The sequence below is a fragment of the Chromobacterium sp. W521 genome (assembly GCF_052805975.1).
In genome coordinates this window covers 1-57,671 of the sequence record NZ_JBRBAF010000017.1, presented here as the reverse complement: position 1 = coordinate 57,671, position 57,671 = coordinate 1, and the positions used below count along the sequence as shown (strand labels likewise).

The 57,671-nt window shown below is 68.2% G+C and carries 34 protein-coding genes and 4 tRNA genes (1 of these 38 running past the window's edge); 14 read left to right on the top strand and 24 right to left on the bottom strand.

The window, feature by feature from the left end; genetic code table 11:
- From ACUXV1_RS21045 to ylqF, 3 genes are all read left to right on the top strand, one after another.
- Window positions 1-81: the 3' portion of a DUF4870 family protein gene (locus ACUXV1_RS21045; protein ID WP_043638081.1), read on the top strand. 258 nt of this gene lie to the left of the window's left edge; 81 of the gene's 339 nt are visible here — the last part of the coding sequence; its start codon lies beyond the left edge, outside the window; its stop codon occupies window positions 79-81.
- A gap of 246 nt (window positions 82-327) precedes the next feature.
- Window positions 328-540 (top strand): DUF3820 family protein, encoded by a 213-nt coding sequence (locus tag ACUXV1_RS21040; protein WP_019100859.1) that lies wholly within the window; start codon window positions 328-330, stop codon window positions 538-540.
- Between the two features lie 4 nt (window positions 541-544).
- Window positions 545-1,480 carry a ribosome biogenesis GTPase YlqF gene (ylqF, locus tag ACUXV1_RS21035; protein WP_043638016.1) on the top strand — a complete coding sequence of 312 codons (936 nt, stop codon included), beginning with the start codon at window positions 545-547 and terminating at the stop codon, window positions 1,478-1,480.
- 64 nt (window positions 1,481-1,544) lie between these two features.
- Here the strand turns inward: ylqF and ACUXV1_RS21030 are convergent, their stop codons facing one another.
- The 6 genes from ACUXV1_RS21030 to ACUXV1_RS21005 all read right to left on the bottom strand — a co-directional run bounded on the left by ACUXV1_RS21030 (window position 1,545) and on the right by ACUXV1_RS21005 (window position 6,259).
- Window positions 1,545-2,231, bottom strand: a complete 687-nt coding sequence (locus ACUXV1_RS21030; RefSeq protein WP_081555504.1) for a response regulator transcription factor — start codon at window positions 2,229-2,231, stop codon at window positions 1,545-1,547.
- Window positions 2,209-4,122, bottom strand: coding sequence for a sensor histidine kinase (locus tag ACUXV1_RS21025; RefSeq protein ID WP_446016418.1), 1,914 nt, complete (start codon window positions 4,120-4,122; stop codon window positions 2,209-2,211). The genes ACUXV1_RS21030 and ACUXV1_RS21025 overlap by 23 nt, the downstream gene beginning before the upstream one ends.
- 174 nt (window positions 4,123-4,296) lie before the next feature.
- Window positions 4,297-4,752, bottom strand: coding sequence for a DUF3592 domain-containing protein (locus tag ACUXV1_RS21020; RefSeq protein ID WP_114153717.1), 456 nt, complete (start codon window positions 4,750-4,752; stop codon window positions 4,297-4,299).
- Window positions 4,749-5,267 carry a DUF3592 domain-containing protein gene (locus ACUXV1_RS21015; RefSeq protein ID WP_081555492.1) on the bottom strand — a complete coding sequence of 173 codons (519 nt, stop codon included), beginning with the start codon at window positions 5,265-5,267 and terminating at the stop codon, window positions 4,749-4,751. The genes ACUXV1_RS21020 and ACUXV1_RS21015 overlap by 4 nt, the downstream gene beginning before the upstream one ends.
- Before the next feature lie 7 nt (window positions 5,268-5,274).
- Window positions 5,275-5,712, bottom strand: coding sequence for a Holliday junction resolvase RuvX (gene ruvX / locus ACUXV1_RS21010; RefSeq protein ID WP_043594155.1), 438 nt, complete (start codon window positions 5,710-5,712; stop codon window positions 5,275-5,277).
- A complete protein-coding gene (locus ACUXV1_RS21005) occupies window positions 5,696-6,259 on the bottom strand; it encodes a YqgE/AlgH family protein (protein WP_043638035.1) in 564 nt (187 codons plus the stop codon). Before ACUXV1_RS21005 ends, ruvX begins: the two co-directional genes overlap by 17 nt.
- Between ACUXV1_RS21005 and smc the strand changes: the two genes are divergently transcribed.
- The 3 genes from smc to ACUXV1_RS20990 all read left to right on the top strand — a co-directional run bounded on the left by smc (window position 6,258) and on the right by ACUXV1_RS20990 (window position 12,210).
- The gene (gene smc, locus ACUXV1_RS21000; protein WP_446016415.1) at window positions 6,258-9,878 is read left to right on the top strand and encodes a chromosome segregation protein SMC; all 3,621 of its coding nucleotides are present in this window, start codon (window positions 6,258-6,260) and stop codon (window positions 9,876-9,878) included. The two genes, ACUXV1_RS21005 and smc, sit on opposite strands and share 2 nt — an antisense overlap.
- Before the next feature lie 284 nt (window positions 9,879-10,162).
- Complete coding sequence (locus ACUXV1_RS20995; RefSeq protein ID WP_043638040.1) at window positions 10,163-11,539, top strand: nitrite extrusion protein; 1,377 nt, start codon at window positions 10,163-10,165, stop codon at window positions 11,537-11,539.
- Window positions 11,540-11,934: 395 nt separating this feature from the next.
- Window positions 11,935-12,210, top strand: a complete 276-nt coding sequence (locus tag ACUXV1_RS20990; protein WP_446016413.1) for an energy transducer TonB — start codon at window positions 11,935-11,937, stop codon at window positions 12,208-12,210.
- Window positions 12,211-12,315: 105 nt separating this feature from the next.
- Here ACUXV1_RS20990 and ACUXV1_RS20985 read toward each other — a convergent pair whose 3' ends face one another.
- Window positions 12,316-12,783, bottom strand: coding sequence for a MarR family winged helix-turn-helix transcriptional regulator (locus tag ACUXV1_RS20985; RefSeq protein WP_019103187.1), 468 nt, complete (start codon window positions 12,781-12,783; stop codon window positions 12,316-12,318).
- 275 nt (window positions 12,784-13,058) lie between these two features.
- Between ACUXV1_RS20985 and ACUXV1_RS20980 the strand changes: the two genes are divergently transcribed.
- The 6 genes from ACUXV1_RS20980 to ACUXV1_RS20955 all read left to right on the top strand — a co-directional run bounded on the left by ACUXV1_RS20980 (window position 13,059) and on the right by ACUXV1_RS20955 (window position 20,103).
- Window positions 13,059-13,352, top strand: a complete 294-nt coding sequence (locus ACUXV1_RS20980; RefSeq protein ID WP_156038981.1) for a hypothetical protein — start codon at window positions 13,059-13,061, stop codon at window positions 13,350-13,352.
- A 13-nt stretch (window positions 13,353-13,365) separates the two neighbouring features.
- Window positions 13,366-14,544, top strand: coding sequence for a cell division protein ZipA C-terminal FtsZ-binding domain-containing protein (locus ACUXV1_RS20975; RefSeq protein ID WP_446016412.1), 1,179 nt, complete (start codon window positions 13,366-13,368; stop codon window positions 14,542-14,544).
- 127 nt (window positions 14,545-14,671) lie between these two features.
- Window positions 14,672-17,092 carry an NAD-dependent DNA ligase LigA gene (gene ligA / locus ACUXV1_RS20970; RefSeq protein WP_446016410.1) on the top strand — a complete coding sequence of 807 codons (2,421 nt, stop codon included), beginning with the start codon at window positions 14,672-14,674 and terminating at the stop codon, window positions 17,090-17,092.
- Between the two features lie 14 nt (window positions 17,093-17,106).
- Complete coding sequence (locus tag ACUXV1_RS20965; protein WP_446016409.1) at window positions 17,107-18,531, top strand: tetratricopeptide repeat-containing glycosyltransferase family protein; 1,425 nt, start codon at window positions 17,107-17,109, stop codon at window positions 18,529-18,531.
- A gap of 74 nt (window positions 18,532-18,605) precedes the next feature.
- Window positions 18,606-19,478 (top strand): UTP--glucose-1-phosphate uridylyltransferase GalU, encoded by an 873-nt coding sequence (galU, locus tag ACUXV1_RS20960; protein ID WP_446016407.1) that lies wholly within the window; start codon window positions 18,606-18,608, stop codon window positions 19,476-19,478.
- A gap of 82 nt (window positions 19,479-19,560) precedes the next feature.
- Window positions 19,561-20,103, top strand: a complete 543-nt coding sequence (locus ACUXV1_RS20955) for a hypoxanthine-guanine phosphoribosyltransferase (RefSeq protein WP_019103182.1) — start codon at window positions 19,561-19,563, stop codon at window positions 20,101-20,103.
- 216 nt (window positions 20,104-20,319) lie between these two features.
- Here the strand turns inward: ACUXV1_RS20955 and ACUXV1_RS20950 are convergent, their stop codons facing one another.
- The 6 genes from ACUXV1_RS20950 to hemP form a co-directional block, all read right to left on the bottom strand.
- Entirely contained in the window at window positions 20,320-21,135 is an 816-nt protein-coding gene (locus tag ACUXV1_RS20950) for an ABC transporter ATP-binding protein (protein WP_446016406.1), read from the bottom strand.
- Window positions 21,128-22,114, bottom strand: a complete 987-nt coding sequence (locus ACUXV1_RS20945) for a FecCD family ABC transporter permease (RefSeq protein WP_446016405.1) — start codon at window positions 22,112-22,114, stop codon at window positions 21,128-21,130. The genes ACUXV1_RS20950 and ACUXV1_RS20945 overlap by 8 nt, the downstream gene beginning before the upstream one ends.
- A complete protein-coding gene (locus ACUXV1_RS20940; protein WP_446016403.1) occupies window positions 22,111-22,902 on the bottom strand; it encodes a heme/hemin ABC transporter substrate-binding protein in 792 nt (263 codons plus the stop codon). The genes ACUXV1_RS20945 and ACUXV1_RS20940 overlap by 4 nt, the downstream gene beginning before the upstream one ends.
- Window positions 22,892-23,935 (bottom strand): hemin-degrading factor, encoded by a 1,044-nt coding sequence (locus ACUXV1_RS20935; RefSeq protein WP_446016402.1) that lies wholly within the window; start codon window positions 23,933-23,935, stop codon window positions 22,892-22,894. Before ACUXV1_RS20935 ends, ACUXV1_RS20940 begins: the two co-directional genes overlap by 11 nt.
- Window positions 23,936-23,995: 60 nt before the next feature.
- Window positions 23,996-26,185, bottom strand: a complete 2,190-nt coding sequence (locus ACUXV1_RS20930) for a TonB-dependent hemoglobin/transferrin/lactoferrin family receptor (protein ID WP_043638055.1) — start codon at window positions 26,183-26,185, stop codon at window positions 23,996-23,998.
- Between the two features lie 81 nt (window positions 26,186-26,266).
- A complete protein-coding gene (gene hemP, locus ACUXV1_RS20925) occupies window positions 26,267-26,440 on the bottom strand; it encodes a hemin uptake protein HemP (protein ID WP_081555510.1) in 174 nt (57 codons plus the stop codon).
- Window positions 26,441-26,603: 163 nt separating this feature from the next.
- Between hemP and ACUXV1_RS20920 the strand changes: the two genes are divergently transcribed.
- The gene (locus tag ACUXV1_RS20920; protein ID WP_114153735.1) at window positions 26,604-27,290 is read left to right on the top strand and encodes a 4'-phosphopantetheinyl transferase family protein; all 687 of its coding nucleotides are present in this window, start codon (window positions 26,604-26,606) and stop codon (window positions 27,288-27,290) included.
- A 204-nt stretch (window positions 27,291-27,494) separates the two neighbouring features.
- Here the strand turns inward: ACUXV1_RS20920 and ACUXV1_RS20915 are convergent.
- The 7 genes from ACUXV1_RS20915 to hmlG form a co-directional block, all read right to left on the bottom strand.
- Window positions 27,495-27,569 (bottom strand) — tRNA-Glu (locus ACUXV1_RS20915).
- An 8-nt stretch (window positions 27,570-27,577) separates the two neighbouring features.
- A tRNA-Arg gene (locus ACUXV1_RS20910) sits at window positions 27,578-27,654 on the bottom strand.
- Between the two features lie 3 nt (window positions 27,655-27,657).
- Window positions 27,658-27,732 (bottom strand) — tRNA-Glu (locus tag ACUXV1_RS20905).
- Window positions 27,733-27,739: 7 nt separating this feature from the next.
- Window positions 27,740-27,816, bottom strand: a tRNA-Arg gene (locus ACUXV1_RS20900).
- 329 nt (window positions 27,817-28,145) lie between these two features.
- Window positions 28,146-28,925: a thioesterase II family protein gene (locus tag ACUXV1_RS20895; RefSeq protein WP_081555480.1), complete on the bottom strand. Its 780-nt coding sequence runs from the start codon at window positions 28,923-28,925 to the stop codon at window positions 28,146-28,148.
- 4 nt (window positions 28,926-28,929) lie between these two features.
- Window positions 28,930-30,246 (bottom strand): jagaricin export MFS transporter HmlH, encoded by a 1,317-nt coding sequence (hmlH, locus tag ACUXV1_RS20890; RefSeq protein WP_446016400.1) that lies wholly within the window; start codon window positions 30,244-30,246, stop codon window positions 28,930-28,932.
- A complete protein-coding gene (gene hmlG, locus ACUXV1_RS20885) occupies window positions 30,239-38,698 on the bottom strand; it encodes a jagaricin-like haemolysin non-ribosomal peptide synthetase HmlG (protein WP_446016844.1) in 8,460 nt (2,819 codons plus the stop codon). The genes hmlH and hmlG overlap by 8 nt, the downstream gene beginning before the upstream one ends.
- 241 nt (window positions 38,699-38,939) lie before the next feature.
- Between hmlG and ACUXV1_RS20880 the strand changes: the two genes are divergently transcribed.
- Complete coding sequence (locus tag ACUXV1_RS20880; RefSeq protein ID WP_043594131.1) at window positions 38,940-39,173, top strand: MbtH family protein; 234 nt, start codon at window positions 38,940-38,942, stop codon at window positions 39,171-39,173.
- A 47-nt stretch (window positions 39,174-39,220) separates the two neighbouring features.
- On the opposite strand, the gene ACUXV1_RS20875 is transcribed toward ACUXV1_RS20880, so the two are convergent.
- The 4 genes from ACUXV1_RS20875 to hmlB form a co-directional block, all read right to left on the bottom strand.
- Entirely contained in the window at window positions 39,221-39,994 is a 774-nt protein-coding gene (locus ACUXV1_RS20875) for a glycosyltransferase family 32 protein (RefSeq protein WP_019102903.1), read from the bottom strand.
- Window positions 39,991-40,761, bottom strand: coding sequence for an SDR family oxidoreductase HmlD (gene hmlD / locus ACUXV1_RS20870; protein ID WP_194426991.1), 771 nt, complete (start codon window positions 40,759-40,761; stop codon window positions 39,991-39,993). The genes ACUXV1_RS20875 and hmlD overlap by 4 nt, the downstream gene beginning before the upstream one ends.
- Window positions 40,758-51,680 (bottom strand): jagaricin-like haemolysin non-ribosomal peptide synthetase HmlC, encoded by a 10,923-nt coding sequence (hmlC, locus tag ACUXV1_RS20865; RefSeq protein WP_446016398.1) that lies wholly within the window; start codon window positions 51,678-51,680, stop codon window positions 40,758-40,760. The genes hmlD and hmlC overlap by 4 nt, the downstream gene beginning before the upstream one ends.
- Window positions 51,677-57,671, bottom strand: a 5,995-nt coding sequence (hmlB, locus tag ACUXV1_RS20860) for a jagaricin-like haemolysin non-ribosomal peptide synthetase HmlB (RefSeq protein ID WP_446016397.1), incomplete at its 5' end; no start/stop codon positions are given. The genes hmlC and hmlB, both read right to left, overlap by 4 nt.

Below are 57,671 nucleotides of genomic sequence, written 5' to 3'. Positions count from 1 at the left end.
GGCGTCACCTGGGTGTGGTACGTCTACCGCATTGTGCGCGGTTTCCTGAATTTCAACGACGGCAAGCCGATGCCGGAGTAAAGCGGTAAAAAAGGCGGGTGCGGACATGGATGATGCCCGGCGCCCGCAAGGGTTCTGCGCGAACCGGAAAATGGGCGGCGAACGCCGCTGGTTTTTGAAGGCCGCCTACATGCTAAACCCCGTGCCTGCTCGTCCCCAGTTAAACCCCGCCCGCGTTTGCGCCATGTCAAGCCGGAGCCGGGCAACGGGCATGGTCAGAGCGCCGCGGTTTTGGCACAATGCGCAACTTGCTTGAAGGGAGCCGCAATGCAAGCCGATGATTTGCAAAGCCTGGTGACCCGGGCCATGCCGTTTGGCAAACACAAGGGCACGCTGATCTGCGATCTGCCCGGCAACTATCTGAACTGGTTCGCCCGCGAAGGATTTCCCCCCGGCGAAATTGGCCGCCTGCTGCAATTGATGCAGGAGCTGGACCATAATGGTCTAACCTATCTACTTGATCCGATAAGAAAGCGCTAGAAGCATGGCAATCCAATGGTTCCCCGGCCATATGAACAAGGCCCGCAAGGATGTGGCCGAGCGATTGAAAGACATCGACGTGGTCATTGAAATGCTGGACGCGCGGCTGCCGGCTTCCAGCGCCAATCCCATGCTGGCGCGCATGGCCAAGGGCAAGCCGCGGCTGATGATTCTGAACAAGCAGGATCTGGCCGACGCCGCCGCCACTTCGCAGTGGCTGGAATGGTATCGCGCCAAGAAGAACACCCAGGCGCTGGGCATGGATGCCGGCGAACGCGCGCCCGCTCAGAAGCTGGTGGCGGCCTGCCGCGAGCTGGCGCCGACGCGCGGCGGCCTGGAAAAGCCGCTGCGGGTGTTGATCTGCGGCATCCCCAACGTTGGCAAATCCACGCTGATCAACAGCATGAGCAGCCGCAAGGTGGCCAAGACCGGCAATATGCCGGGCGTTACCAAGAACGAGCAGCGCATCATTCTGGCCGACGACGTGGAGTTGTTCGACACCCCGGGCATGCTGTGGCCCAAGATCGAGGTGGAAGAGGGCGGCTACAATCTGGCGGCCAGCGGCGCGGTGGGCCGCAATGCGATGGACGAGGAGGAAGTGGCGCTGGAGCTGCTCAAGTATCTGCTCCAGCACTATGCGCCGGAATTGACCGCGCGCTACAAGCTGGACGACATCGCCGGCCAGCAGGACTGGCAGGTGCTGGAAATGATAGGCCGCAAGCGCGGCGCGGTGCAGTCCGGCGGCAAGATCAATGTGCAAAAGGCGGCCGAGATCGTGCTGACCGATTTTCGCGATGGCAATATTGGCCGCATCACGCTGGAACGTCCGGCCGAATGGCTGGCGTGGGAAAAGCGGGCCAAGGAGTTGGCCGCCATCCGGGCCGCCGAGCGCGAAGCCAGGCAACAGGAGAGAGACAGCAAGAAATCCGGCAGCCGTTGAGCCGGCGTCCATTCTCGCCCCGCCCATACGCGGCCCGATTCCGGGCCGCGTTTTATTTGCCTGGTCAAAGCGGCTGGCAGGGCTCGCTGAACCCATAGCCCACGCCCCGGGCCGCCAGGATGGGATTGTGCTGCGGCGCGATGCCGCTGAGTTTGCGCCGCAGCCGGCTGATCAAGGTTTCCAGCCGGCGCTCATCGTAGTGCAGGTAATTGGCGCCCAGCGCTTCCGCCAATTCGCGGCGGTGCGCCGGTTCCGGCGCGCGCCGCAGCATTGCGCTCAGCACTTGGTGTTCCGCGTGGGTCAGGTGCAACTGTTGGCCGTTGGGCGCGGTCAGCATGCGGTTGGCGGCGTGGTAGCGCCACCCGTCGGCGCGTTCCGCCGCGTCGCCGTCCAGCCGCCGCAGCACGCTGGCCAGCGTGGCCAGCAATTCCGCCAGCGGGGTGGGCTTGACCAGATAGGCGTCGGCGCCTTGCTGCAAGCCTTGAACCTTGTCGTCCAGCGCGCCGCGCGCGGTGAGCATGACTTGTCCCAGGCCTGGGTGGCTGGCGCGCAGCCTCCGGCTGAGCGCCATGCCGTCGATATCGGGCAAGCCCAGATCCAGAATCAGCAAGCGGCAGGGATGCTCGGCCAAGTGCCGCTCCAACTCCTGGCCGCAAGCCAGGCCGGTGGCTTGATAGCCGCAGCGTTTGAGCTGGAACAGCAACTCTTCGCGCAGGTCCGGATTGTCTTCAAGCAAGGCTATATGCGTCATGAGCGGCTTTCGGTAGATACAAGATGAAACTAGCGCCGTGCGGCCAGTCAGGGTCCAGGCCCAGTTCGCCGCCGTGCTGAACGGCGATGCGCCGCGCCAGATGGAGGCCTAGCCCCAGGCCGGGATGGTTGCTGGTCTCCGCCAGCCGAGTGAAACGCTGGAAAATCGCTTCTTCCTGGCCCGGCGCGATGCCGGGGCCGTGGTCGCTGATCTGCCAGACGATGCGGTCGGCTTGGCGGCGGATGCCGATTTGAATGGGGGTGTCCGGGTGCGCGTATTTCAGGGCGTTTTCCATCAGGTTCTGCAACAGCACCGACAGCAGCTGCGCGTCTCCGTAGAGCGGCATGCGCTCTTGGCCGATTTGCAGCCGGAACCGCCGCTGCTCATCCGCGTCCAGCTGTTCCAGGCTGTGGCGGGTCAGCTCCAGCAAGTCCAGCGATTGCGCGTGCAGCCTGGCGTCGCTCACATCGGCGCGGCCGTGTTGTTCCGCCAGCCGCATCAATTCCTGCATCCGCAGCAGCGCGCGCTGAATGCGCTCGTGGCGGGCCTGGCGCTGTGCGAGCACCGTCGGCTCCGGCGCGTCCTCCTCCAGCAGACGCAAGCTGCTGCTGGCGGCGTCAATGATGGCCACCGGGGTGCGGATTTCATGGGTGATCATCGCCAGCAGGTCGGTCTGCTCCTCGCGCGCCTCCCGCTGGCGCAGGCTATCGGCCTGGGCCTGGCTGGCCTGGTGCAGCGCCTCGATGCGTTCGCGCTCCAGCGTGCGCATGCGCAGGAACAGACCGATGTAGAGCAGGGTGATGGGCGGCAGGTCGGCCAGCCGGCCGTATTCCTGGATCCAGGATTGATAGGGGATGTGCCCCAGGTGCAATAGCAGCGCGGGGATATTGAGCGCCAGATTGGTGGGCAGGTGCAGCGCGATCAGGCGGTCGCCGCTATCGTTGCGTTGCCATAGACGCCAGCAGACCGGCAAGGTCAGCAGATTGATGAAGATGACGGCGTAGAGCGTGACCGGAATGCTGTAGGCCAGGCCAAACGGCCAAAACAACGCGCACAGCACGGTGGCGGCGCCGGTGGCGGCCTGCAACTGGTATAGCCGGTAGGTGCGCGGGTAGTCTCGCTTCAGCTCCAGCAGATGGGCGAAGTAGGCGCAACCCAGAATGACGGCGGCGCCCAGGCCGACGTAATTGCACAGCAGCGCGATCTTGGGCTGCTCCGGAAACAGCAGCAGGCGTGCCATGCCGTCGGTGGCGAATCGATGGCAGGCCACCGCCAGGATGTAGCCGAACAGCTTGGCGTGCTGCGCTTGGCGGGTGATCAGCCAGGCCGCCAGCGCGATCAGCACCATGGTGAGCATATAGCCGTAAATCAGGCCCAGTTGCAGCAGGCGCTCGTTGTGGTGGGCGACCAGATCCGGCTCGCTCCACAGGCGCGGCTGCGCGTTCAGAGCCAGGGACTGGATCTTGACGAACACGGTCTGTTCGCGTGGCTGCAGGGAAAAGCTGGCGGCCATCAGCGGCAGCTCCATCGCGGACATCGGCCGCCAGGAGCCGATGTCCTGTCTTCGCCAGCCGCCGTCTGGCAGGGGTTGGAATAAGCTTAAGCGGGCCAAATAGCTGGGGATCAGCTCCAGCCAGGGCCGTGGCGGCACATCATGTAGCTGGAGCCGCAGCCAGCAGGTGTCGTGGCCGTAGCCGCGCGCCAGTTTGCCGTCTGGCAGCGGCTGGAAACGCGCTTGCCAGCCGGGGCTGGATATTTGATTGATGCCGAGACTGGCGTCGGCGCTGCAAAAGGCGCTGGCGTCCCGTTCGCTGAACGAGCGGAAGCCGGCGTGAGCTGCGCCGCCCATTAACAGCATGCACAGCAAGAGTATCGACAGCGCGCGTGTCATCGGGACAATAGCTCGAAATCCGGGATTGGGGCGACATTGTGACGGCAATGTCATTTTTTGTCAGTGCTTACGCCAAAAATTAAAACAGCCACCGTTAGCGTAATGAATAATGACTTTGTAATGACATGTCCGGGTGGACAGTTTTAGCAGTGAGCAGGGTGTGAGAGGTCGGTTTTAACGCCGCAGCAGCCATAGGCCGACAAGGACCACGAGCGCGCCCACGGCCTGGGCCAGCCACGCCGACCAGTGCTTGCCTGGCTCCAGGCAGGCCTCCTCTGGGTTTTGCGGATTGTAGAACACCTGCACGGCTTGGCTCGCCGGGTAGCGCTGAACGATTTCGAGTGCTTGTTGATCGCTGCTGCCGTAGCCTGGATTGGGGAAGCGCAGCCGCTCGGCGCGGTGGATACGGCCGGCCACGCGGTATTCATAGCGTACGACGGCGCGGTATTCCCTGCGATCCGAGCTGTCGCCGCCGCGAATAGGTCGCCAGTCCACTTCGCTGGAGACAATTTGGCCGACGACGCTGGGCCAGCCGGCGGCCTGTTGCGCCTTGGCGGACTGCTGCCACAGATAAACGGAAATGGCCAAGCCGATGGCGATGACCAGCAGGGCGATGACTTTTTCGCTCATGGGGCGCGGATGCCTCGGTGAACGCGCCGGCGCGGCAGCGGCAGCTTGGCCCGCAGCCGATACAGCAGCGCCCAGCCGAACAGCGCGCTCAGCGCCGCCAGGATGAATTTGGCGCTGCCGATATCGCTGTCCCCGCCCTTGATCAGCACGGACTCGGCGGGGCTGCGCGGATTGTAGTAGACGGTGATCGGCTTGCCGGCGGGAAAGCGCCGCGTCAGGTCGTCGGCGTTGCTGCGGTCGCCGGGCAGGGCGTTGTCGACGGCGAACAGCCGGTCGCTGTGATAGACCTGGCCGCGCACCGTGTACAGGTATTGCACATGCGGCTGCCAGTAAAGTTGATCGGGGTGTTCGGCGCTGGACACCACCAGCATGCGGCTGCTCTCCACGTGGCCCGGCGCGTTGCGCCATTCGCGCAATTGATGGCTGGGTGTCAGCAAGACCGCGATCAAGCCCAGCAGGCTGGCGAGAAAGGCCAGCATCAGCGCGCTGACCCGGGCTTGCGGCGAGAGTTTCATGATGGGGTCAGACGGCTTGTCCGGGGTGCTCGAACCAGGTCAGCAGAATGGCCTGGGCCGCCACCTGATCCAGCGCCGGCTTCTGCTTGCGGCCGCGCACGCCGGCTTCTTCCAGCATGGATTCGGCCACCACCGAGGTCAGCCGTTCGTCCACCAGCCACACCGGCAGGCCGTAGCGGCCCTTGAGCCGGTTGGCGAAGCGGCGCGCCAGTTGCGTCATCTGGTGTTCGGTGCCGTCGATGTGCATCGGCAGCCCCACCACCAGCTGCGCCGGCCGCCATTCCGCGATTAAAGCGGCGATGGCGGCGAAGCGCGCGTCGTTGATTTCCGTGTCTATGGTGATGAGCGGGTGGGGAATGCCGAGCAGGGTGTCCCCGACGGCGACGCCAATGCGGCGCTCGCCGAAGTCGAATGCCAAGGCGCAACCTTCAGGCATGGCCGACATCCGTGGACAATAGGGAAGGATCGAAGCCCAGCAGCGCCATCGCGGCGTCGTAGCGCTCCTCGCAGGGCAGTCCGAAGATGATGTCCGGCCGCGCCGGCACCGTCAGCCAACCGTTGTCGGCGATTTCCTGCTCCAGCTGACCGGCGCTCCAGCCGGAATAACCCAGCGTGATCAGCATGCGGTCCGGCTGCTTGTGGTTTTCGGACACCGCCATCAGCACGTCCTTGGACGTGGTCAGCGCGATGTCGTCGGTGACCAGCAGGCTGGATTGCCAATTGCCCACCGGCATGTGCAGCACAAAGCCCCGGTCCGGCTGCACCGGGCCGCCGAAGTAAATCGGCTCGGCGCGGAGCGAGTCGCCGTCCAGCGGCAGATCGATCTGATCGAACAACTGCGCCATGGCGATGCCGGAAGGCTTGTTGACGATCAGGCCCATGGCGCCGTGCTCGCCATGCTCGCAGACGAAGACCAGCGAGCGAGAGAACAGCGGGTCCGCCATATTGGGCATGGCGATCAAGAATTGATTGGACAACGATAGCGGTTCCATGCGGCCATTATGGCATAAGTGGGCTGTCTGGGTAGATGCGGCTGCGCGACGCGCAACAGGTCCGCGCGCGACGCGCGGCCGGCGCGGGCAACTGCTAAAATGCCGATTTTCGCCCAGCCATTGCGAGGACATCTTGCGTCTCACCCACATCAAGCTTGCCGGTTTCAAGTCATTCGTCGATCCCACCAGCATTGCCGTGCCCGGTCAACTGGTGGCGGTGATCGGCCCCAATGGCTGCGGCAAGTCCAATGTGATAGACGCGGTGCGCTGGGTGCTGGGCGAGTCCTCGGCCAAGCAACTGCGCGGCGAATCGATGCAGGACGTGATCTTCAACGGTTCGTCCACGCGCAAGCCGGTTAGCCGCGCTTCGGTGGAACTTGTGTTCGACAACGGCGACGGCGCGCTCACCGGCGCATGGGGTCAGTACGCGGAGGTGGCGATCAAGCGGGTGCTGACCCGCCAGGGAGAATCCAGCTACTTCATCAACAACCAGCAAGTGCGTCGCCGCGACATCACGGATCTTTTTCTCGGCACCGGCGTGGGTGCGCGCGGCTACGCGGTGATCGAGCAGGGCATGATCTCCCGCATCATCGAGGCGCGGCCGGAAGAACTGCGCGCCTATCTGGAAGAAGCCGCCGGCGTGTCCAAGTACAAGGAGCGCCGCCGCGAAACCGAACACCGCATCGCGGACACCCGCGCCAATCTGGAACGCATCGCCGACTTGCGACAAGAGCTGGAGCGGCAGGTGGAGCGCTTGTCCGAACAGGCGGAGGTGGCCGCCCAATACCACGATCTGCGCGGCGCGCTGACCCATAAGCAAAACCTGCTGGCTCTGGCGCGACGGGAAGAGGCCGCGCGCAACGAGGCGGCGGCGCGCGGGGAACTGGCGCGCATTGAAACCGAAGAAGCGGCGCTGGAAGCGGCGGTCACCCATGTGGAGGCCGAGTCCGAAACCGTTCGCGAAAGCCATTTCGTCGCCAGCGACGAAGTGCACGAGGCGCAGCAGCGCTTGTTCGAGGCCAACGCCCAACTGGCGCGGCTGGAAGAGGCGCAGCGCCACCGAGAGCAAAACCGCGCCCGCGTCGACCGAGAGCTGAGTGCCGTGCGCACCGAGCGTCAGGTGCTGGCCGAAAGCCGCGGCCAAGTGAAGGCTGAGCTGGACGACTGGCTGCCGCGGCGCGAAGAAGCGCAGATGAGGCTGGAAGAGGCGCAAATGACGCTGGAAGACGGCGCTGACGAATTGCCCACCGCCGAGGCGGAATACCGCGCGATAGAGCAGCAGCTGAACGGGCTGATCGCGCAGCAGGCCAAGCTCAGCCGGGATCGAGACCTGGCGCGCCAGAACGGCGAGCATCAGCGTCGCAATCTGGAGCAGCTGTCCGGCCGCGAAGACGCGTTGCGCCGAGAACTGAGCGATTTGAATCTGCCGGACCAAGAGCGGCAGCAAGCCGCCGCCGCCGAAGTGGAACGCGCGCGCGGCGCGCTGGAGACGGTGCGAGGCCGGCTGGTGGCCGACGAGGCCAAGCAGGCGGACCTGGCCGCCGAGCGCGAAAAACTGGACGAACAACTGGCCGCGCTGCGCGGCGAACAGGCGCGGGCCGAGGCCGAGGCCGCCGCGCTGGCCGGAATGCTGGCGCGCGAGGCGGCCAGCGAGCAATTGGACGGCTGGCTGCAGCGCCGGGGCCTGGCCGAGGCGCCGCAGTTGTGGCAGAGCCTGCAGGTGGAGCCTAAATGGCAGCCGGCGCTGGAAGCGGCGCTGGGCGAACGCCTGGCCGCGCGCGCCGCCGCGCTGTCCGGCGAATTGCCGCCGGCGGCGCTGGCGTTGGCGGACGGCGCGACGGCGCGGGACTGGGAAGCGGAGCGCTCGTGGCCGACGCTGTTGCAACAGGTGCGAGCAGCCCAACCCTTCCAGGCCGCCTTGCAAGACTGGCTGGCCGGCGTCTACTTGGCCGGATCGTTGGACGAGGCACTGGCCTTGCGCGAACAATTGCCGGCCGGCGCTTGCCTGCTGACGCCGGAAGGCCACCGCGTTTACGCCGCCAGCCTGTGCCTGCACGCCGAAGCCGGCGGCGACGGCCTGATGGCGCGCAAAGCGCTGTTGGAAGCGGCCCAGGCGCGCTTGGAGACCTTGTCGCCGGAAATCGACGCCTTGCAGCGGCGCCGCGAATCATTGCAAAGCCGCGGCGGCATGCTGGCCGAGGCGGTGCGGGCGCAAAAGGGCGCGTTGACCCGTTTGGAGGCGGAGCTGAACGCAGCGACTCTGGAGCACGTCAAGCTGGACCAGGCCGCGCGCCAGGGCGCGGCGCGGCTGGCGGCGATCGAGGCCGAGCGCCGGCGCATCGCCGAAGAGGGCGAATTGGCGCGCCAGAGCATCGCCGAAGCCGAAATGCTGGGCGAAGAGACGGCGTTGACGCTGGAAGAACTCACGGTGCAATTGGAGGACATGCGAGTTGACCGGCTCAATGCCGAGACGGGTTTGCAGTTGGCGCGCAACAAGACGCGCGACGCCGAGCGCATGCTGCACGAGATCAAGCTGGAAATGAGCACCGCCGAGCAGAAGGTGGCGGAGCTGGCGCGGCGAGACCGCGAACTGGATGAGCGCGATCAGCAACTGGCCGAGCGTTTGGAGACTCTGGCCGAGGAAGCCGAGGCGGTGGAGGAGGCGGTGCCCGAAGAGGCCTTGCAACTGGCCCTGGCCGAATGCGAACAGCGCGAGCACAGCCTGGGCGCGGTGCGTGACCGGCTCAACGGCCTGACCGAGAAGCTGCGCGAATTGACCCAGCAACAACAGCAAGCCAACGCCGCTTTGCCGGCGCTGCGCGAAGCGCGCTCGGACTGGTTGCTCAAGCACCAGGAGGCGAGGCTGGCGATGGAGCGTTTCGCCGAAGAACTGGCCAGCGCCGGCGCCGACGAAGCCGCGCTGATGGCCGATCTGAGCGAGTCGGTGAAGCCGAACGCGCTGGCCGCCGAGATCGCGCGGCTGGCGCGCGCGTTGGAAGGGCTGGGCGCGGTCAACCTGGCGGCGCTGGAGGAGCTGGATGAAGCCAGGAAGCGCGGCGACTACCTGGCCAATCAGTCCGAAGACCTGAATCAGGCAATGGCCACCTTGGAAGAGGCGATCGCCAAGATAGACGGCGAAACCCGCGAGATGCTGCAAGCCACTTACGATGCGGTCAACACCAAGATGCGGGAGTTTTTCCCCACGCTGTTTGGCGGCGGCCGCGCCGAGCTGGTGCTGACCGGGGAGGACTTGCTGGACGCCGGCGTGCAGATCATCGCCCAGCCGCCGGGCAAGAAGAACAGCACGATTCACCTGCTGTCCGGCGGAGAAAAGGCGCTGACTGCGATGAGCCTGGTGTTCTCGCTGTTCTCGCTGAACCCGGCGCCGTTCTGCCTGCTGGACGAGGTGGACGCGCCGCTGGACGACGCCAATACCAGCCGTTTCTGCGATCTGGTCAAGCAGATGTCGGAGCGAACCCAGTTTCTCTATATTTCTCATAACCGCCTGACCATGGAAATGGCCGAACAACTGGTGGGCGTGACCATGCAGGAACAGGGCGTCAGCCGCATTGTGGCGGTGGATATCGTGGAAGCGTTGAAAATGCGGGAAACCGCCTGAGAATCTGTTCAAAGTCTGCGGCGCTTCGTGAAGCGTTGCACGGTGAGTGCGAGCTCAAAATGCTCATGTACCACTTGACCATTGCGCTTTCTCAGCCGCTTTCGCCTTGTCTCACTCTAGCTGGCGAGACTTTGAACAGGCTCTGAAGGCTCGAGCTGCCCGCAGACTGTTTTCATTAGTTTCGGTTTGACGGCGCGCAAACTGTAGCGCGCGCGCGAATGGCATACTGCGCAGCTTCCCGGCGGCAGCGGCCGCCGGACGATATCATTGCTGGATGAATAGGCATGACCGTAAGCATCAAGCGTTGGGAACCTGAAAACCCTATCTTCTGGCTGCGCCGCGGGCGGCGCATCGCCAATCGCAATCTCTGGCTGTCCATCCTGTCGCTGCACCTGAACTTCAATATCTGGATGATGTGGAGCATGGTGGTGGTCAACCTGCCGGCGGTCGGGTTCGCGCTCAGCAATCAGCAGCAGTTCCTGCTGGTGTCGATTCCGCCGCTGGTCGGAGCCTTGATGAGGCTGTTGTACTCATGGATATGGAGCTGGGTGGGCGGCGGCCTGTGGCTGGGCATTTCCACCTTGCTGCTCTTGCTGCCGGCTTTGGGCGTGGCCACGGTGGTGCAGGATATTTCGACGCCGTTTCCCATGCTGTTGCTGGTGTCCGGCTTGTGCGGCATTGGCGGCGGCGCTAGCGCTTCCCATCTGTCCAATACCAGCTTTTTCTTTCCCAAGGCGGCCAAAGGGCTGGCGATGGGGTTGAACGCGGGGTTGGGAAATCTGGGCGTGTCGGTGGCGCAACTGGCGATCCCGGTGGTGATTCTGCTGCCCTTGTTCGGCGCGGCCGGCGGGCCGCAGATCTGGGGCGTTGGCGGCGCCGTGCACCCGGTGTGGCTGCAGAACGCCGGGTATCTGTGGCTGCCCTTCATCATCGTCATCGCGCTGGCCTGCTTGCTGTACGCGCATGATCTGCCCAAGCTGCGCATCACGCCGCATGACCAGCTGGACGCGATGCGCGATCCGCACACCTGGTATATCTGCCTGCTGTACATGGGCAGCTACGGCACTTTCCTCGGCTTCGCCGCAGCCTTCCCACTGCTGGCGCGCAATATGTTCCCGCTGATCGATGTCACGCCCTACGCCTTTATCGGGCCCATGGTCTGCGCCTTGTCGCGGCCGCTGGGCGGCTGGATGGGCGACCACATCGGCGGCGGCATCGCCACCATGCTCAGCAACGGGGTGATGGCGCTGGCCACCGTCGGCGTTTATCTGAGCATGCCCTCCGCCGGCAACGGCGGTTCGTTCTGGCTGTTCCTCGCCATGTTTCAGTTGATTTTCTTCGCTGCGGGCGTGGGCAACGGTTCGTCTTTTCAATTGGCGCCCAAGGTTTTTCTGTTGCAGGCGGGCCAGCGGGCCAAGGCCGCGGGCCTGGACGTTGCGGAAGCCTACGCGCGCGGCGGGCGGCGCGGCGCGTCGGCGATGAATGTCAGTTCGGTGATGGCGGCGTTCGGCGGCTTCGTGATTCCCAAATCCTTCGGCAGCGCGCTGGCCGCCTTCGGCAGTTTCCTGCCGGCTTTCGGCATGTTCTTTGTGTTTTATCTGGTGTCCATGCTGGTGGCCTGGTGGCATTACAGCCGGCCGGGCAGCCGGATGCGCTGCTGAGGCGAAAGATGGGCGCGCGCCCTGTCTGTTGGGCTTTGTTGGCGTCGCTGGCGCTGCATGCCTTGCTATTGTTCGCTTGGCAAGGTCGTCCGCCTCAGCCAAGCGTGGCCGCGTTGACGCTGAGACTGGCGCAGCCCGCGGGCGGACCTGAGCCCGTTATCGCTCAAAATGCGGCCAAGGCCGGGAATCAGGCCGGCAACAAGGTTGAAAATAAAGCGGCGGCCAGGCCAAGCTCCAAGCCAAGCGCCCGTTTTGCGGCGCCTCCGCTTTTACCTGAGGCCGGCCTGGCCGGGCCGGCGACAAGCGCCGTTGAGTCCGCCGGCGACAGTGGTGCGAAGAGCGGGGCCGCCGCGCAGCCGGGGGGCGGCGGCACATCGCAGGGCGGCGCGGACAGCGTGGCATTGTACCGCGCGGAATATCTTAACAATCCGCCGCCGGAATACCCGGAACGCTCGCGGGAAAACGGCGAGCAGGGCACGGTTTTACTGCGGGTGAGCGTTAGCGCCGCCGGCCGCGCCGGCGAGGTGACGGTGGCCGTCAGTAGCGGTTATCCGCGGCTGGACCGAGCGGCCAAGGCCGCGGTGGAGCGTTGGCGCTTCGCGCCGGCCAAACGCAATGGCCAGGCGGTGGATTCGGTGTTGATGGTGCCGGTGCGTTTTCAGAGCCCTTGAGCCGTGGGCGCGGCCGGAATTGAAAATGCAATGGCGGCGAGGGCGCGGGCCGCATCGCGGGGCCGCGTCTCGCCGCCGGGTAAAGGGCGGTGACGGCTGGAGAGATTAAGCCGTGACTTCTTCCTGTTCCTCCAGCGCCAGGCTGAAGCCTTCGCGCAGACGGCCCAGTTCCTGGCAGAAACCGGACAGGTCGTGTTCGCCAAAGCGTTTGAAGGCGATCTGCATATAGTCGATATGAGCGGGGAAGGCCTGATCGAACAGACGTTCTCCGTGTTGGGTCAAGGAAACGAATACGCTGCGGCGATCGTTTGGCTGCATGGTGCGGGTAACCAGACCCTTGTCTTCCAGCCGGTCGATGACGCCGGTCAGCGTCCCTTTGGTGATCAACGTGCGGTCGGACAGCTCCTTGCAATTCATGCCCTTGCTATGGCCCAGGGTGGCGACCACGTCGAATTGCGGCGGAGTCAGGCCCAGCTGACGAATGTGCTGGCTGGCAAACTGTTCGAATGCCTGGTAGGTGCGCGCCAGCTCGTGGACCACCGGAAGGAAACTGGCTTGAGAAGTGTTTTTCATCGATCTATCCCTTGCTTTCCTAAGCAGTGTTTAAGACGATTTGGAATCATTCATTTGCATGAACACGAAATATTCTGGCACGAGATATTTCAGAGCGCCCCTGTCAGAAATGTCATCTGCCGGACCTTTCGGCACTGAAAATGACGTTCCGCTTCCATTTGGCCCGCTTGCGGCGGGCCGATTCGCGACGTACAACGGCTGGCTGGAGCCGTTCTACGCGGTCTGATGGAACCAGCAGGGGCGATTCGGCATCCAATTCAGGTTGAGAACCCGGTTTGAAGCGCCAAATTGCCCGCATCAGCTATCGCCCCGGCTTGATTTACGCTGGCGGCAAGGCATTTACGGCTAAATTGCCGCCAAATGATGCGCAAGCTGAGGCTTTCGTTATAATAACCGTGGTCTATCGCCGTTCTCGACTGGCCGAAACGCCAGATTCGAACGGTTTTGTTGCCGAATACTTAAAGGGAGGCTGTCGGCCCGGCTATTGCCGAATGACGCCGCATCGCGCATTGAGAGATGCGCCGGCGCGCGGCGAGGAGGCTGCCGACGGCTTCGATTATTCGCCTTAATGCGGACTGGCTGATGAGCGAATTACAGATTGGTGTATTGATACTGGGCGGCGCGGTGATCGCTCTGGTGTACGGATTCAATGCTTTTCAGGAATGGCGTTTTCGCAAGAAGACTCGCCAGGCCTTTACGCGCGGCCACGACGACGTGCTGCTGGACGTGCCCAAGAACAATGTGCGCGACGGCGTGAAGCAGGACCGGATGGAGCCGGTGCTGGTGGACGCCTCGCCGGAGCCGGACGATTACGCCGCCGCTTACTTTGAGCCGCAAATCCTCGTGGAGCCGGCGCGAGCCGAGCCTGACCGGCCGCGCGAGGCGGTCTTCGACGCGGTGCCGGTGGTGGAGGAAGAGGACGAAGCCCCGCAGATGGACTCCGCTGATCACCAGGCGCTGGTGGTGGCGATGCTGGACCCGTCTTTGGATTTCATCGCCGAAGTGGTGTTCCATGCGCCGCACGAGCTGGCGGCGATTCCGCGTTTCAACGTGGGCAAGCGCACCCAATTGATAGGCCGCACGGAAAAAGGCCTGTGGAAGCCGGCCGAAGCCCTGCCTGGAACCCGTTACAAGCAGATCAACGTCAGCATGCAGATGGTGGATCGCAGCGGTGCGGTGACTGAGCAGGAACTGGCCGGTTTCTGCCAGCAAGTATCGCGTTTCGCCGAGGAGCACGACGCCGCGGTCAGCTTCCCGCAGCGCCAGCAGAAGCTGGTGGCGGCGCGCGAACTGGACCGTTTCTGCGCCGACGTGGACGTGCTGATCGGCATCAACATCGTGCCGCAGGGGCCGATAGAAGGCACGCGGCTGCGCAGTTTCGCCGAGGCCGCCGGCCTGCAACTGGAGCCGGACGGCGCTTTCCATTACCTGGCGGACTCTGGCAACACCCTGTATTCGCTGATGGCGGCCGACCAGATGCCGTTCACCTTCCACACGCTGCTGGACAAATCCTTCCCGGCGCTGACTCTGTTGTTCGACGTGCCGCGCGTGGCCGGCGGGGTCGAGGTGTTCGACCGGGCCGTGTATTTCGCGCGCCAGTTGGCGCAGGAGTTCGATGCCCAACTGGTGGACGACAACCGCCGTCCGCTGTCCGACGCCGGCCTGACCCGCATTCGCGACCAATTGCTGCACATCTACGGCAGCATGGACGACCGCGGCATCGCCCCCGGCAGCGTGGCCGCGTTGAGACTGTTTGCCTGAAGCCGGCAGGAAGCCTCGGTGTCGCCTTGCTGTCCAGCCGCTACACTGGGGTAATCGGCCCGCTAGATAATCTTCCGTTTCCAAGGCCGGCGCCACGCCGGCTTTTTCTGTTTGAGCCCGACTGAACATGACCACCCTCACCCCGCAACAGCGCGTAGCCGAACTGCATCAACTGCTGAATCGCTACGGCCACGAATACTATGTGCTGGACGCGCCCACGGTGCCGGACGCCGAATATGACCGCTTGTTCCGGGAGCTGCAGCAGCTGGAACAGGAGCACCCGGAACTGGCGAGCGCGGATTCGCCTACCCGACGCGTCGGCGGCGCGCCGCTGGACGAGTTCCAGCAAGTGACCCACAGCGTGCCCATGCTGTCGCTGTCCAACGCGTTTTCCGATATGCAGCTGAGCGAGCGCGAACAGCGTCATGAGGAACTGCTGCAGTTCGATGAGCGGGTGCGCAAGGGCCTGGACGCCGCGGAGGTGGAGTACGCCACAGAGCCCAAGTTCGACGGCCTGGCGATCTCTCTGCTCTACCGCGACGGCGTGCTGGCCCAGGCGGCTACTCGCGGAGACGGCGTGACGGGCGAAAACGTCACCGAGAACATCTGCACCGTGCGCGCGATTCCGCTGCGTTTGCCGGCTGGGGCCGCCGTGCCCAGCCTGCTGGAAGTGCGCGGCGAAGTGTTGATGCTGAAACAGGACTTCGACAAGCTCAACGCCGAGCAGGCGGCGCGCGGCGACAAGACCTTCGCCAATCCGCGCAACGCCGCCGCCGGCAGCCTGCGTCAGCTGGATTCACGCATCACTGCTCAGCGCCGCTTGTCCTTCTTCGCCTATTCCATCGCTCAGGTGGAAGGCGCGGACTGGCCGGCCAGCCACAGCGCTGAAATGGCCTGGTTGCGCGAGCTCGGCTTCCCGGTGGTGGCCGAGGATTTGCGGCCGGTGGTGCGCGGCGTGGATGGCTTGATCGCTTATTACGAGCAGGTGAGGCAGCGGCGTCCCGGCCTGCCTTTCGATATCGATGGCGTGGTGTACAAGGTCAACCAGCGCGCCTTGCAGGATGAGCTGGGCTTTGTGTCGCGCGCGCCGCGCTGGGCCATCGCCCACAAGTTTCCGGCCGAGGAGGCGCTGACTCAAGTTGAGGCGATCGAGGAGCAAGTGGGCCGCACCGGCGCCATCACCCCGGTGGCGCGCTTGAAGCCGGTGTTCGTCGGCGGCGTCACCGTCACCAACGCTACCCTGCACAATGAGGACGAGGCGCGGCGCAAGGATGTGCGCGTCGGCGATACCGTGATTGTGCGCCGCGCCGGCGATGTGATCCCCGAGGTTGTGTCGGTGGTGCTGGAGCGCCGGCCAATGCAGCCGGCAGCCGGAGGCGATCTGTTCAGCGCCGGCGAAACGCCGCAATACCCCGCCTATCGTTTGCCGGCGGTCTGTCCGGTATGCGGCAGCCACGTGGTGCGTGAAGAGGGCGAGGCGGTGGCGCGCTGCTCAGGCGGCTTGTCCTGCCGCGCCCAGCGCAGCCAGGCGATTCAACACTTCGCCGGCCGCCGCATGATGGATATCGACGGTCTTGGCGAACGCTATATCGACAAGCTGGTGGAGTACGACTATGTGCGCGGCGTGGCCGATCTGTATCGGCTGACGCTGGAAGACTTGCTGGAGATGAAGCGCCGCGCCGATGAGGACGAAGGCGTGACTCCGGAAACCGTCAAGGCGGGCAAGGTGGCGAGCAAGTGGGCGGAAAACCTGATCGAGGCGATCGCCGCCAGCCGCCGGCCGCCGCTGGCTAGGCTGTTATTCGCGCTGGGCATCCGCCATGTGGGCGAATCCACCGCCAAAACCCTGGCCGATTGGCTGGGGACGATGGGCTTGATCCGCCGTTCGCCGGCGGCCTTGTTCGCGGCGCTGCCGGATATCGGCGGCGTGGTGGCGGAATCGCTGGCGGACTTTTTCGCCGAAGCCAATAACGAAGCTGCGCTGGACGCTTTGTTGAGTCATGTCGCCCCGGCCGACGAGCACGCGCCGTCCCCGCGCCTGGCCGAGCGCCTACAGCCGGCCGTGTTGCTGGCGCGGCTGGACATTCCGCGTTTGACCGAGGTGCGCAGCCAGCAATTGGCGGCGCAGATAGACGGCCTGGCCGCCTTGGCCGAACGCGAGCGGCGCGCGCTGCTGGATCTGGAGTTGCCGGCCGAGGTGATCAACGCGCTGGCCGACTGGCTTGATTTGCCGGGCAAGCGCGACAGCCTGCGCGCGCTGGCCGCCTTGGTTGACGAGATCCTGGAGGCGCTGCCGGCGCAAGCGGCGTCGGCTGGCGTGCTGGAAGGCAAGACCCTGGTGCTGACCGGCACGCTGCCGACCATGAGCCGGGATCAGGCCAAGGAGCTGATAGAAGCCGCCGGCGGCAAGGTGTCCGGCAGCGTCTCCAAGAAAACCCATTATGTCGTCGCGGGAGCGGAGGCCGGCAGCAAGCTGGCCAAGGCAGAAGAACTGGGCGTGGCGATTTTGGACGAAGCCGGCTTGCAAGCTTTGCTGGCCGGAGAGTAAGCCAAGGAGCGGATATGGCGGACCAAGCCTTCGAACAAGGCAATCAATTCGCGGCGGAAGGCCGCTGGCGCGAGGCGGAGCAGGCATTTGATCAATGTCTGAGGCGGAACGCCAAGGATTGGCAGGCGCTGGCCAACCGCGCCAACGCCCGCCTGCGCCAAGGCGACAGCGCGCGCGCGCTGGACGACTACCTGGCCGCCGCCGCGCTCAATCCGCAGTCCGTCAACATCAAATGCAATCTGGCTGTGCTGCTCAAGGAGTTGGGCGAATTGGAGCTGGCGGAGGCGCTGTTGCGCGAGGCGCTGGCGGCGGAGCCCGAGCATGCGGACGCTTGGAGCAACCTGGGCGTGGTTTTGCAGCACCGCTTGCAATACCAGGAAGCCATCGCCTGCCATTTGCGCGCCATCGAGCTGGCCGGAGTCAGTCCGGCGCGATGCAATAACCTGGGCTATGCCTGCACCTGTGCCTTATTGCTGGACGACGCCATCGCTGTGCTGCAAGGCGGTCTGGAACTGGACCCGGAAGACGCCAATCTGCGTTTCAGCCTGTCCATCGCGCTATTGCTGGCCGGCCGCTACGCCGAGGCCTGGCCGTATTACGAGGCGCGCTGGGAGGCCATTCTGGAGCCGCGCCACCGCGATCGGCGCTGGCAAGGCGAGGCGCTGGGCGCATCCACCTTGCTGCTCTGGGCGGAACAGGGCTTGGGTGACAGCCTGCAGATGGCGCGTTTCCTGCCGCGGTTGCGAGCCGAGCACCCGCGTGCGCGCCTGCTATTGGCCTGCCCCAAAACCTTCCACCGCCTGTTCGCTCAATTCGACGGCGTGGAATTGTTGGAGCCGGAGGCCGCGCCGGTGTTCGATTGCCAACTGCCGCTGATGTCCTTGCCCGGCGTGCTGGGCGTCACCTTGGACAATCTGCCGGCTCAGCCTTATCTGGCGGCGACGCCGTCCGCGACAATCCCGCCGCGCAGCGGCGGCCGTCCGCGCGTCGGCGTGGTGTGGGAGAGCGGGCAATGGGGCGTGGGCAAGGCCGATTATTGGCGTCGCCACAAATCGGTGCCGCCGGAAGAGTTCGCCGCGCTGTGCCGGCTGCCGGGCATCGATTTTGTTTCCCTGCAGCCGGGCGAGCCGCCTTCGGTTTTGCAAGGTTTGTTGGCCACGCCAGCCTTGAGCGATTTCGCCGACACCGCCGCCTGGGTGGCGGAACTGGATCTGGTGATCACCGTGGATACCGCCGTCGCCCACCTGGCCGGGGCGATGGGCAAGCCGGTTTGGGTATTGATGCGCGCGGAAAGCGCGCCCTTCTTCCTGGCCGCCGGCGAGCGAGCCCCGTGGTACGACTCGATGCGGGTCTGGCGTCAGGCGGAGGCCGGCGTTTGGGGGCCGGTGCTGGAAAGCGCGGCTCAGGCGCTGGCGCGGGGTTTTCCCGCCGGTTTGTGAGGCTGGGACTTTCACCAGCGGGCCGCGGCGCGGTAGAATGCGCGCCTGTCAACGCTTGTTAACGAGAAATGGGTATGAAAAAAATCACGAAAGCGGTCTTTCCCGTTGCCGGGCTGGGCACCCGCTTCCTGCCGGCCACCAAGGCCAGCCCCAAGGAAATGCTGCCGGTGGTGGACAAACCGCTGATCCAGTACGCGGTGGAAGAGGCGATTGCCGCGGGCATGACCGAGCTGATTTTCATTACCGGCCGCAACAAGCGTTCGATTGAAGACCATTTCGACAAGGCTTACGAGCTGGAAACCGAACTGGAAAACAAGAACAAGCAGAAGCTGCTGGAAACCGTTCAGGGCATTATTCCGCCGTCGGTGTCCTGCATTTTCATCCGTCAGACCGAGGCGCTTGGGCTGGGCCACGCCGTGCTGTGCGCGCGACCGGTGGTGGGCGACGAGCCGTTCGCGGTGATCCTGGCCGACGACCTGATTGAAGGCGCGCCGGGCGCGATGGAGCAGATGGTCAAGCTGTTCGACGAAACCCATGCTTCGGTGCTGGGAGTGGAAACCGTTGCGCCTGAGGAAACCAGTTCCTACGGCATCGTCAAGGTGGCGCCGGACGCGCGCGGCCATCAGCAAGTCGAGCACATCGTGGAAAAGCCGCGCCCGGAAGTGGCGCCGTCCAATCTGGCGGTGGTGGGCCGTTACATCCTGACCCCGCGCATCTTCGACAAGCTGGTCAACACCACGGCCGGCACCGGCGGCGAAATCCAGCTGACCGACGGCATCGCGGCGCTGATGAAGGACGAGCCGGTGTTGGCGCTGCCGTTCAAGGGCGTGCGTTACGACTGCGGCTCCAAGCTGGGCTATCTTAAAGCCACGGTCAATTACGGTTTGCAGCATCATGAGGTGGGCGTCGAGTTCGCCGCCTATCTGCGCTCGCTGGCCAAGAACTAATCGTTTTTTCAATCACGCCGCTCCTGTTTTTTTGATGATATGGGCAAGAGCGGCGTTTGCGTGTGTGAATCAAGGAGTCATCATGCCCAATATTGCCGAGGCCCGTGGCCTGATCAACAGCTCCGACGTGCTGTTTACCGCCGAGGAAGTCAGCGCGGCCGTTGACCGCATGGCGGTGGAAATCACCGAGGAACTGGGCGAAACCTATCCGCTGGTCTTGTCCGTGATGGGCGGCGCCGTGGTGTTTACCGGCCAGTTGCTGCCGCGCCTGGCTTTCCCGCTGGACTTTGACTACGTTCACGTGTCTCGCTATGGCGACAAGACCCAGGGCGGCGAGCTGGTGTGGAAACAAGCGCCCAAGGAAGACGTGCGCGACCGCGTGGTGCTGGTGCTGGACGACATCCTGGACGAAGGCCACACCATGGCGGCGATCCGCGACAAGGTAATGGCCATGGGCGCCAAGGCCTTTTACAGCGGCGTGTTCGCCAACAAGCTGATCAGCAAGGAAAAACCGATGCTGGCGGATTTCGTTGGTCTGGACGTGCCGGACCGCTACGTGTTTGGTTACGGCATGGATGTGCGCGGCGCCTGGCGCAATCTGCCGGCGATCTACGCGTTGAAATAAGCGTAACTCGATAGCGAAAAACCCCTGGCTCGCGCAAGCAAGCCGGGGGTTTTTATTTTTCGCCCGGGTCTCAGAGCGTGTTTACGCTCTTGCGAGCAAGAGCGGGACAAGACGAAAACGGCTGAGGAAGCGGAATGGTTGAGTGGTGCATGAGCATTTCGAAGGTGTACTCACCGTGTAACGCTCCACAACGCCCAGCAGATCGTAAATCGGTTCTCAGGCCCCGGCAGCCAGTGCCGCGGGCTTTTGTGCCTGCGCCAAGGCGGCGTTGACCTGCCAGTCGTTGCCGTTGCGCTGCAAACGCACTGGCCAGCGGTAGACCGCCAGCAGCCGTTCCGGCGTCAGCACCTGTTCCGGCGCGCCGGCCACCACCAGCCGGCCCTGTTCCAGCAAGGCCACGTGGTCGGCGTAGCTGGCGGCCAGTGCCAGATCGTGCAGCACCTGCACCACGGTGCGGCCCTGGCGGGACAGCTCCAGCAGCAGTTGTTGCAAGCGGTGCTGGTGGCGCAGGTCCAGGTGATTGGTGGGCTCGTCCAGCAGCAGCACCGGCGCTTGCTGCGCCAAGGCGCGGGCGATGGCCGCGCGCTGGCGTTCGCCGCCGGATAATTGATCCAACCGTTTGTCGGCGTAATCGTCCAGCTCCACCGTGCCCAGGGCATCCGCCACCGCGCTTTTGTCCTCAACCCGCGGACGAGAGAAAGCGCCGAGGAAGGGCACGCGGCCCAGCATTACGAACTCGCGCACCGTCAGCGGAATGCCGGAGGGAATGTGCTGCGGCACCCAGGCGATGCGGCGGGCGCGCACCGCCGGCTCCATGCGGCCGACGCACTGGCCGGCCAGGCGCACCGCGCCGGCGCTGGGCGTGTCCAGGCCGGCCAGCAGCCGCATCAAGGTGGTTTTGCCGGCGCCGTTGGGGCCTAGCAGCGCGCTGACCCGACCGGTGGGCAAATCCAGGTTGATGTCGTCCAGAATCCGCTTGCCGCCGATGTCGCAGGCCAGCTGGCGCACGCACAGGGTTGTGGTTTCAGCCATTGATCAGACTCCTTTGTTGTCGCCGGAACAGCCATACGAAGAACGGCGGGCCGGCGAATGCCGCCATCAGGCCCACAGGCAGATCAATGGGCCAGGCGATGGTGCGCGCCAGCGTGTCCACCGCCAGCAGGAACAAGGCGCCGGCCCAGGCCGACAGCAGGATCAGCCTGCGGCGGCAGCCGCCCATCAGCAGGGCCAGCGCGTTGGGGATCATCATGCCGACGAAGCCGATCACTCCGGACAGCGCCACCGCGCCGCCGGTGGCCAGCGCCGCGCCGACGGCGGTGAGCCGGCGGGTGCGACGCACGTCGATGCCCAGGGATTGGGCGGCGTCTTCGCCCAGCAGCAGGCAGTCCAGATCGCGGCCCACCGCGATCAGGATCAGCAAGCCCAGGGCGGCTACGCCCAGGCAGGCCAGCAGCCGTTCCGACGAAGCGGAGGACAGATTGCCGGCCAGCCAGCTGGTGGCGGCGCGCAGGGTCAGGTCATCGGACATGAAAATCATCAGGCTGGTGACCGCGCCGCAGAAGGCGCCCACCACCAAGCCCATCAACAGCAGACCGGCCAGGCCGCCGCGGACCAGCCGCGACAGCAACAGGATCAGCCAGGTGGCCAGCAGGCCGCCGCCAAAAGCGGCCAGCGGCAAGGACAGGCCGGCGGCGCCGACGGCCAGCATGCCGACCACCGCCAGCGCCGCGCCGCTGGAGGTGCCGATCAGGCCGGGGTCGGCCAGCGGATTGCGAAACAGGGCTTGCAGCGCCGCGCCGCTGGCGGCCAGCGCCGCGCCCACGCCCAGCGCCGCGGCGATGCGCGGCAGCCGCAGCTGGGTCAGCAGTGGATCGTTGAAGTCCGGCCAGGCCAGGCCGTTGCCGCCGCTGGACAAGGCCAGCAGCGGCAGCAGCAGGCTGGCGGCGATCAGGCCCAGCAACAAGCAGCGGCCGCGGTGGGGCGCGACGGCGTCCAGGGTCAGCGCGCTCACATTTCCACCATCTGATCGACTACGGCCGGGCTGTTCAGGCCCACCATCATCGCGTCCTTGGCCGGCAGCAGGTAGATGCGGCCTTGTTTTCCGGCCGGCGTGGAAGCGATTTCCGGCCGTTTGGAGAAGGCCTCCTTGCCGCCGTGCACCGCGCCGGTGTGGCTGCCCAGAATGATCACGTCCGGCCGCAGGCTCTGCCAGGCGTCGCGCGCCATCGGCTTGAAGCCGGACAACTGGCTGGCGACGTTGACGCCGCCGGCGGCGCGGATCAGGGTGTCGGCGGCGGTGTCGCGGCCGGCCACCAGTTGGCCGTCATAGCTGACCAAGTAGCGCACGCCGCGCGCCGGGCGCGGCGTCATCTCGCGCTGCCAGCGGCTGGCCAGTTGCTGGGCGTGGGCGTCGCGGCCCAAGAGTTGCCCCACTTTGCGGATCGCGTCGGCGAAATCCGCGCCGTCCTCGCGGCGCGTCACTTCCTCGGCGCGCACCTGCAATTGGCGCAGCTGGGCCCACACCGTGGGCGGTTGCGCCTCGGCGCTGCCCAACACCAGGGTGGGTTTGAGCCGGGCGATGGTTTCGGCGTTCAGCGCGCGGGAGAAACCCACCACTTGCGCCTGGGCCAAAGCCGGCGCTTTGCTGGAACGGTCGCGGCCGACGACTTCCTTGCCGGCGTCCAGCGCCACTACGATATCGGCGATGTCGGGAGTCATGACCACGATGCGTTGTGCTGCCCAGACGGGCAAAGCGGCAGCCAGGCCCAGCAGAGCGGCGAAGGCGAATTTAGGCGACATCGGCGCGCTCCAGTACCGGCAGTTCGCCCAGCAGCTTGATCCATTCCACGCGTTCCGCTTGGCCTGGCTTGCGTTCGCCAAAGAAAGTGGCCAGCGACAGGCCCTGGTCGTCGAACAGTTCCAGCGAGGTCACCACGCCGTGGTCGCCCGGCTTGCGGGTGACCCAAGCCTCGGCAATCAGATCGGTGCGCAGATGCAGGTTGAAGTGAGAGTCCAGCACATTGAGCCAGTTGCCGACGATCTGCACATTGTGCACCGGTCCGGTGTGGATCTGGATCATGCCGCGGTTGCCGGCGAATACCATGATGGGGGCTTCGATATGGGCGGCGCGGCGCAGCAATTGCTCCACCGCTTCCGGTAGCACGCGCCAGGCCTGGCCTTCAGGCGCCAGGCGAAAGCCTTGTTGACGGGACACGCCCCAGCGGCGCAGGAAGGGATGGAAGGCGTGCACGTCTTTAAGGCTCCGCCATTCCTGCTGGAAGCCGGCCTTGTCGATGGCCTCGTCGTCCAGCTCCTCCGCTTGGGCTTCCAGAGGCTCTATCCGCAGCGCCGTCTTGGGCGCGGCGAAGGCCTCCACCAGGCGCTGGTAGGCGATCACGTCGCTATTGGCGGTCAGATAGATCTTGTGCACCGCTTCGCCGAAGCGGTCGAAGAATTGCAGGCTGCGCTGTTCGCCGCGCGCGCCGGCCGTGGTGACAGCGAAGGCGTGCTGCCAATGGAACAGGAAAATGCGCAGGTCGATGACCGGGTTGATGGCCAGGCCGATCTTGCCGTCGATCTGCACATTGCGGTAATCGCCGGTGGTTTCATGCACGCAAGCGTGATTGCGCGTTAGCGCCATCACCGGGCCCAGGTGGCCGATCTGGCTCAAGATGTCGTTCCAATGCGGCTGCAGGGCTTGGCTCGCCGGATCGGCGGCCACCAGCTCGGCTTCGCTGACCCCCAGCGCGTCGGCGGCGTCGCGCGCGCGCAGTTTCGGCTGGCTGGCTTTCAGGATTTGGAAGCGATCCCACAGCTGGCTGAAGTCGGTCATATTCGGGTTCTCCTTGGAGCGATCAAAGGCGGGCGCCCGCCAAGGGGCGGGCGCTCGCGGTCAGAAGGTGTATTCGACGCTGGCGCTGACGTTGCGACCAGGCTGAGTGAACAGGTCCAGCGTGCGGTCGCTGCTGGTCTTGCCGCGCACATCGGCGGCTTTCCAGTATTTCTGGTCGAAGACGTTGAACACGCCGGCGCGCAGCACCGTGTTCTTGGCCGGCTTCCAGTAAGCGGTCAGGTCCAGCACGGCGTAGCCGGGGGCCTTGAATGGCGGGGAGGTCTGGCTGCTGCCCAGTTGCTCGATATTGGGCAGGCGGTTGTTGGCGCTCGCCAGTTTCAGCAAGGCTTCGGCGCCGAAGACGGCTTGGTCATAGCGCAGGCCCAGCGTGGCGTTCAGCGGGGTAATGCTGGCCAAGGGCTCGTTCTTCTGCTTGTTCTGGCCATGGGTGTAGGCGATGGACGCCATCGCGCGCCAGCTCGGCGCGAAGCGCCAGGCGGCGCGGCCTTCCACGCCCTTGATCTCGACTTCGCCGATGTTCTGGTATTGGAAGGCGGACAAGCCGTTGATCATGCCGATGTCGGCACGATCGATGAAGTCCTTGTAGCGGTTGGCATAGGCGGTGACGCCGAAGTCAACGCTGTCCCACTGGCCTTTCAGCCCCAGTTCCACGCCCTGGCTGCTTTCAGACTTGAGATTGGGGTTGGGCAGCACTTGATAGCGTTGAATCAGGTTGGTGAAGGCCATATTGGCGTCGTCGAACGGCGGCGCGCGAAAGCCGGAGGAGAACTGCAGGAAGCCGGTGTAGTGATCGGCGAACGGCAGGCTCAGGCCCAGCTTGGGCGAGAAGGCGCTGTCCTTGAAGGTGGGCACCTGATAGTTCTTGGAGTTGCCGTTGGCGAAGGCCTGGTCCGGCTGCGGCGTCATCTTGTAGTGGTCCCAACGCAGAGAGGGCGAGGCCACCAAGCCGTTGCCGAACTTGATCTCGTCCTGGACAAAGAGACCGATGCGCTCGGAGCGGCTATCCGGGAAGGTCTTGTTGGGGTAGGTTTCCCCGTCGACGATATTGCTGGTGCTGCCGTTTGGATTGTATTGGGTCTTGATGCGCGGACGGCTGGTGTCGGTGCGGCTCAAGTCCGCGCCCCACAAGAGCTGGTGTTTGGCGGACAGCGCCTGGAAATTGTGCTCGGCTTCCAGGGTCAGGCCATAGCTATCCTGCTTGAAGCCGTAGTCGGACAAGATGCGCAGACCGTTGCTGCGCCATTCCGTGTTGGTGTCGGCATTGTCCAGCTTCTGATAGTAGGCTTTCACCGCCAGCCGGTCGAAAGCGCCCAGCTGCTTGCCTTCCCAGGCCAGCGACGCGCGGTCGCGCTGGGTGCGGTCTTTGGCCTGATTGTTGGTGACGACGTAGACATTGCGTCGGGCGGGGCCCAAGGCGTTGAGCAGATTGCTGTCGGTGTCGCGCCGGTAGTGCTCCAGCGTCAGCTCCAGCCGCTGATTGGCGGCCGGCTTGAAACCCAGCTTGGCCAGCACATTGTCGCTGTCCCAGCTTTGAGGATTCGGCTTGGTGCGCAGCGTGCCGCTGCTGTCGTTATTGCCCTGATTATCGGTTTCATGGCCGTTGCGGTGGGTGTAGAGCACCATCAGATCGCTGCGCTCGCCCTTGACGCCCACGCCGGCGCTGCTGCCCCAGCCGTTGTCGGCGGTGCCGCCAAAGCCCTTGACGCTGCCGCCCACGCCTTGCTCTTCCGGGACGAAATCGTCCACGGTCTTGGTGCGGTAGCCCACCACGCCGCCGATGGCGTCGGAGCCGTACAGGCTGGAGGTGGGGCCTTTGACGATGTCGATGGCGCGCAGGGTTTCCAGTTCCACGTAGTCGCGGCCGGAAACGGCTCCGTTATTGCTGCCGCCGCCGGCATAGGACTCCGGCAGGCGGATGCCGTCGATCAGCATCAGGATGCGGTTGCCGTCTATGCCGCGGATGGTGTAGCCGGCGTTGCCGCGGCGCGCCGGATCGGTGGCCACTTCCACGCCGGGTTCGTATTTGACCGCGTCGGCGATGTCGCGCACCAGTTGATCGTCCAGTTTGTGGCGCGAGATCACGCTGGCGTTGGGGGCGGTTTCCGCCAGCGGTTTGCTGCTGCGGTGAGCGGTGACCTGAACGGTCTCCAGTTCCGCCGGCGTTGCCGCCAGCGCGGGCCAGGCTGCGGCCAGGCTCAAAACCAAGGGGGTGGCGCGAAATAAGGCCATGGAAACTCCAAATTTCCTAAGGTTGGGTGCTTCCGCTGGCTGGCTGATTTTGGCTGGCTTGCGGTGTGTGTGGTCTGGGACCTATTTGATCAGGATGAGCTTGCCGTTGCGGGTCAACTGCAAGCGGTACATCTCGCCCTGATGTTCGATCAGGATTTCCTTGCCTTTGGCGAACAGCTCGCAGCTGCGCAGCACCGGCGACAGGCTGGCAGCGCCGGTTCCGGAGCCGGACTTGGAGGCGGTGTGGGCTTGCATGAATTTATCCATGGCCAAATGGTAACGATTCTCATTATCGAATTCAAGCTGGACAAGGCCGCGAGGCGAACGAAAAGGGCGGGCCTGTGGCGCGGGGGTCACAAAACGGCATGGCCGAGCCGGCGCAGGCCGGGGATAATGGCGGTTTTGCGCGGAGAGGCGGATGGAACTGAACGCTTTGATCAAGCCCTTGCCTTGCCCGGCGGGCGCGCCGCAGGTCTTGAACTTGCACCGCGTGCGGCTGGATGTGGACTGGCCGGTGGACGAGGCGCTGCTGGCGGGCTTGAGCCAGGATGAGCGCAAGCGTTGCTTGCGCTATCTGCGCACCATCAATCAGTTGCAGTTCGCTCTGACCCGGCTGGCACTACGACGGCTGTTGGCGCAAGAGACCGGCCTGGCGCCGGACGCGCTGGTGTTTGAGCAGGGAGAACACGGCAAGCCGGTCTTGGCTTGGCCTGGAGCGCCTGCCTTCAATGTGTCCCATTCCGGCGCTTACGCGCTGATCGCCATCGCGCGCGGCGGACAGGTGGGGGTGGACATTGAAACGGTGCAGCCCATGCGCGACGTGCCGGCGCTGGCGGAGCAGACCTTGCTGCCGGTGGAGCTTGAGTTATGCGGGCACGGCCGGGACGTGGGGGCTTTTTTTCAATTGTGGACCATCAAGGAGGCGGTGCTGAAAGCCTGGGGCGTGGGCATTGCTCAGCATCTGTCCGCTTTCGCCGCCACCAAACTGACGCGGGGCGAACTGCCTTTGAGCATTGCCGAGCCTGGCCGCTGGCCGTCGACGCGGGCCTGGGCCTTGGAAGCGCCGGAAGGCTATGCGGCAACGCTGGCCTGGGCGGAGGGCTGAGAGAACCTGTTTACGATCTGCTGCGCGTTGGCGATACGGCGTTGAAAACGGCTTCGAAATGCTCATGTACCATGTGTACACTCCGCTTTCTCAGCTGTTTTCGCCTTGTCCCGCCTTAGCTCGCGAGATCGTAAACACGTTCTGAGGCGGGGCGGAAATGACAAAAAGCCCGTCATGTTGCCATGACGGGCTTTTTGAGAAAGCTGGCGTCCCCACGGGGAATCGAACCCCGGCTACCGCCGTGAAAGGGCGGTGTTCTAACCGCTAAACTATAGGGACTTAAATTGTGGCGCACCCGGAGCGATTCGAACGCCCGACCCTCTGGTTCGTAGCCAGATACTCTATCCAACTGAGCTACGGGTGCTAGTGGCGTCCCCACGGGGAATCGAACCCCGGCTACCGCCGTGAAAGGGCGGTGTTCTAACCGCTAAACTATAGGGACACTAGTGTGGCGCACCCGGAGCGATTCGAACGCCCGACCCTCTGGTTCGTAGCCAGATACTCTATCCAACTGAGCTACGGGTGCGCTGTTTCGCGAGACGTTGTGTCTTGCGAGAAGCGGAATAATATAGATCCGGCTTTTGAGCGTCAAGCATTTTTGAAAAAAATTTCACACGGACATGGCCTGGCGGATTGGGAATGTCGTTTCATGCCAACATGCTAAGCTGGTTTTCACGCCAAAGCCCCTTCTGGGGCTTTGGTCGTTGATTAGGAGCTTGTTCAAAGTCTCGCGAGCCAGGGCGAGACAAGGCGAAAACGAGCGAGAAAGCGAAATGTGCGAGGGGTACATGAGCATTTTGAGCTTGTACTCACCGTGCAACGCTTCACGTCGCGCAGCAGACTTTGAACAGGTTCTTAGGCGAGGTCCGGCATGGAGGCGGCGTGATTGCTCAGCGCGTCGGCGAGTTCGCTGTTGAGATGGGCTAGCACGGCGTCGCGCGCGCTGGCGATGAAGAAGTGGTCGCCGTCGAACCAGTGGACGCGCGTGGGCGAGGTGGTTTCCCGTTGCCAGCCTTCGGTTTGCTCCGGCAGGCGTTGCCTGTCGCCGCGCCCGGCCAGCACGGTGATGGGCAGGGAGAGCGGAGGGGCCGGCTGGTAGCGATAGGTTTCCACCAGTTCGAAGTCAGTGCGCAGGGTGGGCAGCAGCAGGTCCATCATTTCTCGATTGGCCAGGATTTCCGCCGGAGTGCCGTTGTAGTCGCGCAGCGCGTTGATGAAACCGTCGTTGTCCATCCGGTGCAGCATGCGGGGCGGCTGGCGGTGTTGCGGCGCGTCGCAGCCGGACACGATCAGCCGCTGCGGCAGGGGGCGGCCTTGGGCGCGCAGGAGCCGCGTCAGTTCGAAGGCGATCAGCCCGCCCATGCTGTGGCCGAAGAAGACGAAGGGCGGGGCGTCGTCCAGCGGGAGCTCCCGCGCCAGCGCGTCCACCAGCTGCGGCAGCGCCTTGAAGCCGGCTTCGCGGAAGCGGGCGGCGCGGCCGGGCAGTTGCGCGGCGCAGACCTCCACTTCGGGAGGCAGCTTGCCTTGCCAGCCGGCATAGGCGCCGGCATGGCCGCCGGCGTAGGGAAAGCAGTACAGGCGCAGCCGCGGCGGCTGGCTGCCGGGCTGGCGCTGGAGCCAGGGTGAGGGGTGCATTGATTCAGTCTCCTGTTTGCAGTGAAGGGTTGGGGCGGAGCTCCGCCGGGCCTGAGCCGCCGGGCGCGCCGATGGCGCGCAGCCGGGGGCTGCACAGCGCCAGCACGGCGACGCCGATCAGCAGCAGGCCGGCGCCGGCGAACAAGACGCGCACCGGCGCGGACGCCAGGCTCACGCCGGCCAGCGTGGTGGACAAGGGCGTGACCGCCGCCATCATGAACATCAAAAAACTCATGACCCGGCCGCGCATTTCCGCCGGGATGCGGGCCTGGATCCAGGCCATCAGACGAACTTGAACCAGACCGCCCAAGAGGCCGATCAGGAACATCATCGCGCAACTGACGGCAAACGCGGGAGACAGACCCAGGCCGATGATCAGCGCGCCCATCAGGGCGTCGGCGCAGAATACCATCCATCCCAGCCGGCCCAGGGCCTTGAGCGGCAGCAGGCTGAGCAGGGCCATGCCCAGCAGGCTGCCGGCGCCTTGCGCGGACAGCAGGGTGCCGAAGTGGCCGGCGTCCAGGCCCATCGCGGTTTTGACCAGCAGCGGCAGGCCAATCTGGATGGGGCCGGCGGTCAGGAAGGCGATCACCGCCCAGTAGAAGAACAGCGCGCGAAGGGTGGCGTCGCCCCAGGTCCAGGCGGCGCCGCGGCGGATGGCGCGCAGTATGCCGGCGGCCGATTGCGCCGATGGCGCCTGTGCGGGGGCGGCGCGCGGCCGCAGGCGGCTGAGCATCAGGCCGGCGCTCAGGAAGCAGGCGGCGCCCAGCAGGAAAGCGAGGCCCAGGCCGCCGCCGGCGCGGACGCCGGGCAGGGCTATCAGCGCGCCGGCCAGCATGGGGCCGGTCAGCAAGGTGAGCTGGTTGACCGCCATGAACACGGAGTTGGCCTGTTGCAGCTTTTCTTCCGGCACGGTGTTGGGCAGCAGGGCTGCGGCGGAAGGCCCGGTGAAGGCGGCGACCACGCCCATCGCCGCGGCGAAGGGGTAGAGCCAGGCCAGCGGCAGGCCGCCGCGGTAGGCGGCGTAGCCGAGCAGGGCCAGCAGCGCCGCGCAGCAGAGCAGCGAGCACTGAAACACCCACCGCGGCGAGTACCGGTCCGCCACCGCGCCGCCGACGATGATGAACACCGCGCGAGGCAGCTCCATGGCGGTGACGATCAGGCCGAGGGCGAGGCCGTCGCCGCCCCGTTGCAGCACCAGCCAGGGCAGGGCGATCAGCGCGGTCTGCTGGCCCAGGATGGCGCAGAACCAGGCGGCGGAGAGCCAGAGAAAGCGCCGGTCGCGCCAGAGCGCGGGCTGGACGGGCATGGGCTTAGACATGGCGGGCCCTCATCGCGCTCTCCAGGCTCTCCGCCAGGCTGGCCGCATGCGGCTCGCGCAGCATGTCGGCGTGTTCGCCGGCGGCGCGGAATACTTGGACCGGGCCGGCGGCGTAGTCGGACCAGCCCAGGTCGGCCGGTCCGGCCGTGGCGGCGGCCAGGCCGTCGGTGACCCACACCGCCACCGGGCAGAGCGCGGGCCGCGGCTGGTGGCCGCGCAGGCTGAGCAGGTTGGCGCGGTAGACGTCGAACATGGCTTCCACTCGGCGCGGGTCCATGCCTTGCGGGAACAGGCCGGAGTCTTGCACCCGCCGGCTCAGCAGCGCGAAGCGGCCGGCTCGGTCCAGCGGACGCAGCAGGTCTTCCGAGACGGCCAGCGCTTTGCCGGTGGCGATTTCCACGGTGCGGCTCATATAGTGCAGCAGCCCGGCCTCGTCCTGGGGCAGTTCGCTCAGGAAGCCGGCGTCCGGGCGCGGCGGCGCGTCCAGCGCCGCCAGCAGGCTGACTTCGGCGCCGGTCTCGACCAACCGCCGCGCCAGTTCCGCCGCCACCGCCGCGCCGAAGGAGTGGCCGGCCAGGATCAACGGTCCGGACAGGCCGGCTTGCAGCACCGCTGCGGCGTAGCGCGCGGCCATGGCCGCCACGCTGTCGTCGGACGCGACGGCCGGGTCCAGCCCCGCCGCTTGCAGGCCGTAGACGCGCCAGCGCGGCGACAGCCGCTCCACCAGTTTTTGATAGCCGATGATCTGGCCGGAACCGTCGTGGACCAACAGCAAGGTGGCGTCGTCGCCGTCCGTGCGTATCGGTACCAGCACCGACGGCGCGGCGGCTTGGCCGGCCTCCTGAACCAGCCGGGCGAACTCGGCGACGGTGCCGGAGGTGAACAGCGAGGCCAGCGGCAGCTCCACGCCCAGTTCCTCGCGGACGCGGGACAGCAGTTGCAGCGTGAGCAGCGAGTGGCCGCCCATGTCGAAAAAGCTGTCGTCCACGCCTATGCTCGGCAGGCCCAGGGTGGCGGCGAACAGCGCGGCCAGTTGTTCTTCCAGCGGGGTGCTCGGCGCGCGGTAGACGCGCGCGGCCAGTTCCGGCGCCGGCAGCGCGCGGCGGTCCAGCTTGCCGTTGGGCGTTTGCGGCAGGGCTGGAAGGCTGACCCAGGCGCTGGGAATCATGTATTCCGGCAATTGCTCCGCCAGCGCGCTGCGCAGCGCGGCGGTGTCGAACTTGCCGTCCGTCGGCACCAGATAACCCACCAGCCGCGCGGCGGCGGGCGGCGCGTGGTGCAAGGCCACCGCGGCGGCGGCGATACCGGGCTGCGCGCTGAGCGCGGCTTCGATCTCGCCGGTTTCGATGCGGTAGCCGCGCAGCTTCAGCTGTTGGTCGCCGCGACCCAGATATTCGATGCGGCCGTCGGCCAGCCAGCGGGCGCGGTCCCCGGTGCGGTAGATCCGCTCGCCGTCCCGGAAGGGGGTGGGGAGAAAGCGTTCCGCGGTCAGCCGCGGGCGGCGCAGATAGCCGCGGGCGACGCCGGGGCCGGCGAGATAGAGTTCGCCGGCCAGGCCGGGCGCCGTCGGCTGCAGCGCCTCGTCCAGGATGTAGGCGCGGTAGCCGGGGATGGCGCGGCCGATGTCGACGGGCTGGCCGTCGCGCAAGGCGATTTCCGTCGCGGTGCCCCAGACGGTGGCCTCGGTGGGGCCGTATTCGTTGTAGAAGCGCCGGCCCTCGCCTATCAGGTCGCCGGCCGTTACCGCTTCGCCGCCGAACAGCACCGCGCGCAGCGATCCGCCCCAGCCGGCGGGCTGGGCTTGCGCCACGGTCCGGTACAGCGAGGGCAGGCTGAGCCAGACGTCGGCCCGCTCGCGTTCCACCAGGCCGGCCAGGTAGCCGGGTTCCAACTGGCCGCCGGCGCGGCTGACGATCAGCCGGCCGCCGCAGACCAGCGACCAGAACAGCAGCGCCACCGAGCTATCGAAGGAGAAGGAGGGCAGCAGCAGGAAGGCGGTGCCCGGGCGCGACAGCTCCGCAGGATAGAAGGCGAGCCGGGCCGCCGTGGAGGCGTGGAGATTGCCGTGCTGGATCACCACGCCTTTGGGGGCGCCGGTGGAACCCGAGGTGTAGATCAGGTAGGCGGGGTGGCTGGGCCGCAGCGGGCGGACGCGCTCGCTGTCGTCGGGGTTGCCGTCAGGCAGCGAGGCCAGGTGCTCTTGCAAGGCCGGGTCGTCCAGATCCAGCCGCGCCGCGCCGTCCGGCAGCGTTGCGTCGCTCAGGGTCAGCACGCAGCGCGGGGCGGCGTCCTTCAACATGAAGGCGATGCGGGCCGGAGGGTAGTCCAGATCCAGCGGAAGATAGGCCGCGCCGGCTTTCAACGCTGCCAGCAAGGCCACCACGGTATCGGCGGAACGCGGCAGCGCGATGGCGACGATGTCTTCCGGGCCGACGCCGAGGGCGATCAGGCGTCGCGCCAGTTGATTGGCGCGGCGGTTGAGTTCGCCGTAGCTCAGGTTGCGGCGCTCGTCGCTCAAGGCCGTCGCCTCCGGCGCGGCGGCGGCGCTGGCCTCGATCAGGGGCAGCAGGGTGGCCGGCGCGGATGCCGCTTCGCCGTCTTGTTCCAGCAGCAGCCGGGTTTCGTCCGCGTCCAGCAGCGGCAGGCGCGACGGCGCTTGCTCCGGCTGCGCGGCCATGGCCAGCAGCAAGCGTTGCAAGCGGGAGGCCAGGCGGCGCGCGCCGGCTTCCTCGAACAGGTCGACGTCGTATTCCAGCATCGCCTGCAGGCCGCCGTCGGCTTCGTGCAGGGTCAGGGTCAGGTCGAAGCGCGGGGAGCTGTCGTCGCTGGACAGCGTTTCCAGTTCCAGCCCCGGCAGGCGCAGGGTGTCCAGCGGCGCGTTTTGCAGCACCAGCATGGTCTGGAACAGCGGGTTGCGCGTCAGCGAGCGATCCAGCCGCAGCGCGTCGACGATGGTTTCAAAGGGCAGGTCTTGCAGTTCGTAGGCTTCCAGCACCACATCGCGCACCCGCGCCAGCAATTGCAGCGCGCTGGGCGCGCCGGCCAAGTCGACGCGCAGCGCCAGGGTGTTGACGAAGCAGCCGATCAGGCCCTCCAGGTCCGCGTGCTGACGGTTGGCGATGGGGCTGCCTATCACCAGGTCGCGCTGGCCGCTGTACCGCGACAGCAGTTCGGCGTAGCCGGCCAGCAACACCATGAACAGCGTGCCGCCGGCGCGTTCGGCCAGCCGGCGCAGGCTCTGGGTTTCCGCCGGCGAGAAGCCAAAGCGGACGAAGCGCCCACGGCGCGGACGGCCGATGGCGCCCATGCCGCGCGGCCGGTCGCCCAGCAGTTCCAGTTCCGCCGGGGCGTCGGCCAGCCGTGTTTTCCAGCGTGCCAGCATGTGTTCGAAGCGCTCGCCGGCCAGGCCGTCGCGTTGCCATTGGGCGAAGTCGCCGTATTGGATAGGCAGGGCGGGCAGGCGGGGCGGGCGTTGCTCCAGCGCGGCGGCGTACAGTTCGCCGAACTCCCGCACCAGCACCCCCAGCGACCAGCCGTCGGACAGGGCGTGGTGCAGCGCGATCAGCAAAGCGGCGTCGTCCGGCGCGATGCGCAGCAGGGCGAAGCGCAGCGGCGGCGCGGTCTCCAGGTCGAATTTGGGTCGGGCGAAGGCTTCGGCGGCGCGGTTCAGCGCCGTTTCCAGGCTCTCGCCGGCGGTCACGCGCAGCGTCAGTTCTTGCAGTTCCGGCCCGTCGCCGTTTTCGATGATTTGCCGCAGCTCGCCGTCGCTCAGTTCGAAGCGGGTGCGCAGCGCCTCGTGGCGGCGGACCACGCCGGCCAGCGCAGCGCGCAGCGCGGGGAGGCTCAGGCGGCCGCGCAGGCGCAGGCCCTGGGCGATGTTGTAGACGCCGTTTTCGCTCTGGTCCAGCCGCTCCAGGAACCAGAAGCGTTGCTGGGCGAAGGAGGACGGCAGCGGCCGCGAGCGGTCCGCCAGGGGGATGCGGCGCTCCGGAGCGGAAGCCGGCGCGGCCGGGTCTTCCAGCTCTACGCGTTCCGCCAGGGCAACGGCGAATTCGGCCACCGTCGGGTGTTCAAACAAGGTGCGCAGGGGCAGTTCGACCCCGAATTCGGCGCGCAGCCGGGACATGACCCGGGTGGCCAGCAGCGAATGGCCGCCGGCTTCGAAGAAGTTTTGTTCGCGGCCCAGGCCGCCGGCGCCCAGCACTTCGCCCCAGATGCGGGCCACTTCGCTTTCGGCGCGGCTGCGCGGCGGCGCACCGGCATCGACGCCGCCTTGTTCGGACTGGCCGGGTTCGGGCAGCGCGCGCCAATCCAGTTTGCCGCTATGGGTCAGCGGCAGCTTGTCCAGCGTGACGAAGGCGGCGGGCAGCATGTAGTCGGGCAGCCGCGCGGCGAGATGACGGCGCAATTCCGGCCCCAGCGCGTCGCGCGGCTGGCTTTGCGCCGGGGTGTTGAAGCAGTCGGCGGGCTCGCCGTCGTCGCCGCCGTCCAGCCGCTCCAGCGGCAGCGCGGGCAAGGCGTCGGCGGTGGCGGCCAGCGCCAGGTCGAACCGGCCGTCGGCGGCGTTTTCGCTCCAGCAGAGGCGCGCGGCCAGGCCGTCGGCGGCGGCGGCCGCCAACAGCTCCGCGGGCTCGGCGGCCTCGGTGGTGTCAGACAGCGCTTGCGCCCGCCAGGGCTGGCCGTCGGCGGTTTCGTCGTCGGCCGCGTCCAGATCCAGCCAGGCGAGGAAGCGGTTGACCTCGGCGGCGCGGCGGTTGGCCAGGCCGGACCGCGGGCGCCGCGCATCAGGGGCGGGAGCGGCCTTAGGCGAGCCCTTGCTCAGCACCACGTCGTAGCGATAGGTGGTCAGTTCGCAGTCGCCGCCGTCTTCTTTCAGGCGGATTTCTATCGCGGCGATGTCGCCGCGGCGGCGCGCCAGCCGGCGGAACAGCGCCGGGTCCACCAGCAGTTCCTTTTCTTCCGCGATCAGCGCGTCCAGTTGACGGCGCAGTTCCGCCCGCGTCGGGCGGGCGACGGCGGGCAGGCGGTGCAGCAGGCGGCTAGCTTGGAAGTGCCGCAGCATGCCCAGGTGGCGCAGGTCGCCCAGCAGCAGTTTGCCGCCCGGACGCAGCCGCGCCAGCGCCTGGTCCACCACGTCCAGGAAGTAGGCGGCGTCGGGGAAGTATTGCGCCACGGAATTGATGATCACGGTGTCGAAGTCGTCCGGCAGGTCGGCCAGGTCGCGGGCTTCGCGCCGCTCCAGCTTCACCTGGTTCAGGCCGCGCGCGGCCACGGTGCGGCCCAGGCGTTCCAGCGCGCGGGCGGAGAAGTCCAGGCCGTGGTAGCGCTCGCTGTCCGGGGCGACGGCGAGCAACAGCATGCCGCTGCCGACGCCGATTTCCAGCACCCGGCGCGGATGCAACGCGCGGATGCGGCTCAGGATCTCGTCGCGCCAGCGCCGCATGTGGGCGGCGGGAATCAGGGCGTTGTCGTAGGAGTCGGTCCAGCCGACCAGATCGAGGTCGACGTCCTCGGCTGGCGCGTCCTCGTAGATCATGTCGAAGGCGGGCAGCCAGCCCTTTTCCTTTTCCTTGTCCTTGGCGGCGGCGGCTTCCAGGCCGCTACGCTTGGCGACATAGGCGACCAGACGCGCCTGATCGCCTTCGCCGCGCACCACCACGGCGGCTTCCGCCACCGCCGGGTGCTGGCTGAGCAAGGCCTGGATTTCGGCGGTTTCGATGCGGAAGCCGCGCAGCTTGACCTGTTGGTCGGCGCGGCCGCGGTATTCCAGTTCGCCGCGCGGGGTGACGCGGGCCAGATCGCCGCTGCGGTAGAAGCGCAGGCCGCTGTCCAGGTGTGGGTCCGGCATGAAGCGTTGGGCGCTCAGCTCCGGCTGATTGACGTAGCCCAGCGCCACGCCGGCGCCGCCGACGTGGATTTCGCCCACCATGCCCGGCGGCACCGGCTGCAGCGCATCGTCCAGCAGGCGGATGCACAGGTCGGGGAGAGGCGCGCCGATCACGCTGCCCAGCTTGCGCTTGATCTCGGGCAGGCCGATGCGGCGGAAGGTCACGTGCACGGTGGTTTCGGTGATGCCGTACATATTGATCAACCGCGGGTAGTCGTCGCCGTGACGGTCCAGCCAGGGCTCCAGGCTGCTGAGGTCCAGTGCCTCGCCGCCGAAGACGACGTAGCGCAGCGCCAGATCGCCTTCGCGCGGGTTTGCCTCCTCGGCGGCCATCAATTGGCGGAAGGCCGACGGGGTCTGGCTCAGCACGGTGACTTTTTCCTCGCACAACAGCTGGTAGAAGGCGTCCGAGGAGCGGGCCAGCAGCGGCGGCACAATCAGCAGGACGCCGCCGTGGGCCAGCGCGCCCCAGATTTCCCACACGGAGAAGTCGAAGGCGTAGGAGTGGAACAGCGTCCACACTTCGCGCGGGCCGAACTGGAACAGCTCGGCGCTGCTGGAGAACAGCCGGGCGCAGTTGCGGTGGCTGACCGCCACGCCTTTAGGCCGGCCGGTGGAGCCGGAGGTGTAGATGATGTAGGCCAGGCCGTCCGGGTCGTCGCCGGCCGGCAGCGCCGCCGACGGCGCGGGCTCCGCCGCGTCCAGAGTCAGCAGCGGGCCGGCGAAGGGCGGCAGCGTAGGCGCCAGCGCCTCGGTGCTGAGCACGGCGCGCGCGCCGCTGTCCTCCAGGATGTAGCGGATGCGGTCGGCCGGATAGGCCGGGTCCATCGGCACATAGCCGGCGCCGGCCTTGAGCGCGGCCAGCACGCCGATCATCAGTTCGAACGAGGGCGTCAGCCACAGGCCGACGGGATCGCCGGGCCGCACGCCGGCAGCCGCCAGCCGCCGCGCGGCGGCGTCCGACAGCCGTTCCAGTTCGCCGTAACTGAGCTCCCTGCCGTCGCAGCGCAGCGCCGCGGCGTCGGCTTGCATCGCGGCGAAACGGCTGAAGGCGCGGTGCACCGGTTCGCCATCGCGCGCGGCGGCGCGCAGCGGCAGCGTCAGCAGGGAGGCGGCCTGTTGCGGCGTGGTCAGCGGCAGCGCGGCCAGCGGCGCGTCCGGCTGGCGGCTGGCGGCATCCAGCAGAATCACCAGTTGTTCGGCGAAACGCTCGACGGAGAGCCGCTCGAACAGCGCGGTGTTGTAGGAGAAGGCGCCGGACAGGCCGTCCTCGGTCTCGCGCATGAACAGCTCAAGGTCGAAGCGGGCGGCTTCCTGGCTGAGCACCGGGGTCAGCCGCAGCCCGTCCAGCGTCGGCATCGCCGCCGGGATGTTGAGCAGGGTGAAGGCGACCTGGAACAGCGGGTTGCGGCTGGGGTCGCGGCTGGCTTGCCCCAGTGCGCCGACCAGCTGGTCGTAGGGCACCGCGGCGTGTTCGACGGCATCGCGCATGACGTCCGATTGCTTGCGGGCGAACTGGCGGAAGCTGTCTTCCGGGCCGATGCGGGCGCGGATCACCAGCATATTGGCGAAGAAGCCGATCAGCGCCTCGGTTTCCACCCGCTCGCGTCCGGCCAGCGAGGTGCCGATGGCCAGGTCGTCCTGGCGCGCGTGGCGCGCCAGCAGCGCCTGGAAGGCGGACAGCAGCAGGCAGAACAGCGTGGTGCGCTCGGCCGCCGCCAGCCGGCGCAGGCGTTCCGCGGTGTCGGCTGGCACGGCGAAGCCCACGGTGGCGCCGTCGAAACTTTGCACCGGCGGCCGGGGCTTGTCGGTGGGCAGCTCCAGCGTGGGCAGCCCGGCTAGCTGGGTTTTCCAATAGGCGAGGTCGGCGTCCCAGCGGTCTTGTCGGCCGCAGGCGTGCTGCCAGCGCGCGTAGTCCAGGTACTGGATGGGCAGCTCTGGCAGATCCGGCGCGCGGCCGCGGCTGAGCGCGGCGTAGGCGCTGGCGGCTTCGTCCATCAGCACCGCCAGGGACCAGGCGTCGCCGACGATGTGGTGCAGGGTCAGCACCACCGCGTGTTCGTCCGCCGCCAGCTTCACCAGCGCGATGCGCAGCGGCTGGCCGGAGGACAGGTCGAAGGCGTGAGCGCTTTCCCGGCGCGCCAGCGTTTCCAGCCGGGACGCGGCTTCTTCGGCCGGCAAGGCGGACCAGTCCAGTCGATCGATAAAGGCGCGGCCGGCGGGCTGCGGGATTTGCGTCGCCACGCCGTTCACTTCGCGAATGGCGGTGCGCAGGGAGGCGTGGCGCGTCACCACGCAATCGAAAGCCCGGCATAGCGCGTCCGCCTGCAAGGCGCCGCTGAGGCGGAAGGCGGAGCAGATATTGTAGGCGGCGGCGCCGGCGCTGAGCTGGTGTAGAAACCAGAGCCGCTGCTGCTGAAAGGACAGCGGGCCGGAGGCGGCGTCGCCGCGCGGAATCCGTCCGCCGTCCACGGGCGCGGGTGACGGGGGCAAGACGTCCAGCTCTTGTTCCAGCAAATGGTCGAGAAGGTCCAGATCGTTATCGTTCCAATCGCTAACGCTCATTTCAATGGCTTTCCAGGTGATGTGTTGTCGTCGCCCATCGGGCTGCGCGTTTATCGCGCCCGATTTGATTTCGATTATTTTTCGAGGTCTGTAAAAATATTCAATTTGTGCGGTATATTCTTTGGCGGGTTTTGTGGGTCGGTATTCTCCGATTTAAACAATTCCAATTAGCAATGTTTTGGTTGAATAAATTATTTGTTTGGAACTGTCTTAATTTTCTAGCGACGGCATGGAGGTGCTTATGACGCAGGACGCAATGAATGAAACCAAATACATCGTGGTGATGAATCATGAGGAGCAATATTCGATATGGCCGGAATATCGCGAAATCCCCGCGGGCTGGCGTTCTCTTGGCGTCAGCGGAGGAGAACAGGAGTGTCTGGACTATATTGAAAAGAATTGGACGGATATGCGTCCGTTGAGCCTGAGACAATTCATGCAGGAAAATCAAACGGCTTCCCCTTCCGCTAATTAATGGTTGTTATGTGTTGTTTTTGAAGTCGCCGCATTGCGGCGACTTTTTCATTGCAAAGGCAGCCGCCGCGTCAGCCAGGGCAACAACAGCCGGTTCAGCCGGGACAACAGCCGGTGGCGCAGGCCTAGCCAGTTAAGGTCCATGTGGTGACGGGCATAGCCGCCGTCGGGGTCGTTGGCCGGCGGCCAGGAGCTGCCGTCCGGCGTGGGCGAGCCGGGTTCGAAGTAATAGCCGGGGCAACACAGTGTGGCCGGGTCGTCCAGACAGCCGCTTTGCTGCGCGCACCAGGTGAAGAAGCGCGGGCCCACGGTGACGGCGGTGCGCATCGCCGGCGACTCGCGCAGCCTGGCCGGCATGGCCGGGTCCAGCGGCGCGGACTGGCCGGCCGCCAGCCGGTCCAGCACCGTGTTCCACAATGGGTGGCCGGGCGCGCTGCCTATCAGCGCGTTGTTGAAACCGTGGGTGCGCGACAGGATGAGCCGCCTTCCAGGCAGCAGCGGGTCTATGGGCCGCAGGTTTTCGATGTCCATGTCGATGTAGAAGCCGCCGTGCAGCGCCAGGAACAGGTAGCGCGCGGCGTCTATGCGTTGGATGTCGCGCTCGAAGCTTGCGTAGCGCGCGGCGAACCAAGGGTAGTGCTCGTCAACCAGCGCTTGCATCCGGGGCGCGTCCCAGAACACGAACTCCCAGTCTGGATGCCGCCGCATCCAGGTGTCGCGGTAGCGGCGATATTTGTCCGGCAGCGCGGCGGCGCCTTGATACCAGATCTGATGGATGCGGCGCGGAATGTCTGCGGCCGGGGTGGCGAGTGTCGGGTTCACGAGAAGGTGGCTCCGCCGTCGATCGCGATGATGCGGCCGTTGAAGTAGTCGCATTCGATGATGAATTTCAGCCCCTGCCAGATTTCGGCCGGCTCGGCCATGCGCCGCAGCGGCACCTGGGCGATCAGTTCCTCGCGGGTGGCCGGCGCCAGGCCGGCGGCCATCGGGGTGTCGGTCAGGCCCGGGGCGATGCCGGCCACGCGAATGCCGAAGGGCGCCAGCTCCAGCGCCCAGGTCCGGGTGAGCGCGTCCAGGCCGGCCTTGGACGCCGCGTAGTTGGACTGGCCGGGATTGCCGGCGCTGGTGACCGAGGAGACGTTGACGATCAGGCCCGGCGTTTTGAGGCCGGACTCCACGCGAGCGGCGGCGAACTCGCGGCTCAGCAGATAAGGCGCCGTCAGGTTGCTTTCCAGCACCGCCCGCCATTGCGCGGTGGGCAGCTTGCGGACGAAGCCTTCCACGTCCAGCCTCACCAGCCAGCCGTCGCGCAGGATGCCGGCGTTGTTGACCAGCAGATTGGCCGGTTCCGCCTCTTCCGACGCGGTTTTCAGAAAAGCGCGGACCGCGGCCTCCTGGCTCACGTCCAGCACCGAGCCGCACACCGAGCCGGGCAGGCCGGCGGCGTCTTCTTCCAGCCGGCGCAGGCCGGCGGCGTCCAGATCCGCGGCGTGGACCCGAGCGCCGGCGCGGGCCAGCTCCAGAGCGAAGGCGCGGCCGATGCCGCTGGCGGCGCCGCTGACGATGGCGTTGATGTGTTCCAGTTTCATTCTGCGGTTTCCATGGTGGAGGGTTGAGCGGCGGCCCGGCGCAGCGCGTCGCGCTCGGCGTCGGACATGCCGCGCAGCTTCAGGTAGACGGCGGCGATCTTGGCGGCCAGGCCGGGCGCGGACTCGCGCTCCGCCAGCAGCGCGGCCAGGGCGCGCGGGGTTTGGGCGTGGAAGGTGGCGCGCAGCGGCAGCGTTTGCCGGAAGATCTTGTTGACGCGCACCTGGATGCGGGTGGCCAACAGCGAATGGCCGCCCAATTCGAAGAAGTCGTCGTCGGCGGCGATGTCGGCGCGTTCGAACACTTCTTCCCATAATGCGCACACCGCTTGCTCCAGCGCGCCCTGGGGGGCGCTGCCGGCGCGGGTCGGCGCGCTGGCGGCCGGTTCGGGCAGGGCCTTGCGGTCCAGCTTGCGGTTGGCGGTCAGCGGCAACTGTTCCAGGGTGACAAAGCGGCTGGGCAGCATATAGCCGGGCAGCGCGGCGGACAGCTGGGCGCGGACCCGCTGCAAGGCCGTCGGGTCGGCTTCGTCGCCGGCGCGCCAGGCGCCGCCGCCGTCCGGCACCAGGTAGGCCACCAGCCGCGCGTGGCCTTGCGGGTCGCGACGGACGGCGGCCGCCGCCTGGCGCACGCCGGGCAGTTGGCGCAGCCTGGTTTCCACTTCCTCCAGCTCCAGCCGGAAGCCGTTGAGCTTGGCCTGGCCGTCCAGCCGGCCCAGCACGCGGACGCTGCCGTCCGGCCGCAGGCAGGCTAGGTCGCCGCTGCGATAGACGCGGGCGCCGGGCCGGCCGGCCAGCGGGTCGGGGCGGAAACGGGCGGCGGTTTGCGCCGGCGCGCCCAGATAGCCCAAAGCCAGGCCGTCTCCGCCGATCTGCAGTTCGCCCGCCAGTTGCGGCGGCAGCGGCTGGCCGTGGTGGTCGGCCACCCACAGCGTGGTGCGACGGATGGCGTGGCCGGCCGGCGGCGGCAGTTCCGCGCCGTCGACCCGGTGCAGCGTGGACCAGATGGTGGTTTCGGTGGGGCCGTAGACGTTCCACAGCGCGGCGCCGGCGTCCAGCAGCTCGCGGGCCAGGTCGGCGGGCAGCGCCTCCCCGCCGCACCAGGCGCGCAGCCCGGGCGCGGGCTTCCAGCCGGCTTCCAGCAGCATGCGCCAGCTGGCCGGCGTGGCCTGGATCACGCCGGCGCCGCGGCGCGAGGCCTCGGCGGCCAGCGCCGGGCCGTCGCCGCTGGCCGAAGCCGGCGCGATGGCGACCGTGCCGCCGCGGACCAGGGGCAACAGCAGTTCCAGCGCCGCGATGTCGAAGGACCAGGTGGTGACCGACAGCAACACGTCGTCCGCGCCGAAGCCGGGTTCGGCGCTGAAATGCCGCAGGATGTTGGCCAGCGAGCGATGGGCGATCTGCACGCCCTTGGGCCGGCCGGTGCTGCCGGAGGTGAACAGGGTGTAGGCCGGCGCTTCCGGGTGGAGCGCGTCGCCGGGCAAGGGAGCGTCGCCGCCGTCGGCTGGAGGCAGAGGCGTCGGCAGCGTCAGCAGTTTGGCGGACGCGGGCCAGCCGGTCTGCTCGCCGTCGACGAGGACCAGGCCGGGGCGGGCGTCTTCCAGGATGGCGTCGCGCCGCAGCGGCGGCAGCGCCGGGTCCAGCGGCAGGTATTGCGCGCCGGCCCACAGCGTGCCCAGCAGGGCGGTCAGCGCGCGTCCGTCCGGCGGCAGGGCAAGCGCCACGGTGTCGCCGGGAGCGACGCCGCGCTCCGCCAACCGGCGCGCCAGCGCGCGCGCGCTGTTCACCAGTTGGCGGTAGCTCAGCTCGCCATCCTCGGCGGCGACCGCGATCTTGTCCGGGTTGAGCCGCGCGGCGGCGGTCAACATGGCGAGCACGTTGTCGCCGCGCTCCGGCGGCGGGAAGGCGGCCGGAGGCGTCGGTTCGGCCAGACGCAGCTCGCCTACGCGGGCCGCGCCGCCGGCGATCTGCCTCAGCAGCCGCGGCAGCGCTTCCAGCAGCGCCGCGACGCGTTCCGGTTCGATGCGGCCGGCGTCGAATACGCCGTCCAGCTCAATGGTGTCGGCGTCTGGTTTGACGTAGAGGGTCAGCGGATAGTTGGACTGTTCGCGCGCTGAGGCCGCGCCCACGCGCAGCGCTTGGGCGGCGTCGCCGACCGAGGCGCGAATCGGGTAGTTCTCATAGACCAGCACCACGTCGAACAGCGCCTGGCGCGCGGACAGGCCGCTCCAGCGCTGGATGTCCACCAAGGCGCTGGACTCGAAGGGGCCCAGACGGCTCTGGGCGTTCTGCAGCCGGTGGAGAAAATCGTCCACCGCTTGAGCGGCCGAGCAGTCGGCGCGCAAGGGCAGGGTGGAGATGAACAGGCCGACGGCGGCGTCGCAGCCGGGCAGCGATTCGGGCCGGCCGGCCATGGTGACGCCGAACACCAGGTCGTCGCAGCGGCCGACGCGTGACAGAGCCACCGCCAGCGCGCCCTGGAACAAGGTGTTGAGCGTGACTTTGCGCTCTCGCGCCGTCCGGCGCAGCCCGGCGGTCAGCGTGGAGTCCAGCCGCAGCGAATGGGCGCGCGGCTGGGGCGGGCCGCCGGCCGGCAGCAAGGCCAGATCGGCCGCGGCGGCGTAGCCGCTGAAGTAGTCGCGCCAGAAGTCTTCCTGGGCTTGGCTGTCGCTGTGAGCGCGCAGCCATTTGATGAAGCGCCCGAACGAGGGCGCCGGCGGCAGCGCCGCGCTCTGGCCTTGGCTCAGCCCGCGGTACAGGGCCAGGGCCTCGTCGAAGACGACGGCCATCGACCAACCGTCCAGCAGTGCGTGGTGATGGGTCCAGACCAGCCGCCAAGGCGCGCCGTTCCGGGTCAGCAGCGCCAGGCGCATCAAGGGCGGGGCGTCCAGCGCGAAGCCGGCGGCGCGGTCGTCGGCCAGATAGCATTCCAGCGCGGTCTCGTCCGGCGTTTCGCAGACGGAGAACGGCAGCGCGGGCGCGCGATGGACCCGTTGCAGCGGCGCCGCCAAGCCTTCCCAGGCGAAGCTGACGCGCAGCGCGTCGTGCCGCGCCAACACCTGCTCCCAGGCTTGGCGCAGCAAGACCGGATCCACCGCGCCGTCCAGTTCGGCGACCACTTGTTCTATGTAGACGCCGGCGGGGCCGGAAGAGGCTTCCATTCGCGAGTGGAACAGCATGCCTTCCTGCACCGGCGTCAGCGACCACAGGTCGACGATGTCGTCGCGCTCGCCCAGCGCCGCGGGCAGGCTGGCCTCATCCAGCGCGGCCAGCGGGAAGTCGTCCGGCGTCAGCGCCGCCGCCGCGGCGTCCGCGTCCAGGCTCAGCAGCGCGAGCAGCCGCTGCCGCATTTGCCGGGCGAGGGCCTCCACCGTCGCGCGCGGCAGCGTGGCGCGGCCGTAGTTCCAGCGCAGGGACAGTTTGCCGTCGCTGACCAGGGCCACGATGTCGATCAGCCGGGGGCGCAAGCCATCCGGGTCTTCCATCGCGCCCACGGATTCCGGAGCAGGCGCCAGCGCGCCGTCGGCCGGCAGGCTGGCGTCGAACTGGCCCAGGTAGTTGAAGGCGATTTGCGGTTCCGGCATGGCGGCCAGTACGCGAGCGTCGGCCGCCTGACGCAGTGCGCCGTAGCCGGCGCCGCCGGCCGGCACCGCGCGCAAGGCCTGCTTGACCCGGCGCAGCAGCCGCGGCGGCGAAGCCTCGGCCAGGCCGGTCACGGTCAGCGGATACATGGCGGTGAACCAGCCCACGGTGCGGGAGAGGTCCAGGGCCTCGTCGTCTCGGCCGTGGCCTTCCATGGTGAGGGCCAGCGTGTCGGCGTCCAGCCAGTCGCGCAGCGCGCCCAGCGCCGCCGTCAGCAGCATTTCCTCGGCGCTGGCGCGCAGTGCTCCGCCGCGGAGCAGAGCGGCGGTCTCGCCGCTGTCCAGCGACAGCTCCACGGTGTCGGTCATCCCGTAGCGGTTGTCGCGCGCCGCTTCCGCTGTCAGCGGGATGCGGACCGCGTCGGCGGCCAGCCGCGCCTGGTCTAGCCAGTAAGCGCGTTCTTCGGCGGAGGGCTCGAACGGGCGCTGCGCCCAATGGCCGAAGCCGACGTTCGCCGGCATGGGGGCGACGCCGGCAAGCAGGCCGGCGAGATCTTGCAGCAGCACGCGCCAGGACACGCCGTCCACAATCAAATGATGGATGACCAGCAGCAGCCGGCCGGCTTCGCCGTCGCCGCAATCGAAGTGCACGGCTCGCAATAGCGGCCCGCGTTCCAGATCCAGCTCGCGCTGCGCCGCGTCGGCGCGGGCCTCGATGGCGGCGGCGCGTTCAGCGGCAGGCAGCGCGCTCAGATCGACGCGTTCCAGCCAGTCTTCTTCGCGCAAGGCCTCGCGCGGCGCGTAGTGTTGGCGCCAGCCGTCGGCGCCGGCGGAGAAGCGCAGGCGGAAGGCGTCGTGGCTCTGCTCCAGCCGCAGCAGGGCGCTGCGCAGCGTCGGAGCGGAAATGCCGGCGGCCACGCTCAGCAGCAGCGCCTGGTTCCAGTGGCCGGGACGCGGCAGGGTGTCGACGCGTTCGAAGAACCAGCGTTGGGCCGGCGTCAGCGGAAGCGGAGCGCCTGGCGGAATGTCCTCCAGCTTGGCTTCCTGCCGCGCCGGGCGCGCTTGGGCGGCAAGCTCGGCGATGGTGGGGTGGCTGAAGATGTCGCGCGCGGCCAGCGTCAGGCCGGCCTGGCGGGCCTGAGCCACGATTTGCAGGCCTAGGATGGAGTCCCCGCCCAGTTGGAAGAAGTTGTCGTCGGCGCCGATGTCTTCGCGGCCCAGGGTTTGCCGCCAGATCGCGGCCAAAGCCTGTTCCTCAGGGGTATTGGGCGCGCGGCTGCGCATTGGGGCCGCCGCGTCCGCCTGCGGCGCGGGCAGCGCGGCGCGGTCGGTTTTGCCGTTGGCGCCGACCGGCCATTGCCGCAGCGCGATCAATTGCGCGGGCAGCATGTATTCCGGCAGACGCAGGCGCAGCGCCGCCAGGATGGCGGCTCGCCAGTCGCCGGCCTCGGCCTCCGGCGTCAGCCCTACGTAACCGGCCAGCTTGTCCGCGCCGGAGCGGTCGCGGTAGAGCGCTCCGGCGGCTTGGCGCACGCCGGGGCAGGCGGCGAGGCCGGCTTCGATCTCTTCCAGTTCCACGCGCTGGCCGCGCAGCTTGACCTGGCCGTCGGCGCGGCCCAGGTATTCCAGCACGCCGTCCGGCAGCAGGCGCACGATATCGCCGCTGCGGTACATGCGGCCGCCGGGCAGCGGCGACAGCGGGTCCGGGATAAAGCGCCGCGCGGTCTGCGCCGGCTGGCCCAGATAACCGCGGGCCAGGCCGCAGCCGGCGATGTACAGTTCGCCGCGCACGCCGGGGGGCACCGGATTGAGGCGGGCGTCCAGCACATGGAAGACGGTGCCGTCTATGGGGTGGCCGATGCCGATGGCGGCCGCGGGCGGGTCCGAGCGCAGGTATTCCGCGCTGGAGGCGTCGATGGCGGTTTCGGTGGGTCCGTAGAGGTTGACCAGCGGGATGTCCAGCGCGGCGTGGAAGCGGGCCAGGGTGGCGGCCGGCAGCGCTTCTCCGCCGACGAAGACCCGGCGCAGCGCGCGGCAGCCGGCGAAGTCCGGCATCGACAGCAGCACGGCCAGCAGGCTGGGCACCAGCTGCAGCACGGTGACGCCTTGTTCGCGCACGGCGCGGATCAGGTAGTCCGGGTCGCGGTGTCCGTCCTCCGCCGCCAGCAGCAGCCGCGCGCCCTGGGTCAGCGGCGCCCAGAACTCCCAGACCGAGGCGTCGAAACCCACCGGGGTCTTCTGCAGCACCGCGTCGTCCGCGTCCAGCGGGTAGCGGCGGTTCATCCAGGCCATGTGGTTGTCCAGCGCGGCGCGGCCGACGGCGACGCCTTTGGGGCGACCGCTGGAGCCGGAGGTGAACAGCAGATAGGCTAGCGCGTCGCCATGGACGGGCGCGGCGGGGGCCGCCGCGTCTTCGTCGTTCAGATCGTCGGCCAGGTTCGCCTGCAAGACGGCGCAGCCGGGCGGCGCGTAAGCGGCGGGGTTCAGGCTGAGCAGCAGCGCCGGGGCGGCCTCCTGCAGGATTTCGCGGCGGCGTGCCTCGGGCTGGCCTCGGTCCAGCGGCAGATAGGCGGCGCCGGCCTTCAAGGTCGCCAGCATCGCCACCACCAGTTCGGGCGAGCGCGGCAAGTCCAGCGCCACCACCGCGTCCGGGCCAACGCCATGCGCCAACAGCCGGCGCGCCAGCCGGTTGGCCTGGCCGTCCAGCTGGGCGTAGCTCAGCGCCTCGCCGTTTCCGGCGACGGCGGGCGCGTCCGGTTGCCGCCGCGCGATGGCGGCGACCGCCTGCGGCACCGAGAAGGCCGCGAGACCGGCGGACGGTCCGCGTAGCGGCTCGACAGCGGTCTCCGTCAGCGCGGCGTCCAGGCAGAGGGCGTCGGGGTCTCGCGCCAGCGCGGCGGCGGCGGCCAGGTAGAGCCGGTCGATGGCGGCCACCTGCTCGTCGGGGAAGGCGGCGCGGTCGTAGGAAAAGCCCAGGGTGACGGCGCCCTCGGCGCGGCTGGCGCTGAAGGTGACGGCCAGCGGGATGTCCACCGCTTCCAGGCGGCTGCTGTCCAGCACCTCCAGGCCGCCGCTCTCGCTCAGTTCGCGGTAGACGTGGAAATCCACATAGTTGAACGAGGCGTCGAAGCGGGCGGCCTCGTCCAGTTTGAGGATTTCCGCCAGCGGGAAGAAGCGGCGGGGCAGGCTGTTTCCCTCCGCCGTCATGGTTTCCGCCAGCAGCGCGCGCCAACTGCCGCCAACGCGGACGCGCAGCGGCAGGGTGTTGAGGAAGAGGCCCAAGGCTTCGGCGCCGTCGGCGTCCGCCGGCCGGCCGTTGCTGACCAGGCCGGTGACGATTTCGTCCTGGCCGCACAAGCAGGCCAGCACGCGGGCGTGCACGGCCAGCAGCAGGGTTTTCAGCGGCATGCCGCTGTCCGCAGCCAGCCGGATCAGCGCCGCGGCGGTGGCGCTTGGCAAGCGCGTTTCCCGCGAGCCCACCCTGGCCTTGCCCGTCGGCGCGGCGCGTTGAGGCCAGCGCGGGATGGCGGCGGACGGCAGGCCTTTCAGTTGCGCGCGCCAGTAGTCTCGCTGCGCCGGATCGGCCAGCGCCGCGCGTTCGGCGGCGACGAATTCTCGGAAGGCCGCGCGCGGTGCCCGCGCGGGGCCGCCCTGGTCGCGCATCTTTTTGAACAAGGCCGCGCACAAGGTGGCCACGCTCCAGCCGTCCAGGATGGCGTGGTGGAAAGCCAGCGTTAGCTGCCATTCGTCCTCGGCTAGCCGCAGGCAGACGACGCGCAGCAGCGGCGGCCGTTCCGGCGCGAAGCGCTGTTCGCTTAGCTGTCGCAGCTGGCTGGCGACGGCGTCGTCCCGTTGCTGCGGAGAAAGGCCGCGCAGGTCGTCGATGTCCAGGCTGGGCGTCAGATCGCGCCAAACCAGTTGCAGCGGCTGGGAGTAGCCGGCCAGCGCGAAGCCGGTGCGCAGCAGCGGGTGTTCGCGGCTCAGCTCCGCCAGCGCCCGGCGCAGGCGCTCCGGGTCGATATCGACGCGCAGCCGGTGGGAGAACACGTCGTGGTACAGGTTGCGGCCGTCGTCGTATTCATTGTGGAAGAGCATGCCGGCCTGCAGTCTGGCCAGGGGTAGTGCGTCTTCCACCTCGGGCGGCAGCCGCGCGCGGTCCGCGGCGTCTATCAGCGCGAACGGCGGCAGTGCCGTGTCCGGCGCGGCCGTGCTTTCGGCTTCGCCTATCGCTTCGACGATGGCTTCGATGCTGCCGTGGCGGAAAATGTCCTGGATGCTCAACGGGCAGCCGCGTTCCTTGGCTAGCCCGGCGATGCGCACGCTGCGGATGGAATCTCCGCCCAGCGTGAAATAGTTGTCTCGGATGCCGACGCGCGGCAGGTCCAGCACCTGGCGCCAGATCTCCGCCAGCAGCTTTTGTCTGGGGGTGGCCGCTTCGACATAGGGCGTGTCCAGCGCCGAACGCGCGCCTTGCGGCGAGGGCAGCGCGCGCGCGTCAACCTTGCCGTTGAGGGTGAGCGGAAACTCGGTCAACGCGATGAAGACCGCCGGAATCATATGCGCCGGCAAGCGCGCGGCCAGATGGCGGCGCAGGGTTTCGGCGCCGGCCGCGGCGGGGTCGTCGGCGAGCAGATAGGCGATGAGTTGGTTGTCGGCGGCGACGAGATGGACATCGCGCACCGCCGGATGGCTCCGCAGCGCCGCGCGCACTTCGCCCAGCTCGATGCGGAAGCCGCGAATCTTCACTTGATGGTCGATGCGGCCGCAGTAGAGCAGCTCGCCGTCGGCGGTTCGCCGCGCCAGGTCGCCGGAACGGTAGCGCCGTTCCGCGCCGACGCCGGGAAAGCGTTCGGCGTTGAGTTGCGGGCGGTTCAGATAGCCGAGGCTGACGCCGGCGCCGCCGACCAGGATTTCGCCGGGCGCGCCCAGGGGAACGGGGTGGCCGCAGGGGTCGGCCAGTTCCAGGCTCAGGTCGTCCAGCGGCTCGCCTATCGGGCTGAGTTCGCCGCCGGCCTCAAGATCGGCGGCGCGGATGCGGCGGAAGGTGACGTGCACGGTGGTTTCGGTGATGCCGTACATATTGGCCAGCCGCGGACTGTCGTCCCCGTGCCGCTCCAGCCACGGGCCCAATTCCGCCAGCCGCAGCGCCTCACCGCCGAAGATCACCCAGCGCAGCGCGGACGGTCGCGGCAGCGGCGCGGCGGCTTCGGCCGCTATCGCCAGTTTGAACGCCGACGGGGTCTGGTTCAGCACGGTGACGCCTTCGCGGCCCAGCAGTTCGACGAAGGCGGCCGGATCGCGGCTGAGCTCGCGCGGCACCACGACGCAGCGGCCGCCATGCAGCAGCGCCCCCCAGATTTCCCATACCGAGAAATCGAAGGCGAAGGAGTGGAAATAGCTCCAGACGTCGCTTTCGTCGAAGGCGAAGTGGCGGGCGCTGGCTGAGAACAAGCGCAGCACGTTGCGGTGGGAAACCAGCACGCCCTTGGGCTGGCCGGTGGAGCCGGAAGTGTAGATCACGTAAGCGCCGTGCCCGGCTTCCAGGCCGGCGGGCGGCCGCGCCGCCGGCCTGGCGCCGCAGCCTATCTCCGCCAGCGACAGGCAGCGGTGTTCCGCCGGCAATCGCGGCTTGAGTTCGGCGTCGGTCAGCGTGAGCAGCGCCTGGCTGTCGGCCAGTTGGTAGGCCAGCCGCTCCGCCGGATAGTCCGGATCCAGCGGCAGATAGACGCCGCCGGCCAGCGTCACCCCCAGCATGGCGGCGATTTGTCCGGCGGAGCGCGGCAGGCAAATGCCTACCCTGACGCCGGGCTGCACGCCGTCTTGACGCAGCCGTTCCGCGATGGCGGCGGCCTGGGCGCGCAGTTGTCGGTAGCTCAGCGTCGCGGGGCCGTCGCTGACGGCGATGCGGTCCGGAAAGCGTTCGGCGGCGGCCAGGAAGGCGGCGGCCAGGGTGTCCGGCCCGCCGCGCGGGCCTGGCACGGGCGGCTTGGCGGGTGAGGGGCGGACCAGGCCCAGCTCGCGCAGCGCGGCGTCCGGCCGTGCGGCGATCTGGCGCAGCAGTTCCAGATAGCCCTCCGCCAGCGCCGCGGCCGGAGCATCGTCCACGCGAGCGCGGTCGAAGCCCAGCTTCAAGCTCAGTCCGTCGGCGCCCGGCACCAGGGTCAGGGTCAGCGGGTAGTGAGTGCGCTCGCGCTGGGAGACGTCCGATATCCGGAAGCCCAAGCCGTCCGAGGGCAGGGCCTCGCCTATCGGGAAGTTGTCTATCGCCACCAGGGTTTCGAACAGCGGCTGGCCGCGCGGCACCCCGCTGTGGTGCTGCACTTCGGCCAGATCGCTGTGCGACAGCGATTGCAGCTCCAACTGACGGCGTTGCACCTCGGCCAGCCATTGCGGCAACGCGGCGTCGGCCGGCACCGGCAAGCGCAGCGGCAGGGAGTTGATCAAGAGGCCCACCATGCCGTCCACGCCGGGCAGATCAATGGCCCGGCCGGACAGGGTGAGGCCGAAGACCACGTCGTCCTGGCGGCTGTACCGGCTGAGCAGGATGGCCCAGGCGCCCAGCAGCAGGCTGCCCGGGGAGACCCGGCAGCGTTCGGCGGCGGCCGCGAGGTCGCCATCGGCGCGGTAGTCCAGCCGCATCTCGATCTGGCCGACGTCGGCGCCGGCCAGCGCGCCCGGCAGCGCCGGCCGGTCCAGGCCCAGCGGGGTGGGCGCGGCCAGATCGCCCAGCGCGGCGCGCCAGCGCTTGGCGGCGGCGTCCTGGTCCTGGCGGCCCAGCCAACTGAGGTAGGCGGCGAAGGGCGGCGGCGCCGAGGGCAGGGCCGCGCCGGACAGCAGGGCGAAGTAATCGCGCATCAGGATGGGCAGCGACCAGCCGTCCAGCAGAATGTGATGATGGCTCCAGATCAGCCTCCATTCCTCTTGCCCGTAGCGCAGCAGGGTCAGCCGCATCAGCGGCGGCCGGTTCAGCTGGAAGCCGCGGCGGCGGTCTTCGTCCAGCAGCGCTTCCAGCCGCCGTTCGCGCTCGGCGGGATCGTCCCGGCTCCAGTCGTGGACGTCCAGCGGCGTCCGCGCGTGGCGAAACACCACTTGGCGGGGCTCGGCCTGGCCCTTGGTGACGAAGGCGGTGCGCAGGATGGGGTGGCGCTCGGCCAGCCGCTCCAGCGCGTCGGCCATGGCGGCGGGATCCACCGCGCCGTCCAGCCGGCAGATCAATTGTTCGAAATAGACCGGGGAGCCGGGCGCGAACAAGGTGTGGAACAAGACGCCGCGCTGCAGCGGGCTCAGGGGCAGGATGTCCTGGATCTGGTCTTTGAGGTTCGGTGTGCTTGTCATGTTCATTCGATGTCGGTGAGGTCGTCCAGCAAGGCGGCCAATTCGTTCTCCTCCAGCGCGACGCCGGCGAAGTCCGAGGTGTGGTAGGCGACGGCGGGCAGGCCGCCGGCGCGGCAGAGCGCGGCCAGTTCTTCCAGCGCCAGCCGGCACTGTTCGGCCAGCGCCGGGGTTTCGTGGGCGTCGGCGTAGTCGAAGTCCAGCCGCAGGCGGCCCTTCTCTATGCGGGCGTTGACGGCGATGGCGTGCGGCAGCCGCTGGCGCGGGTCTTGCGCCGGCCCGGCCTCTAGCGTCGACAGCCGCGCCCGCAGCCGCGGCAGCACGCCGTCGGCGGCGTCGTCCAGCCGGCCCAGGTAGTTGAAGCTGAGCGGCCGAGGCGGAGCCTGGTCCAGAGCGGCGGCCTGGGCCGGATCGCCCAGATAGCGCAGCACGCCGAAGCCGATGCCGCCGCCGGGCACGCCGCGCAGCGCGGCCTTGGCCGCCGCGGCCGCCGGCTCCCAGCCGTCGCCGGCCGGCTCTATGCGCAGCGGGTGCAGGCAGGTGAACCAGCCCACGCTGCGCGACAGATCGGGCGCGGGGCCGGCCGCCGCGTTGCGGCCGTGGTTTTCCAGGTCCAGAGCGAGCGCGGGCAGGCCGCTCAGCCGGCGCCAGGCCAGGGTCAGCGCCGCCAGCAGCATCTCCTGCGGCTGAGCGCGGTAGCGTTCGGCGCCGCCCTCCAGCAGCGCGGCGCTGGCGTCGGCGTCCAGGCTGACCGTCGCGCGGCGGCGTTCCGCCACGCGGCCGACGGCGGCAAGTCCCGGCGGCGCGGCCAGCGGGGAGACGGCGCGTCGCCAGTAGTCGAACTCGCCGGCCAGCGCGGGCGCGTCGTCGGCCAGAGATTGCGCCCAGGCCCGGTAGCTGACGGGCACGGGAGGCAGCGAGGGTTCGGCGCCGTCCATGGCCTGGCCGTAGGCCTGGTCCAGGTCGTCCAGCAGAATGCGCCAGGACACCACATCCACTACCCAGTGATGGGCGATCAGCAACAGCTCGGCGCGGCCGCCCGGCCCGGCCTCGATCAGCACGGCGCGCAGCAGCGGGCCGTTTTCCAGGTCCAGGGAAGCCTGCAGCCGCGCGCAGCGGGTTTGCAGCTCCGCTTCGCGGGCGGCGGGCTCCGTCGCCCGCAGCGTCAGCGTTTCAAGCGGCGGCGCGGCGCGCGGCCCGTAATGCTGGCTCCAAGCGCCGTTGGGGGAGCGGCGCAGCCTCAGACGCAGCGCGTCGTGCCGCAAGGCCACGGCCGTCAGCGCCGCCTGCAAGGCGGCGGGGTCCGCGGCGGCGTCCAGGCTCAGCCGCAGGCTGAGGTTCCAGTGCTGCGGCGCGGGCCAGTCTTGTTGCAGGAACCAGCGCTGGATCGGCGCCAGAGGCGCCTCGGCCTGTTCCGGCTCCTCGATGTGCGCCCGCCGCGCGGCGGCGCCGGCCACGGCGGCCAGTCCGGCCACCGTGGGATGGGCGAACAGCGCGCGCGGCTCGATGTCGAAACCGGCCTGCTTGGCGCGAGAGACGATCTGCAGGGCCAGAATGGAGTCGCCGCCGACGGCGAAATAATTGTCGTGAACGCCAATGCCGCTCCGCCCCAGCGCCAAGCGCCAGATCTCTAGCAGCGCGGCCTCGGCCGGGTTCAGCGTCTTGTCCGCGTCCGGCGAGTCCGGTGCGGCCTCCTCCGGCGACGGCAGCGCCGCGCGGTCTATTTTGCCGGCGGGGGTCAACGGCCATTGCCGCACGCCGACGATGGCTTGCGGCAGTTCGTGGGCCGGCAGGCGGGCGGCCAGGTGTTCTCGCAGCTCGGAGGCGTCGAAGCCCGCTTCCGGCTTGAGCCGCGCGTAGGCCACCAGTTGGCGGCGCTCGCCGTCCACGCGGATCAGCGCCAGCGCTTCGTCCACGTCCGGATGGGCGCTGAGCGCGGCGGCGACGCCGTCCAGTTCGATGCGGTAGCCGCGGTGTTTGACCTGGCCGCCAGCGCGGCCGAGGAAGCGGATGCCGCCGTCGGGCAGGTATTCGCCGAGGTCGCCGCTGCGGTACAGCCGCGCGCCGGGCAGGCCGGACACGGCGTCCGGCACGAAGCTGGCGGCGGTGCGGCCGGGCTGGTCGATATAGCCGCGCGCCAGCGCCTCGCCGCCGATGTGGATCTCGCCGGGCACGCCGGGCGGCACTAGCGCGCCCCAGCGGTCCAGCAGATAGAGGCGGACGCCGGCCATGCCGCGGCCTATGGACGGCAGCGGCTCCACGGCGTCGCAGACCCGCATGCTGGCGCAGACCGTGGCTTCGGTCGGGCCGTAGGCGTTGACCACGCGGCGGGCGGCGGCCCAGCGCGCCAGCAGGCCGGGCGCGGCGGCTTCGCCGGCGGCGATCAGGGTGCGCAGGCCGGGCAGATCGTCTTGATCCAACGCCGCCAGCAGCGCCGGGGGCAGGGTGGCGTGGGTCAGACCGTGGCGCTGCGCGGCGCGGCGCAGAGCGCCGGCCGGATCTTGCGCGGCGTCGGCCTCCGGCAGGCACAGGGCCGCGCCGCTGCCCAGCGCCATGAAGATTTCCGACACCGAGGCGTCGAAGCTCAGCGGGGCGAACTGATAGACCCGGCTGCCGGCGTCCACCTGGAACACTTCGCATTGGGCGCGGCAGAGATTGGCGACGCCGCGATGGCTGACGCCCACGCCCTTGGGCCAGCCGGTGGAGCCGGAGGTGTAGATGAGGTAGGCCAGGTTGTCGACGCCGGCGGCGCAGGGCGGGGCGGAGTCCGGCGCGGCGTCAGCAGCGTCTGGGGCGTCGTCCAGCAAGAGCAGGCTGGCCGGCAACCGGCTCAACGTCGGCAACAGGCGGGTTTCGCTGAGCAGGATGGCGGCGCGGCTGTCTGCCAGCATGTAGTCCAGCCGCTCGGCAGGGTAGGCCGGGTCCAGCGGCAGATAGACGGCGCCGGCTTTCAGCGTGGCCAGCAGCGCGGTCACCGCGGCCGCGCCGCGCGGCAGCAGCACGCCCACCACGGTTTCCGGGCCGGCGCCCAGCGCTTGCAGCCGGTGAGCCAACTGGTTGGCGCGGACGTCCAGCCCGGCGTAATCAAGCGCGCCGTTTTCGTCCAGCAGCGCCGGCGCGCGCGGAGCGGCGGCGGCTTGGCGCTCGAACAGGCGCTGCGCCAGTTGCGGCGACGCCAGCGGGGGCTGGGCGGCGTCGGCTATCCGCGCCCGCCGCGCCTCCGCCGGCAGCCGCTCGATGGAGGCGACGGCGGCGTCCGGAGCGGCGACCAGGCCTTCCGCCACGGCGAGCAAGCCTTGCAGCAATGCCTCGGCCGCGGCGTCCGCGACGCGGCTGCGGTCGAAGGTGAGCTTGACGGTCAAGGTCGCGCCGGGGATCACGGCCAGCGTCAGCGGATAATTGGTGTGTTCGCTGAAGCGCGGAGTTTCAAAGCCCAGGCCGGCGGCCTCGTCGCGCAGCAGCGCGTCGGCGGGGTAGTTCTCGAAGACCAGCAGCGAGTCGAACAACTGGGCGTTGTCGCGGCCGGCCCAGCGCTGGACGTCCACCAGCCGGTTGTGGGCGTAGTCCTGTACCCGGGCTTGATTGGTCTGTACCTGGGCCAGCAGCGCGCGCGCGTCGGCGGCGGGGTTGAGCCGCACCCGCAGCGGCAGGGTATTGATGAACAGCCCTATCATTTCGGCTATACCGGGCAGATCGCCGTTGCGGCCGGACAAGGCGGTGCCGAAGACGATGTCCTCGCCGTGGCCGCTGCGCGCCAGGGTCAGCGCCCAGGCGGCCTGGAACAGGGTGTTCAGCGTGCTGGAGCAAGCCTGCATCGCGGCGGCGGCGCGCGCGCTCCATTCCGGCGACAGCCGGATTTCCTGTTCGACGAAGTCGGCGTCGCTGTCGGCGGGGCCGGCGAGCAGGGTGGGGTGTTCCAGCCCGGAAAAGTAACGACGCCAGAACCCTTCGTCCGAGCGGGCGCGGCGGCCGGCGCGGTCCAGCCAGCCGATATAGGCGGAGAACGGCCGCGCCGGCGGCAGGGCCGGGGTTTCGCCGCGGCTGAGCGCGCGGTACAGGGTCAGCAGCTCGCGGAAGAACAAGGGCAGCGACCAGCCGTCCAGCAGCAGGTGGTGATAGCTCCAGATCCAGCGCCAGCGGTCCTGGCCCAGCCGGATCAGCGCCAGCCGCATCAGCGGCGCGGCGTCCAGGGCGAAGGGCCGCGCGGCGTCTGCGGCCAGGTAGTCGGCCAGCGCGGCTTCGGGCTCGGCCAGATCGGACCAGTCCAACCGGCTGATCGGCAGCGGAGCAGCGCGCATCGCCGCCTGCAGCGGCTGGGCCAGGTCCCGCCAGTGGAAGCTGGAGCGCAGCAGCGGATGGCGCGTCAGCATCGCGCGCCAGGCCTCGGCGAAGGCGTCCGGGTCCAGCGCGCCGTTGACCACGCTGCTGAGTTGTTCCAAGTAAGCGCCGTCGGCGGCGTCGGCCACGCTGTGGAACAGCATGCCCTGTTGCAGCGGGGACAGCGGATAGAGATCGTCGAAAGGGCCGGTCCGGCGCGCCAGCTCCTCGACGGCGGCCTGTTCCAGACGGGCCAGCGGGTAATCGGCGGCCAGCAGCGGCGCGGCTTCAATCTCGTCCAGCGCCAGCGCCAGTTCGCGGGCGAAGGCGTCGGCCCAGCCGGCGACGGTGGCCGGCTCGAACTGGCCGCCGGGGTAGCGCCAGTCCACGCGCAGCCTGCCGTCCAGCACGACCAGCACCAGATCCAGCGCGAAGGGGCGCAGGTTGTCGGCGGCGCGTTCTCCGGTAATCAACTCGGGCCGCAGTTGGAACCAGGCCTTGTCGACGCCGCGCGGCGCGCCCAGGTAGTTGAAACTGATTTCCGGCAGGCCGGCCGCCTCCAGTTGCCGGCGCGCGTCCAGGTCCAGGCCCAGCCAGCGCGCCTGGCCGTATTCCGGCGCGACGGGCGTCAGCCGCGACAATTGCGCGGCGATGGAAGCCAGGAGTTCGGCCGCGCCGGCGGTGGCGGCGTCGCCGGCCACGCTCAGCGGATACAGCGCGGTGAACCAGCCCACGGTGCGGGACAGGTCCAGGCCGGATTCGGCGTCGCGGCCATGGTGTTCCATCGTCACAGCGAAGCGCGGCGCGTCGAGCCGGGGCGCCAGCGCGCGCCACAGCGCCAACAGCAGCAGGGCGCTGACGCGCTGGCCGGCTGCCCGGGCGCCGGCGGCCAGCAGGCGGCCGGTCAAGGCCGCGTCCAGTTCGCGGCTGAGCAGCCGCGAGGCGGCTTCGGTATTGGCCGCAGGGGCGGCGGCGTCGCGGCGCAGCGTGGGGAAGCCTGCCTCGGCCTGGCTGAGCCAAGGCGCGGGGTCCGCCTCGGCGGCCTCAGCCCGTTGTTGTTCCGCCCAGCGGCGCCAGTGGGCTGGCACGGCGGGGAGTCGCGGCGTTTCGTCGCGCGCCAGCGCGTCCAGCGCCTGGTTCAGATCGTCCAGCAGAATGCCCCAGGACACCGCGTCCACCGCCAGGTGGTGGACGATCAGCGCCAGCACCGGCGCTTGTCGGCCGCGGCGCAGCAAGAGCGCGCGGGCCAGCAGGCCGGCGCTTGGGTCCAGCTCGCGCTGGGCATGTTCCAGCGCCGCGCGCGCGGCTTCGTCGCCGTCGTCTGTTAGTTCCAGTTCGCGGCAAGGCCAGCCGCCGGTCTCTTCGCTTAGCGCCGGCTCCGGCGTGAAGCGCAGGCGGAAGGCGTCGTGGCGCGCGGCCACGGCGTCGAGCGCGGCTTGCAGCCGGACCGCGTCCACGGGGCGGGCCAGTTGCAGCGCCAGCGCCTGGTTCCAATGCCGCGGCTCGGCCAGACCCAGGCCGGCGAACCAGCGCTGGATGGGCGTGGCCGGCAGCGGGCCGGCGGCCGCGGCTTCCTCCTCGGTCGCGGCCGTGCCGAGCGCGGCAGCCAGTTGGCGGATGGTGGGTTCCAGCAGCAGCTGGCGCGGGCTCAGCGGCAGGTCTTGCGCCCGCGCCCGAGCGACT

Excerpts from the sequence above, each read along its gene's own strand:
- ACUXV1_RS21040 (WP_019100859.1), top strand. The coding sequence starts at position 328 with ATGCAAGCCGATGATTTGCAAAGCCTGGTGACCCGGGCCATGCCGTTT.
- ylqF (WP_043638016.1), top strand. The coding sequence starts at position 545 with ATGGCAATCCAATGGTTCCCCGGCCATATGAACAAGGCCCGCAAGGAT.
- ACUXV1_RS21030 (WP_081555504.1), bottom strand. The coding sequence starts at position 2,231 with ATGACGCATATAGCCTTGCTTGAAGACAATCCGGACCTGCGCGAAGAG.
- ACUXV1_RS21025 (WP_446016418.1), bottom strand. The coding sequence starts at position 4,122 with ATGACACGCGCGCTGTCGATACTCTTGCTGTGCATGCTGTTAATGGGC.
- ACUXV1_RS21020 (WP_114153717.1), bottom strand. The coding sequence starts at position 4,752 with ATGAGCGAAAAAGTCATCGCCCTGCTGGTCATCGCCATCGGCTTGGCC.
- ACUXV1_RS21015 (WP_081555492.1), bottom strand. The coding sequence starts at position 5,267 with ATGAAACTCTCGCCGCAAGCCCGGGTCAGCGCGCTGATGCTGGCCTTT.
- ruvX (WP_043594155.1), bottom strand. The coding sequence starts at position 5,712 with ATGTCGGCCATGCCTGAAGGTTGCGCCTTGGCATTCGACTTCGGCGAG.
- smc (WP_446016415.1), top strand. The coding sequence starts at position 6,258 with ATGCGGCCATTATGGCATAAGTGGGCTGTCTGGGTAGATGCGGCTGCG.
- ACUXV1_RS21005 (WP_043638035.1), bottom strand. The coding sequence starts at position 6,259 with ATGGAACCGCTATCGTTGTCCAATCAATTCTTGATCGCCATGCCCAAT.
- ACUXV1_RS20995 (WP_043638040.1), top strand. The coding sequence starts at position 10,163 with ATGACCGTAAGCATCAAGCGTTGGGAACCTGAAAACCCTATCTTCTGG.
- ACUXV1_RS20985 (WP_019103187.1), bottom strand. The coding sequence starts at position 12,783 with ATGAAAAACACTTCTCAAGCCAGTTTCCTTCCGGTGGTCCACGAGCTG.
- ACUXV1_RS20975 (WP_446016412.1), top strand. The coding sequence starts at position 13,366 with ATGAGCGAATTACAGATTGGTGTATTGATACTGGGCGGCGCGGTGATC.
- ligA (WP_446016410.1), top strand. The coding sequence starts at position 14,672 with ATGACCACCCTCACCCCGCAACAGCGCGTAGCCGAACTGCATCAACTG.
- ACUXV1_RS20965 (WP_446016409.1), top strand. The coding sequence starts at position 17,107 with ATGGCGGACCAAGCCTTCGAACAAGGCAATCAATTCGCGGCGGAAGGC.
- galU (WP_446016407.1), top strand. The coding sequence starts at position 18,606 with ATGAAAAAAATCACGAAAGCGGTCTTTCCCGTTGCCGGGCTGGGCACC.
- ACUXV1_RS20955 (WP_019103182.1), top strand. The coding sequence starts at position 19,561 with ATGCCCAATATTGCCGAGGCCCGTGGCCTGATCAACAGCTCCGACGTG.
- ACUXV1_RS20950 (WP_446016406.1), bottom strand. The coding sequence starts at position 21,135 with ATGGCTGAAACCACAACCCTGTGCGTGCGCCAGCTGGCCTGCGACATC.
- ACUXV1_RS20940 (WP_446016403.1), bottom strand. The coding sequence starts at position 22,902 with ATGTCGCCTAAATTCGCCTTCGCCGCTCTGCTGGGCCTGGCTGCCGCT.
- ACUXV1_RS20935 (WP_446016402.1), bottom strand. The coding sequence starts at position 23,935 with ATGACCGACTTCAGCCAGCTGTGGGATCGCTTCCAAATCCTGAAAGCC.
- ACUXV1_RS20930 (WP_043638055.1), bottom strand. The coding sequence starts at position 26,185 with ATGGCCTTATTTCGCGCCACCCCCTTGGTTTTGAGCCTGGCCGCAGCC.
- hemP (WP_081555510.1), bottom strand. The coding sequence starts at position 26,440 with ATGCAAGCCCACACCGCCTCCAAGTCCGGCTCCGGAACCGGCGCTGCC.
- ACUXV1_RS20920 (WP_114153735.1), top strand. The coding sequence starts at position 26,604 with ATGGAACTGAACGCTTTGATCAAGCCCTTGCCTTGCCCGGCGGGCGCG.
- ACUXV1_RS20895 (WP_081555480.1), bottom strand. The coding sequence starts at position 28,925 with ATGCACCCCTCACCCTGGCTCCAGCGCCAGCCCGGCAGCCAGCCGCCG.
- hmlH (WP_446016400.1), bottom strand. The coding sequence starts at position 30,246 with ATGTCTAAGCCCATGCCCGTCCAGCCCGCGCTCTGGCGCGACCGGCGC.
- hmlG (WP_446016844.1), bottom strand. The coding sequence starts at position 38,698 with ATGAGCGTTAGCGATTGGAACGATAACGATCTGGACCTTCTCGACCAT.
- ACUXV1_RS20880 (WP_043594131.1), top strand. The coding sequence starts at position 38,940 with ATGACGCAGGACGCAATGAATGAAACCAAATACATCGTGGTGATGAAT.
- hmlD (WP_194426991.1), bottom strand. The coding sequence starts at position 40,761 with ATGAAACTGGAACACATCAACGCCATCGTCAGCGGCGCCGCCAGCGGC.
- hmlC (WP_446016398.1), bottom strand. The coding sequence starts at position 51,680 with ATGAACATGACAAGCACACCGAACCTCAAAGACCAGATCCAGGACATC.